The organism is Acinetobacter sp. GG23 (genome assembly GCF_057766365.1).
Genome location: NZ_JBYMDJ010000008.1, coordinates 115344 through 173014, shown reverse-complemented (window position 1 = coordinate 173014; position 57671 = coordinate 115344). Strand labels below are relative to the sequence as shown.

Below are 57671 nucleotides of genomic sequence, written 5' to 3'. Positions count from 1 at the left end.
GGACTCAAACCTATCGGGTTCATAGCCTGAGCCAGGTGTAGTGCCTGTGCATTCAACAATTCACAATGCGAGGGCACGCTTACATTTAATTTCTTGGCCATTGCTCCCTTAAGTTTGGCAATATCTACCACCTGCTGCATGGCCATTTCTGAACCAGAAATCACAATCTGGTTGGCGACATTAAAATTTGCGATATAGATATTGCCCATTTTTTGATAAACCTCTGCCACCCAATGGCTGACTTCTGATTTATCTGCATTGATGATAGCTGTCATGCCATAACCAGCAGGATAAGCCTCTTGCATGAGCCTGCCACGTAATGACACCAGCTTCAGACCGTCTTCAAAACTAAACACTCCGGCTACTGCTGCAGCTGTCCATGCGCCGATGGATAACCCAGCCACATACTCAGGTTGTACCTGTGCATCAAGCAAAATAGCTGAACTGATATAACCTGCCAGATACAAACACAGTTGCACGGCCTCAGTTGAACCGAGTGCCTCCGGCTGATCAAGTGTCAGTACATCACGCTGTAAAGCTACACAAGCACGCTCCAAATAGTGTTGAACTAAGTGATGCTCAGGCAGATCATGCAACATGTTGACTTTTTGAGCTCCCTGCCCGGGATACACCCATATCGTGCTCATATGACTTCCTTTTCTTGCCAGGGGTTTTCAACTAAAACTGCAGCATCATGACGTTTAAGTAAAACCTTTCCTGAACTGGTTGCCCATTCTTTTAAAGCCACCCCGCCCTGTGGGGTTTGTAACTGAACATCTAATTTGTCCGTTGTCTCTGCCAGCTGCTGCAACATATTCTGTGCAATCTGTTTACTCAAGTAATTCGGCATACGAACCAACAGATCAATATCACTTTGCTCATGCACAGCTTGAATACCGCTTGCGAGTTCAAAACCTACACTCCCTGTATATCCCCACTGCACTGCAAAGCTATTCATGATCTTGGCAATTCGCAGCAACCGCTCTTGCAAGTGAGGAAACTGCTGTAGATTTACATCCAGTAATTGCTCGGGACTGACACAACGGCGAATGGCAGCGCGTAACATCTGCGTTGCATAACGCTGATGACGAGCACGACCACGTATACCGACTGCAACCCTGGATGAATCTGTGATGGCTCGCCTGACCACAACCGGATGTCCAGCCTGCATAGCTTCTACAGCCCATGCAGGTGCTGACTTTTCCAGTTGTCGGGCAGTCATTCCCCATAACAAATCATGTGCTTGCAGGGATTTCATGGTTTTACCACTCAGCAGCCAAACGATCGCGCACCTGTTTAGATGCCTGCCGATTAACGCCCTGCAAACGATGTTCCAGTCCTACGGAATCGAGTGCCTGCACTTCTGCAATCGCCTGTTTAATGCGCTGTTGAATCTGTGCTATATCGGCATAACTGGGCTGTACGGGATTGGATACGGTTAAGATATCGGTTAACAAGCCTAAGGTGGAATAGCTTTCGATGTCATACGCCATTGGTGGAATACTGGCTGCCAATTTTTCCAGCTCATCGACAGAACGTAAAGTCACCCGTGCGGCTGATTCTTTACCCATGGCATGTACCATAACGCCTTCGTCTTTTAGTGCAAAGATACGATTCGCCTGATAGCCATGCGCCAGAAATGCACCTGACATCGATTTGCCTACTAGCAGACTGATCACTGGATGTTTGGCTAATCTTGCACGGGCATAACTATCTACTGCACCCGCTAAAGCCAAATAGATCCCCAGTAATTCTTCACGGCGACCATAGGCCTGACTCGGTACATCCACCACACAGATAATGGCACGCTTAGACTCAAGCTCGTGGTCTTGTTGAATCACCTCATCCACTGCTTTGGCCAAAGACCAGCCTTCCAATACACCCACTTCGCCATGACGCGCACGCGGATACAGATTTTGTGTGTCGGGTACTACCGCAATAACCCGTACATATTGCTGATTGAATTGACCATCTGCGACCAAAATAGAATCGCTATATCCGGTGAGTTGGGTAAAGTTGGCAGTCAATGCATTAAACCAATTCAAACCACGCACCGAAGTATTGTTATGAACATAACTACTCATGAGGACTCTCCCTGATAAAGTGCCTGCACTTGCTGTGGTGTCAATTGCTCAGCAGTATCTATATTTCGCAAACGCGGCAGATAGAACTTATAATTTGAACTGCGATGTACGTGCGGTACGCCATGAGTCATAAAGTCTTGAATGTTCTGTTTGATTTGTTCACGATCATCCTCTACAAAAGCATCGATCATGGCACTTGCAGCACGTTGCTGACCACCGGTCATGCTCCAGATAAAAGGCCGGTCTTTAGCGTCATATTCCTGAACGCCGGCTTCTTGCTCAATCACTTGAGGGCCATTTAAACCAAGGCGACCTTCCTGCGTCATGATTAAATAACTGCATAGGCCCGCAGCAATCGACATTCCACCAAAGCAACCTACGCTGCCTGCAATAACCCCAATAACAGGGCGATATTGACGCAAATCCACAATTGCAGCATGAATTTCGGCAATTGCTGCCAAGCCTAAATTGGCTTCTTGCAAACGTACCCCACCGGTTTCTAGCAATAAAATCGCTGTGGTGGGAATACCGTTACGGTTATCTTTAGCTGCCAGTTCCAATGCACCTGCGATTTTGGCACCTCCGACCTCACCCAGACTTCCTCCCTGAAAGATCCCTTCGATGGAAATCATCACCACAGGTTGTTGCTGGAGGGTGCCTTTTGCAACCACGACCCCATCATCTGCCTGTGGCACAATATTTTGTTTCATCAGCCAAGGTGACATCACACGGGCGAAAGGATCCAATAGTTCGCGAAAGCTATTTTCATCTAACAGTGCTTTCACACGTTCACGTGCATTCAGTTCAATAAAACTTTGTTTATTGAGTAACGTTTCTAAATCAGCCACGGTTCACCTCTTCTAATGCTTGTTCAAAACGTAAACGCACAACGCCCGGTGTCGCTCCAAAGTCATGAATGTCTGCATTGACAGCTGGAGGGGTCTGCGCACTAAACATGCGTTCAAATAAGTTTTTCCAGCGTTGTGAACTTCCATCTACAGAGGTGATCACCTGAATGGTTATTTTTTCTGTTTGACTCGGCTGCATTAATATTTCAAGGTCGCCTGAACCTACGCATCCCACCAAGGCTTGTCTGGTTGGAGTGCCACCTGCAGGAAACTCAAAATTAAGTATTTCCATTCCATTTCTTCCTATTTTTTTTGAATTAAAGTTGCTCAACACGATCAATAAATAAGGTCACTGCAAACAGATCAGCCACGCCACCCGGTGATGCATTCAAAAGCATTAAATCCATTTCTAAAATTTGTAAGGCGCGTTTCCCAGTAATCGTGGCATAGCCACCCAAGTCGAGTACACATTGCGCACCCATATGCATGCGTTTCAGCCCTACTTCTCCTGCCCGATACAATACACAGGTATCTCTGAGGGTGGTCATCATTGCCAGTAAACTGTCTACTTGTGCTGCGAGTTCATGATTATGTTGTATACGACTGGCACGTAACTGGGGTAAGCCATATTGCATCACCACCGGAAAACCGAGTTGTGCCTGAAGTTTTGCTCCACCTGCACCATATTTTTTATGCACATATTGCCCATGAGTTTCATTATGTTTTGGGATGAACCGGTCTTCTAAACAGGCGAGTTCAGCTGCACACTGGCAAATTTCGCCCGCTTTGATCGCTGTTGCTTTTAGGCTATTTAAGGCAGTAGCCGTTACCAGCAAACCTAAAGCCCAGATCGCCCCACGATGGGTATTGATTCCTTGGGTTTCCTGTAACATAGTGACTTCGCCATCACGCCCAATTTTTCCAATTTCCTCACGTAGACCTTGCGAAACAAATCCATGATCTAAAGCGGCTTGCGCCATGGCTTCGAACATCGGCTGTAAACTTCTGGCTGAACGTTCCATCAGTTGCAGCGTCAAATCCTGATGTGCACCACTGCCTCGTTGGTCGACCAACGCAGGTTTGGGGGTAAGATTGACTTCATCAATTAAGGCGTTAACAGCTAAGTCAGCTAAAAAACTGCAATATTGACGGGTTGTAGTCTGTACAAGGGCATTCATTACCAGCTCCTGAATTTTGCAGGTGGTTGATATAAACCATCAGACCACGCCACCAAGTCACTGATATTTTTAGCTGCCAGCAATTCACGTGTTGCATCTGTACGGCGGATACCCAAATCTTCAGGAAAGACCACCAAACCGTCTCGTCTTAAACGTTCTGTGGTTTTTGGATTATGGTTGAGTCCAATTTCAGTCACGCCGGCAACGGCAGCAATCATTTCTTCCCGTTCTTGTAAGCTGCTGGCTTTATACAAGTAAGCAATGCCCTCTTCGGTCAATAAATGGGTGACATCATCGCCATAAATCATGATCGGTGCCAAAGGCATATTGGCCTTTTTGGCAACATCTACGGCATCTAGGGTATTAACAAAAGTGGGCTTGCCACCTTCCTGAAAAGTCTCAACCATTTGCACCACGAGTTTTTTACCCCGTGCCAAATAAGTGTCAGTTTCGGTTGTGCCAAGTAAACGCATATCAAGCCAGGCCGGTGTGGCATGACGACGACCGCGTGGATCATGTCCCATATTGGGTGCGCCCCCGAAGCCTGCCAGACGACCTTTGGTTACCGTAGAGGAATGGCCTTGACCATCAACCTGTAAGGTTGCTCCAATAAACAAGTCAACAGCATACTGCCCGGCAAGCTGACACATCATACGATTGGAACGTAGGGAACCGTCACGACCCGTAAAAAACACATCTGGACGTGCGGCGACATATTTTTCCATGCCCAGTTCAGTCCCAAAACAATGCACACTTTCCACCCAGCCGGATTCAATCGCAGGGATTAGGGTTGGATGTGGATTTAACGTCCAGTTACGGCAAATTTTGCCTTTTAAACCTAAGGACTCACCATAAGTAGGTAAAATAAGTTCGATGGCCGCCGTATTGAAACCAATGCCATGATTCAATGACTGTACATTATGACGTTCGTAAATACCGCGTATCGCCATCATTGCCATCAGGATATGTACGGGTTTAATGTGTTTTGGGTCACGGGTAAATAGCGGTTCAATATAAAAGGGTTTATCAGCCACCACTACAAAGTCGACCCATGAGGCAGGAATATCGACTCGCGGTAAGTCAGTGACATCATCCACCAGTTCATTGACCTGTACAATCACGATGCCATCACTAAATGCAGCAGGTTCGATTAATGCCGGGGTATCTTCAGTACTGGGACCTGTATAAATATTGCCATGACGGTCTGCCTTAAACCCTGCCGATAAAACTACATTTGGAATCAGGTCAACCAATAAACGTGAATAAAGTTCGATATAGGTATGGATTGCACCAATTTCCAGTAGGCTATCTTCAAGTAATTGGCTTATACGTAAACTTTGAGTACCCGCAAAAGAGAAATCTAGTTTCTTGGCGATGCCTTTTTCAAATAAATCCAGATGTTCAGAACGCCCGACACTCGGCATAATCATATGCAGATTATTTAAAACTGAAGGATTGGTTTGCGCCAAAGAGCGTGAGAGAAAATCGGCCTGTTTTTGATTATTTCCTTCTAAAACCACTCGATCGCCTGGCGTGATTAGGGTTTCTAACACTTTAATAATATCTTGAGTGGGAATAACCACGCCATCCGTGTATTGACGTGCCATTTCAAGCTTTAACTGTTTTTTAAGACGACGCTGAGTCCATTTACTGTCATTTTGCTGAACAGAACTTTCCATGTTTTACCTATAGCTGATGAGTTTTGCTTTACCCCTATCAAAGCTTTTTATTTTTTTTTGATCAATCAACCAAATATCAAGTTAGTTAACTTGAAGTTAACTGTTTTAATTAAATTATTGTTTTTAATAAAAATAACCATTAAGAAACTTACGACTAAAATCTTAAAGCTGTTCTTTTATAATGATTATCAGTAGTTGAGAAATATTTTTTCTCAATTAGGATCTATATCAACCTAAAGAAGATTGAGAAGAAGAAATGTTGCACTATTCAGATACGAGCAAGCCAGAAAAATCGGACATCTATTGTTACAAAACCGGCTCCGACTATGCTGTGCATAACTTCGTGCGGCCGGCCAGATAGGCAGTGCGGCCAATTTCTGGCGTCGACAATAGATATAGGAGCACCCCCTCGTTGGCGACGACTATACGCTTAAACAGTTCATCCCAGGTCGTGGGGAGAGATGGAGAAGCGGCCCAAGTGCACCTGCATAAGTACACGTGTGCCCAGACCCTCGATCGCCTGTGCAGTATGCTCCGGGTTCATATGGACGTTCGCCCAGCCCCGCGAATCTGCCACACCTTGGTCGACAGGGCTAGGATGCGGATAGTCGAGATGATCGTATTGGTCGTGGATGATCAGCAATACATCGATCTTGGGCATGTCGTCCGCCCCCCATAATCGATCAGGAAGCAGTATCCGCCCAGTTGTACGAAAAACAAGGAGTGACCCAGCCAGACCACCAGATCCTACGCAGGATCGAGTGACTTAAGGTTGGTCTTGATACCGGGAATGACGCGGCGGCCGAGGCGGCCCTTATCCTTTTATTGAGGGTAAGCGGCGTACCTCTCGCCTGCTCATGACTTTAGAGTAAATGAAAGCGGGTTATCCAACTTTTGTAATTACTTTTGAGAACCCTCTTGTCTACTATAAAGCTTTAGATATATGGATGGATTTTGCAAAGGCTGCGACATGAAATCCATTGATTGCTGACGCTGTATTGGAGGGGTTTAAGCCTTATCAGCGTGTTTTAGGAATGCAGTCTTTAATTTTTAATTATATCAATAAAAATCAGATACTAACTTTCATATATCCATTCAGCCTTTGGCCATTTTTTCTGCTCAATAGATTGCTCAACACACCCCACAATTTCACGTGAAATGATCCGAATATGTTTGGGAATATTTCTTGTAGAATGCATGGCTAAAGTAATCACCCGAGAAAATGCGGGATCTACAATTGGAGTAACTTTAATTAATCCTGCTCTAAACTCATTTATTACAGAAACTAAGGGTAATATTGTATAACCAAAGCCCTGGATAACAAGCTGTTTTTGTATATTCAAATCATTAGTTTCAGCATAGATATTTAAGTGAGATCCATTTTGCTTATAAGCCTGCTCAATCAGGGAGCGTAAGCGGTGAGGATGAAAAGGTAAAATTAATGGAAATTTCTCTATTTTTTTAAGTTCAAGAACTTCATTTTGCTGAAGTGTGGATTGAGCTGACCCTATTAAAAATAGAGGCTCTTTTACCAGCGGAGTCAGATCAATTAACTTCGAAGGTGTAGCGTCGTACATCAAGGCTAGATCAATATCTCCCGTCTCTAACCACTCTTTTAAATGCCCAGAATATCCCACTGATATTTTCACTTGTACCTCAGGATACTTTTCCTTGATCAAATTCATAATCAAAGTAGAAAGTAATTCACTAATACTCGACAATACACCGATATGAACTTTCCCTCGAATTATCCCTTTGTTTGCAGTCAACTCCAATTTGGCAGTTTCAATGTCTTCCAAAATCCTTCTAGCATAAGGCTCAAGAACTTTACCCTCATCCGTCAGCGCCATACCATGACGAGAACGGTTAAATAGTTTTACCCCTAATTCGTCTTCAAGCATTTGAAGTTGCCGAGACACTGCAGGCTGCACAATGTTAAGCATAGCTGCAGCCTTGGTTAAATTTTCAACTTCTAAAATAGTAATAAAAGTACGTAATTGTTTAATGTCCATTTCGATAATTTTCTAGCATGTCTTCCATCAAAATATACTATTTTAATTTCCAATCCATAACAATATATGATCAAAAACAAGAAGAGATCAAAATAAGGATATTTAAGTGAAAAGTACTTTTAATAACTACCCAGAAATTCGTGAAGCTGTTCGTGCATTGTGCGCACAATTTCCAGATGAATATCATCGTAAAATTGACGAAAAAAAAGCTTATCCTGAAGAGTTCGTCAATGCGTTAACCAATGCTGGCTGGCTGGCAGCAATGATTCCTGAAGAATTTGGGGGATCAGGGTTAGGCTTAGCGGAAGCATCAGTTGTTATGGAGGAGATTAATCGTAGCGGGGGGAATTCAGGTGCTTGTCACGGTCAAATGTATAATATGAGCACATTGTTACGTAATGGTTCTCAAGCACAAAAAGAGTTTTATTTACCTAAAATTGCTTCTGGTGAATGGCGCTTACAATCTATGGCTGTCACTGAGCCAACAACTGGTACAGATACCACGAAAATTCGTACGACCGCAGTCAAAAAGGGTGATCGTTATGTGATTAATGGTCAGAAAGTTTGGATCTCACGTGTACAGCACAGTGATTGGATGATTCTTCTTGCACGTACAACGCCTTTAGCCGAAGTGAAAAAGAAATCTGAAGGGATGTCTATTTTCATGGTGGATATTAAAGAAGCGATGAAATCAGGTATGGTCGTACAGCCTATTCCTAATATGGTGAATCATGAAACCAACGAATTATTTTTTGAGAACCTGGAAATTCCTGAAGAAAACTTAATTGGTGAAGAAGGCAAAGGCTTTAAATACATTTTAGATGGTTTAAATGCAGAACGTACACTGATTGCAGCAGAATGTATTGGTGATGGTTATTGGTTTATGGATCGTGCGACAAAGTATGTCAAAGATCGTGTGGTCTTTGGTCGTCCAATTGGCCAAAATCAGGGAGTGCAGTTTCCTCTTGCTGAATCCTTCATTGAGATTGAAGCTGCCAATCTGATGCGTTTCCGTGCTTGTGAACTTTTTGACAAGGGTCAAGCCTGTGGTGCTGAAGCCAATATGGCAAAACTATTGGCTGCAAAAGCAAGCTGGGAGGCAGCGAACCATTGCTTACAATTCCATGGCGGTTTTGGTTTTGCCAATGAATATGACATCGAACGTAAATTCCGTGAAACACGCTTGTATCAAGTAGCACCAATTTCAACTAACTTAATTCTAAGTTACGTAGCTGAACATTTACTTGATTTACCACGTTCTTTCTAAGTTCTGAGGAAAAATAAAATGCAGACGCCCCGTTCATTTTTATTTGTTCCTGCTAACCGTCCTGAGCGCTATACCAAAGCGCTCAATAGCGGTAGTGACGCAGTGATTATTGACTTAGAAGATGCGATTCCAACTGAACATAAACTCGAATCACGCGCATTACTCAAGCAATGGTTATTGGACCACCCCACTGAAAAAGTCATGATTCGAGTTAATGCTTTTCAGACCGAATGGTTTGAGGACGATATTCAACTCGCTCAATTTTCAAATGTGATTGCGATTGTTTTACCCAAAGCTGAACAACGACAAGAGTTTGAAGCGATTCAGCACATTCGTACTATTGATATTTATCCTATTATTGAAACGCCTTATGGCATGGCGCATGTAGAGGAAATTGCCCAGTTCCCAGCTGTTCGTGCCTTGATGTTTGGCTCTATAGACTTTCAACTTGAAATGGATATGTCTGGTGACTTTTTAGAGTTGATGTACTTCCGTAATAAAATTACTTTGGCCTCTAAACTTGCGGGTATTGCCAATCCTATTGATGGCGTCACTGCTGATTTTGGCAATACTGAATTAGTCATGACTGAAACCCTACAAGCTAAAAAACTAGGTTTCCAAGGAAAGTTATGCATTCACCCCAGTCAGGTCAAAATCATCAATCAAACATTTAATTCTAGCCCTGAAGAAATTCAATGGGCACAACAGGTTCTTGATGCTGTAAAAGCAGCGGATGGGCAAACGATTAGCTTAAATGGAAAAATGATTGATAAACCCATTATTTCAAAAGCAGAAAAGATATTAAAACAAACGTATTAAGCAAAGATAAGGATAAGACAGTTATGCAAAACTTTGCAGAATGGATTGGAAATAAACAAATTTCACAAGATCGTTGTGAAGAACGCTCAATACACATGCTTCAAGCATTATTTAATAAAAAATATCAGCCAGTAAATGAAATGCCCCATCTGTTTCATTGGGCGAATTTTTTACATGTCGTCAATCAATCTGAAATTGCTGCAGACGGTCATCCTAAGAAGGGAGATTTTTTACCTCCTATTCCATTTCCTAGACGGATGTGGGCAGGCAGTCGTCTTGAATTTATTCAACCTATTTTGGTGGGTCAAGAATTACGTCGAGTTTCTGAAATATCCGATATCCAATTCAAACAAGGCAAAAATGGTGAGCTTTATTTTGTAACAGTGAATCATTTTATTTATGCTAATGATGAGTTAGTCATTAAAGAGCAACAGGATATTGTTTATAAACCAGAAACTATTATTACTAACAATGTTAGTGTGACAACAACTCCTGTTGAAAGCCCTTGCCGAAATTACAGTTTTAAACAGCAACATTCAGTGGATACAACTGCATTATTTCGCTATTCGGCTCTGACCTTTAATGGACATAAGATTCATTATGACCGTCCATATGCCATGCAGGTAGAAGGATATCCTGGTCTAGTGGTGCATGGCCCACTCCTAGCAACTCTATTAATGCAAACGCTACAAGATAAATATCCAGATAAAATCATTAAAAAATTTGAATTTCGTGCGGTAAAACCTGTGTTCGATTTTAATGAGTTTTATATCTGTGGCGATGTACAAGAGCAAACTGCAGAATTATGGATTGAACATAGTGATGGACACATTGCTATGAAAGCAAAATTAACATTTCAGGAATAATGAGATGAAACCACTAGAAGGTATTACTGTCGTTGCTTTGGAACATGCAATTTCGGCACCATTTTGTACACGTCAGTTAGCTGATCTAGGTGCGCGTGTCATCAAGATTGAACGGCCTGAAGGTGGTGATTTTGCACGTTATTATGATGAACGGGTCAAAGGAATGTCTTCTCATTTTGTTTGGACAAATCGCTCTAAAGAAAGTTTGGCACTGGATTTAAAATCTACCGAGGCCCAACCGGTATTAAAAAGCCTGTTAAGTAAAGCTGACATTCTTATTCAAAATTTAGCACCAGGCGCAGCATCTCGTTTAGGACTTTCTTTCGAGCAACTTCATTCATCTTTTCCACAACTCATTGTCTGTGATATTTCAGGCTATGGTGATGATCCACAACATCCGGGTCCATATCGTGATAAAAAAGCCTATGACTTACTCATTCAAAGTGAGTCTGGCTTTTTATCGATTACTGGCACAGAACAGGAAAATGTCAAAGCAGGATGTTCTATTGCCGATATCTCAGCAGGAATGTATGCCTATAGCAATATCTTGGCGGCTTTGCTGGAAAGACAAAAAACGGGATTGGGCAAACGTATTGATATCTCAATGCTTGAATGTATGACTGAGTGGATGGGCTTCCCTCTTTATTATGCTTCAGATGATCAACCTGAACCTCAAAAATCAGGTGCTGCGCATGCAACCATTTTTCCATACGGCCCCTTTTCTACAGGTGACAATAAACAAGTATTATTTGCCGTACAAAATGATCGTGAATGGACATCCTTTTGTGACTTAGTCTTAGAACGGCCCGAATTAGCTCAATCCGAATATTTTATCAATAATTCAAATCGAATTAAAAATCGTGAATTATTAACAGATATTATACTTCAGACCTTCTCACACTATAGCCAAAATGAAATCATTTTAAGGCTTGAACAGGCAAAAATTGCCAATGCGAATGTCAATACATTAGCCGATGTCTGGAATCATCCACAATTAAAAGCAAGGCAACGTTGGACTGAGGTTGACACGCCAGTGGGTAAAATTCCAACATTAAAACCTGTTGGATCAAGTCATTCTGACGATTTTCAGCTTACGAAAGTACCCGCACTGGGTGAACATACTGAAAGCATTCTCAAAGAGTTAGGTTTTTGAAGCTAAAAGTAAAAATTAATTACAATTCCAAAATCTTTCTTTCACATAACTATTGTCTAATAGTCTCTTCAGTTTAAAAAAATAGATGATGCCCAGTAAAGTTTAAATTATTTATACATTATCAAGATGTATAAATAATTTACCAAACTGGTGGTGGGTCCACCCATTAGAGCCAAAATAAATGACTATAATTTTTAAACTCAGACTATGTTTTTTAAATTTAATAGAGTAAGCCTGTGAACTTTGATCTAAATGACTTTCGGTTAATTTTAAATATAGCAGAGACCAAAAATTTGACACGGGCTGCAGAAAAATCTTTCTTATCTACTCCCGCTGCTAGTAATCGAATTAAAAACTTAGAACATGTCTTAGGCTTAAAAATTTTAGACCGCTCTTCTCAAGGTGTTGAACTGACTGAAATTGGGATGATCTATTTAAAATATGCTAAATCGATTTATCATGAAATTGAATGTCTGAAAGGTGAACTGGCTCAGTTTAATGATTTGATCCCAGGGAAATTATCTATTGCTGCCAACACAACGGCCATCACTGAATACATACCCACCGCCCTATCAGAGTATTTAATTACTCATCCTCATGTGGATGTAAACCTTAAAGAAATGCTGAGTGAAGATATCGTCAATCTTGTCGCAGATAAACGTGCCGATCTTGGAATTATTTCTGGAAATATTGATACGAAGAATTTACAGACTATACCTTTAATTTCTTCTCAACTTATTTTAATTGCACCCAAAACCCACCCCATTCTAGAACACACCAATGTGACATTATTAGATGCAATTCAATATTCAGTTGTAACTTTGCATGAAGGCAGCGCAATTCAAATTTTTTTACATAAGTTATCTCAACAATTAGATAAAAAAATCAATATTCGAGTGCAAGTTTCAAGCTATGACTCAATTTGTCAAATGGTTGCCGCAGGTGCAGGTATTGCCATTATTCCTTTGGCCGCTTTTAGACGTTTACAACATATTCACCCAAATATCGAGCATAGAGAAATTGATGAAAAATGGGCCCATCGCGGCTTTAAAATATGCGCTATAAACTTTAATGAAATCAGTCAATTCACTAAAGACTTTATTCAATGTTTAAAGTCTCATATTCATTAATAATCCAGTCACTCTGCCTTGCCATAGCGTTAGCCCCAAGTTAACGCCACTTTCAAATTTCAAAATTGTGCAAAACATCAAGCTATGTAACTTTACTACCAGAGAACATGAAAAGAACGAATGTTACAGGACAGTAAAATGATCAATAAAATTTTCAATTCGGCAAAGGATATTGTCAAAGACATTCAAGATGGCTCAACGATTGCAATTGGAGGTTTTGGTGGTTCAGGCATGCCTAATGAACTTATCGATGCACTCATTGACCAAGGTGCCAAAGATTTAACTATTGTGAGCAATAATGCTGGAAATGGTGATCAAGGTCTTGCAGCACTACTCAAAGCCAAACGTGTCAAAAAACTAATTTGCTCATTCCCTCGTCAAAAAGATGCCTATGTTTTTGAAGACTTGTATCGCAATAATGAAATTGAACTTGAAGTTGTGCCCCAAGGTACGCTTGCAGAACGTTTAAGAGCTGCTGGTTGTGGTATTGGTGGTTTTTATACACGTACAGCTTATGGCACCTTACTTTCAGAAAATAAAGAAACCAAACAAATAGATGGTCAAGGCTACGTCTTTGAGAAAGCTTTAGCCGTAGATTACAGCCTGATTTATGCCAAGACGGGTGATCGTTGGGGCAATCTCATTTACAACAAAACTGCACGTAATTTTGCGCCTGTTATGGCTATGGCTGCAAAAACCACTTTAGTCGCCGTAGATCAAATCTGTGAACTTGGTGATTTAGATCCGGAAATTATTATTACTCCTGGAATTTTTGTCGATCGTGTCACCCTAAAAAATGGGTATGGAGCGTAAGCATTATGGATATCCAACAAAAAAATAATCTTGCTCAACGTGTGGCTCACGATATTCCTGAAGGGTCATATGTCAATTTAGGCATCGGTTTACCGACCCTAGTTGCGGACTATTTCGCTGATAAAGAAGTAATTCTACAAAGTGAAAATGGTGTGTTGGGTCAATGGACTCAAGCAGAAGCCGGTGAAGAAAACTGGGATTTGATCAATGCAGGAAAAGAAGCCATTGATTTAAAAAAAGGAGGGGCCTTTTTTCATCATGCAGATTCTTTTGGAATGATGCGCGGTGGACATCTGGATTACTGCATTCTGGGTGCATTCCAAATTTCAGCTAATGGTGATCTAGCCAACTGGCATACAGGACATCCAGATGCCATTCCTGCAGTAGGAGGAGCAATGGATCTTGCTTCAGGTGCACAAAATGTTTACGTCATGATGGAACATTTAACCAAACAAGGTCATAGCAAAATTTTAGAGAATTGCAGTTATCCCTTAACGGGGCTGGCTTGTGTGAATCGTGTATATACAGAGATTGCTACCTTTGACTTTGACAATGGACAAGTGTTTGTAATTGATATTGTGACCCCTCATACCGCTGAGTATGTTCAAAGTATTACCGATATACCACTCGATTTTTCAAGAATGAAATAAATCATAAATCGATTTTACAAAGGAGATGTAAATGGGAATGTTGAATTGGTACAAGGAATCGGATTCTAACCAGAAAAAGACATTTTGGGCATGTTATGCAGGTTGGGCACTTGACTCTTATGACATGCAAATTTTTAGTTTTTTATTACCCGTCATTATGGCGACTTGGGCCCTTACTCAAACTCAGGTTGGCCTGATTGGTACAGTTGCCCTGATTGTTACCGCTATTGGCGGATGGATCGCAGGTATTTTGGCCGACCGCTATGGTCGTGTAAAAATCCTGATGTTTACCATTTTATGGTTTACATTTTTCGGCGTACTGGCAGGATTTGCACAAAATTATGAACAGCTTTTAGTCGCAAGAACGCTACAAGGCCTTGGTTTTGGTGGTGAATGGGCAGTGGGCGCGGCACTCATGGCCGAAGCTGTTTCTGCAAAACATAAAAATAAGGCTGTCGGCTTTGTCCAGTCAGGAATGGCTTTAGGTTGGGCAGGATCGGTGATTGTAGCCACCGTACTTATTACGATGCTGCCACCAGAATGGTCTTGGCGTGTGGTTTTTTGGACTGGTGTCATCCCCGCTTTAATTGTGATTTATATTCGCCGTAATGTGAAAGAATCGGTCGAATTCGTAAATGATGTGGCTAAAAATAAAGAAAATATTGAGAAAGCATCTTTTAGTTCTATTTTCAAAAAAGAATATTTACGTTCAACCATTTTTGCAAGTTTACTCGTTATAGGTTTACAAGCAGCATGCTATGCCATTCTTATTTGGATTCCGACCCTGATGAATGAGCGTGGACTGAGTCCAAGCTCTAAAATTGTTACGATTTTAATTATGGCTGCAGGAGCATTTGCAGGCTTTATGTTTACAGCTTATCTGGCTGATAAATGGGGTCGTAAACAAACTCTGATTGGTATGTCTATTTTGAGCTGGATTGTAACCGTGGTGTATATGTTGATTGCAATGAATCAATACATCACCTTAGCACTGGGCTTCTTTGTCGGTTTCTCTGCAATCGGTATGTTTGCAGCACTTGGCCCATTTTTGACAGACTTATTCCCGACCCATATTCGTACCACAGGTATGGGCTTTTCCTACAATGTCGGAAAATCATTTGGTGCTCTATCAGTCGTTGGTGTGGGTATTCTTGCTGAATCATTAGGTCTTGCTACCTCGATCGGTTTGTTTTGCTTAACCGCCTATGCCTTAGCCACCATTTCAATCTTGTTAATTAAAGTTAATAAAGAAGAGCTTACACCTACCCCTTCTCTCTATAAAAAACAGGAAGCTTGATGATGATTCGTATTCTTTACTTACTCAGCAAACCAGAACATATGAGCAAAGAACAGTTTGATGCCGAATGTTTACGCCACTTTGAAATGTCAGAAGGTATTCCCGGCTTACATAAATATGAAGTGCGTTTAATTGCTTCGGAACCGACAGATCTTCATGTTCCATTCTTTGATGTGCAGGGTGTCGATGCTATTGGAGAATGCTGGTTCGAAAATGAACAACAAATGCAAACTTATATGGATTCTGAAGTTCGTAAAAACTGGTTTGAACATGGCAAGACTTTCATTGGTAAGTTGAAGCCATTTATAACCAAAGACGTTATATAAAATTTTTAATTCAAATATTAAGGACAATCAAAATGCTTTTTTGCGTAGAAATGACTGTAAAGATTCCTCTAGATAGCGATCCTACAAAAATGGATGCAATTAAACGCGCTGAAAAAGAACGCGCTATTGAGTTACAGAAAGCAGGCAAATGGCCACATTTATGGCGTGTTACAGGTAAATATTCCAACATCAGTATTTTTGATGTGGAAAGCAATAATGAATTACATGACTTATTAATGAGTTTGCCTTTATTTCCCTATATGGAGATTAAAGTGACGGCATTATCTCAACACCCCTCTTCAATTCACTAACGCTGAATACCTTTTAAGATCAAGGATGGTCATCATGGAAAAGATATACGATATTTCTCAGCTTGATTTATCCAGCTATGTTCGACATGGTGATCGCGTGGTATGGGGCCAAGCTCAAGCTGAACCCATCACGCTTACTCAAAATTTAATTCAAAATCGTAAAAAAATTGGGAAATTTAAAGTTTTTTTAGGCATTAGCCAGTTTCCTACTTGCCTACCTGAATACTCCGAACATGTTGAATATCTGAGCTATTGTGGTGCAGGACATAATCGGACCCTTGCACAACATCAGGTTTTAGATATTGTGCCTGTGCATTATTCGCAACTTCCCCGTTTAATCGAAGATCAACAGCTTAAACTAGATGTTGTATTGATTCAGGTTTCAGCAGCAAATGCTCAAGGACAATATAGTTATAGCTTGGCACAAGATTATTTAAAATCTGCCCTTCGACATGCTCGAATTGTGATTGCGGAAGTCAATCGGCAAGCACCTTGGGTGTATTCGGATCAATATTTAACTGAGGCTGATTTTGATGTGATGGTGTATACCGACCGGAAAATCGAAGCACAACACAGTGCTGATTATTCAGCAACCACTCAAAAAATTGCTCAAAATGTTGCCTCTTGCATCCCCGATCATTCAACTTTACAACTTGGAATCGGCTCTATTCCCGAGGCTATTATGCAGGCTTTGGATCAACATCAGCATTTAGGTATTCATTCCGGCATTATTGGTGATGGTGTTGCCGAATTGATGCAAAAAGGGGTGATTACCAATCAGAAAAAAAGTATTGATCCTGGAAAAACCATCACAGGTTTAATTGTGGGTTCTTCTAAACTACATCAATTTGTTCATCAAAATTCAGGCATTGAACTGCGTTCAACCGAATATACCCATCATGCTGCGACTCTTGCTGCCATTCAACAGTTTATTGCGATCAACTCGGCAATTGAAGTTGATTTAACAGGTCAGGTAAATGCTGAGATTGCCAATAAAACCTATGTGGGCGCTGTAGGTGGAGCTTTGGACTTTATTCGTGCCGCCAATCAGTCTCATGGGGGCGTTTCAATTATTGCCCTGCCTGCTTCTGGAAAAAGTTTTAGTCGTATCGTAAGCAAGCTACAAGGCCCCGTGTCTACACCGCGCAGTGATGCCGGGCTGATTGTGACTGAATATGGCATTGCAGACTTACGTGGTTTAAGCCTGTCGCAGCGTGTTGAAAAAATGATATCCATTGCAGCCCCTGATTTTCAAGCAGAACTTGAGCAGCAAGCCATCGATCTAAAACTAGTTTAAAAGGAATTGAAATGAAAGACGCTTATATCGTCAGTCCGCTACGTACCCCGATTGGTAAATTTGGTGGCGCACTTGCCTCTTTAACTGCGGTCGACCTCGCTGTCAAAGTGATTCAATCCATCATAGAGAAAACCGGCTTAGATACCCACACCTTAGATGAAGTCATTATTGCCCAGTCTTATTCATCCAGTGAGGCGCCCTGTATTGGACGCTACGCGGCTTTGGCCGCAGGACTTCCAATTGAAGTACCCGGCTATACATTAGATCGTCGTTGTGGCTCAGGTTTGCAAGCACTTATTAATGCAGCCATGACCATTCAATCCGGAAATGCTGAAGCGATTATGGTGGTGGGTGTGGAAAGCATGAGTAATATTGAATATTACTCCACCAATATGCGCTGGGGAAGTCGTGCAGGGAACGTGACCATGTTTGACCGACTGGAACGTGGGCGTGAAAGATCTCAACCAGTTGAACGTTTTGGTGTAATTTCAGGTATGCCTGAAACTGCCGACAATCTGTCCCGAGACTATAATATTGGTCGTGAAGAATGTGATGCTTTTGCGCTACAAAGTCATCAAAAAGCACAGCAAGCCTGGGATGCAGGTAAATTTAAAGATGAAGTGATTCCGCTTGAAGTGAAATCTAAAAAAGAAATCAAAACCATCGCTTTTGATGAAGGTATTCGTGCAAATAGTACTCTTGAAAGTCTAGCCAAACTGAAAACCCTATTGCCAAATGGCGTCACCACAGCAGGCAATTCAAGCCAACAGAATGATGCTGCAGCAGGTTGCCTCATTGTCAGCCGTGAGTATTTAGAAAAGCATCATTTGCAACCGATTGCCAAAATTACAGGCTGGAGCGCAGCAGGTTGTGATCCAAGTCGAATGGGTATTGGTCCTGTGCCTGCGGTGAATAAACTACTTAAAAAACTAGATATGTCCCTTGAAGAAATTGATCTGATCGAAATTAATGAAGCCTTTGCAGCTCAAGCTTTAGCAGTGATTAAAGGTTTAAATATTAGCGATACTTCTAATATTAATGTGAACGGTTCAGGAATTTCTCTGGGTCATCCTATTGGCGCCACAGGACTTCGCATCATGACATCTTTAGTACATGAGATGAAACGCCGTAATGCACGTTATGGTTTAGAAACAATGTGTATTGGTGGTGGACAAGGCTTAGCTGCCCTGTTTGAACGTGTTTAAGTACTAAATTAAAGAATATTTGTTAAGGAGTGACTCATGATTGAATCAAGAATGATTGGTGAAGTAAAAGTAACCCGTATCCATGAATATGCTGGCCCGAGCCATGATCCAAAATTTTTATTTCCGACAGCAGATCAGAGTCTATTAGAAGATCATAAAGATATGCTGGCACCGCATCATTGGATTCCACAAATGAATCGCCTCATTGTCAGCATTCAATTTTGGGTGGTTCATGCGGGCAATAATATTATTGTGATTGATACCGGTGTTGGTAATTTCAAACAGCGCCCAGAAATTCCGCGTATGCATATGCTGAATAATTTGATTACTGAATGGATGACTGCTGCTGGCGCACCTCCTGAAAAAGTAACTCATGTGGTGATTACCCATTTACATTCTGATCATGTTGGCTGGAATACCATCTGGAAAGACAACCGCTGGACACCGACTTTCCCGAATGCCAAGTATTATTTACCTAAAGAGGACTTTGATTTCTGTCATCAGGGTAAAAATAAAGAACCCGGCGTGATTGATGTTTTTGGCGACTCTTTCTTTGATAGCGTGATGCCTGTCTATAACGAAGGCTTGGTTGAATTTATTCAGCCTCATACTGAAATTGCCGATTGTTTAGTGGTTGAACCTGCACCCGGTCACAGCCCCGGACAAGTCACTTTCCGTGTCAGCTCCCAAGGAGAAGAGGCGATTTTTTGTGGCGACGTATTCCATAGTCCGCTCCAAATTGTTCGCCCCGAAATCAATTCAGGCTATTGCATCTGGCCAGATATCGCGCGAAAAACTCGACTTGAATGTCTAGAGCGCGCCGTGAGCCGTGAAGCTTTACTCTTGCCTGTACATTTTGGTGATCCCTACTGTGGTTATATTCGTAAACAAGATAATGGATTTATCTTTGAACCTTCAGACACATGGGCTCGCGTTTAATTCACCGCTTCAGCTTTCTAGATAATAGTTTGTAATACCTAAAAGGATTTTTAAAAATGAAAAAACCAGTAAATAAAAATTTACTGGTTATGGGGACGCTTTGCCTATCCATAACCAGCATCAACACGGCCAATGCTGATTTTATTGATGACACAAAATTTAATGTGCTCGCAAAAAACTATTATTTCAATCGTGACTTTCGTAAAGGCGAATACAACTCTGCAGGTCAAAATGCTCAATTACCTGTATCTGAACGTAAAGGTTACCGCGAAGAATGGACCCAAGGTTTTATTGCCAATATGGAAACAGGCTGGACAGATACGTCCATCCAATTTGGCTTGAATGGCTATGCCCTGGTTGCTTTAAAACTCGATAGTGATGGATATCGAACCGGTACAAACAACTTAGAAGTGGACTCAAATGGCAAACCGAAATCAGCGACTGCTGAATTCGGTGGTGCCTTACGGGCAAAATATAATAAAACCGAAGCTTTGCTCGGTAATCAATTTCCGAATAATCCGATTGTTGGTACTAACTATTCTCGCCTGCTTCCCTCTATGTCGACGGGTTTATCGATAAAAGATAATAGCTTTGATCATCTCAATTTAGATTTTGGTTATTTCACTCAAATGAGTCCTGTTGATTCAACTGACCGTCTCAACTATTTCAATACGGATTATAACAATGGAATTCAGGCTGATTCTGTCAGCTATTTAGGTGGAACATATAAACTCAATAATATTGAAACATCGCTGTATGTGTCTGAATTAGAAAATGTCTGGATGCAATATTATGTAGGGGCAAAATATAAACATCAAATTGATGCCCAATCAGGTTTCAATCTACAAACCAATAACTACATTAACCGAGATACTGGTGATGCCACGGGCGGAAATATCAGTACCGGTCTGGTTTCCTTGACAGGCAGCTATAAACTATCCAACCATAATTTCAGTTTAGCGTACCAACAAGTTTTAGGTGATGAACCTTTTGACTGGATTGGATTTAGAAATAACGGCGGGATTGCCACTATTCCTAATAGTGTACAGTTTGCAACATTTACGGAAGCCAAAGAAAAATCAGCTCAAGTGAAATATGAAATTGACTTCTCACCTTATGGAATCGAAGGTCTTTCTTTTATGACGCGCTATCTATATGGCTGGGATATGGATAATACGGGTAGTGATAACAAACTGTATACCAAACGTCATATTTACGATCAAAATATTGAGAATAAACATTGGGAAAGAGATATCGAATTACGCTACAAAGTTAAGCAAGGCTTTGCAAAAGATCTTGATGTGCGTCTTCGTCAAGCCACTCATAGGTCAACTACAGGCTATAGATATGGGAATATTGATGAATTCCGTTTAATTCTTGAATATCCATTTTCATTCTAATAAAACTTTATCTGTGAGAAAATCAAAATGCCTTATGTTATAGAAACTTGGGACAAAATAGATCACCAGCCTCTTAGAAAAAAATTACGACAAGAGCATTTAAATTATTTAAATCAAAACCTTAAATTGCTTTTATCCTGTGGTGCAAAACTGGATGATCATGGTCAAGACTTAGGAGGTGGAGTCTATATCATTGATGTAGATACACGAGAAGCTGCTCAAAAATTTATTGAACAAGATCCTTTTTTCATTGGTGGCTTATTTCAAAAAATCAAAATAGACGGTTGGAGGAAAGCCTATTTTGATGGCAAATTTTGTCTGTGAATAGAGACAGATAATCAGGGCAGGCCCTAAGCCTGCCCCTCATTCGCTCTACCTTAATACTGACTTTTAAAATTATAATTACTGTATTTATATCATTAAATTTAAAAAAGTTGCCATAAAAACAACCGTACAAATAAATTTTTAAGTGGAATCTACTTAAGCAATATGGTCCTGTTTGAAATCATTGATAATTTAAAAATAAGTTAGAGCAGCATCGCCCGCCATCTCTTGCAATTGTAAAAGACTTACAAGAAGACCTTATTGTACGATGGCTTTTATTCAGTTGGTTTCCGACTCTGTACTAGAAGGGTTTAAACCCTATCAAGTTGTATTAGGTATTTTATTTAGATCAGCTTGAGTGATAGCTTGATCTCTAGTGCTAGATGTATGGGTATATAGCTGTACCAAATTCTCCTTTTAGATCCTATTATTTTTAGCGGGATTACCATTTAAGCTAAATATAATTACCCCGATAGGGATTCAATAAGATCTACAGTTAAAAGCCTACATTGAGCAGGCTATTCAATATCAAGAGAGAATTAGTTGATTTCAGATCAAACCTTTGAAAAGGAAAAAACACCCCACAATGACTAATAATACTGAGAAACATTTTTTCAGCATTTGCGGTGATAGCGCATGCGCTGCTTTTGCACCTAACTTTGCTGTAAAGAAACTCATGAGGCTGATGCCTAAGAATGCATAAGTATGTACATAGCCTATACTATTGGGAACAGCCGCATGTGCTTTCATCCCAAAAATCATAAAGCCCAAAGCACCTGCAATGGCAATCGGTAGACCACATGCAGCCGATGTTCCGACCGCCTTTTGCATCACCACACCATAACGGGTGAGATATGGCACAGTGACACTACCACCGCCAATCCCAAAAATGGCTGAAGCCACACCAATCACAGAACCTGCAGCAATTTGTTTACCTGTTGAAGGCAAAGATTTTGTTGAATCGACTGCCTTTTTAGCACCAGTAAACATGGTATATGCTACCCAAATCAAGAATAAACCAACAATGAGTTGAAGATGTATTCCTGAAAGCCATCCTGCAATGGCTGCTCCGGCAAAACAGCCGATCGCCATTGGTGGCGCCAGGTTTTTAAATACCGGCCACATCACCGCACCATTTTTATGGTGTGCCATCAATGAGCTAATCGATGTGACAATGATGGTCGCTAATGAGGTCCCTAATGCCAAATGCATGATGACATCAGAACTGTAATCCATTTGGGTAAAGACGATAAACAAGAGTGGGACGATAATGGTGCCACCCCCGACACCGAAGAGACCTGCTGCAAATCCAGCAAATGCCCCGATGATTAAAAAAATAATAAGTTCCACGATATACTGACTTTTAAAGAATGGAATATTGAAGCAATGAGTAATTAAGCGAGTTCGAGTTGACCGACTTGATGATAAGCACGGTTAAAATAAACTAGGCTTTCTTCTTGCTGACTTTGCTTAATTGCTACGACACGACATAAAAATATACTATGCGTGCCCACGTTTTGAATCTCTTCAATTTGGCAATCAAAACTAACAAGTGCATCTTCGAGAATCGGAGAACCTGTTTTTAGTGTTGTCCAAGCACCTAATTGAAAGCGCTGTTCCGAACTGAATTTGCTCGATGCAAATACATTTGAGATCTGTTCATGCTGTGTGCTGAGTACATTCACAGACAGAACTTTATTTTCAATAAAATGTGCATGTGAGCGAGATGATTGATTCATGCAAACCAGTAATGTCGGCGGTGTATCGGACACACTACATACAGCAGATGCCGTAAAACCATGCATTCCTGCTGTACCTTGTGTTGTAATTACATTCACAGCAGTCGTTAACAAGGACATTGCATTTCTAAAGTCGGTTGCTTCAATCATCTCTTCTATCTCACATGTGTATATGCTTTGTCTCTTACTCAAGTCAGGGAAATGGATGATTTGATATATCATCCACCCTGCCCTTATTGAGACAGCTTAGAATTAAGCGGTCAGTTCTTGACGAACAATCGCAGCACCTGCGCTCAGTGCTTCGAGTTTGCCGCGAGCGACTTGACGAGATAAAGGTGTCATACCACAGTTGGTTGATGGATAAAGCTTGTCCGCATCAACAAATTGCAACGCTTTGCGCAGTGTATTTGCGACTTCTTCAGGGGTTTCGATTTGGTTGGTCGCCACATCAATCGCCCCAACCATGACTTTTTTGCCACGAATCAGTTCAATCAAATCCATCGGTACACGTGAGTTTTGACACTCAAGCGAAATGATATCTAGCTTTGATTGCTGCAATTTCGGGAATGCTTGCTCGTATTGACGCCATTCATTACCTAAAGTCTTTTTCCAATCGGTATTGGCTTTAATGCCATAACCGTAGCAAATGTGTACCGCAGTTTCACATTTCAGCCCTTCAAGCGCACGTTCTAAAGTCGCCACGCCCCAATCATTCACTTCATCAAAGAACACGTTAAAGGCAGGTTCATCAAACTGAATGATATCCACTCCTGCCGCCTCTAACTCAAGCGCTTCTTGGTTCAAAATTTTGGCAAATTCCCACGCCAATTTTTCACGGCTCTTATAATGACCATCATAAAGCGTGTCAATCATAGTCATCGGACCAGGTAACGCCCATTTGATCGGTTGATTGGTTTGGCTACGCAAGAATTTCGCATCCTCTACGAACACAGATTGTTTACGCGAAACTTCACCCACCACTGATGGCACGCTGGCATCATAACGGTTACGGATACGCATGGTTTCACGCTTTTCAAAGTCCACACCTTCAAGATGCTCGATGAAGGTCGTCACGAAGTGCTGACGGGTTTGTTCACCATCACTTACGATATCGATCCCTGCTTGACGTTGCTCATGTAGAGACAACTTTAAGGCATCACGTTTCGCTTCAAGCAACTCTTCGCCTTCAAGTTTCCAAGCTGACCAAAGTTTTTCAGGTTCAGCGAGCCAAGAAGGTTTCGGTAAGCTGCCAGCAGTTGAGGTTGGGAGTAACATTTTTGGTTGTACAAGTGCCATGTTTAATCTTCTTTATAAAATTTCGTGAATCTATTTGGTGTATTAGGCAGCTTGATTTTGCTGAGCATTGGCTACAGTGAAGTTAGCAGCCCATTCATCAAGGATGTCTTTATATGGTTTGATGAAGTTTTCTTCTGTCCATTTACCTTGTTTCACAGCCAATTCACCACGTTCAACACGGTCATAGACAATACGAGTCAATGAATAATCCCCATAGCTCAAGCTTGGCTGATACACCACACCTGCAGGTGAATTGGTATTATAAATTTCAGGACGATAGATTCTTTGGAAGCTTTCCATGGTGCTGATCGCGCTGATCAATTCGAAATCAGTGTAATCACGTAATAAGTCACCTGCACAGTAGAATGCTAAAGGTGCATTGCCATTTTCAGGTTTGAAATAACGAACGCTTAAACCCATTTTTGCGAAGTATTCATCGGTACGTGAATAGTCTTCATTAGTATATTCCACACCTAAAATCGGGTGAACATTGGCAGTGCGGTAATAAGTTTTAGTCGTTGAAACACTTAAACAAATCACAGGCTGTTTGTTAAATTCAGCTTTAAAGGCTTCTGAATTTACAAGATGTTGATACAACTTGCCGTGTAGATCACCAAAGTCTTCAGGCTTTTCATTGAACTTGCAACCCAGTGATGGCAATACCACACTAAAGTCATAATCACGCACATAAGATGAAAAGCTGTTGCCAATCATGCCTTCAATACGTTCATTAGTATGATGATCGATAATGGTACTTTTTAAGGTTTCAATGAATGGGAAAGTTTGACCCTTGCCTTCGATATCAATTTCCGCAGAGATGATATCGATTTCAAGTGAATAACGATCACCTTTTGGATTGTCGACCGTTGCCAAGCTATTAAAACGGTTATTGATCATTGCTAAAGTGCGACGAAGATTTTCTTGGCGGCTTTCACCACGTGCCAAATTAGCAAAGTTAGTCGTCAAACGTGTATTGTTTGCTGGCTCGTAGTTCTCATCAAAACGAATGCGTTTAATTGAACATTGAAATGCTGTACTCATGGAGATGTACCCTAAATTTTTTTAAATAAAAGCTAAATTTCTGTATGAGGCAATTAAAGCCTGAATTTAAACATGAGTAAAACGATATAAATTCAATAAAAGATGAGTAAAATTCACTTTAAAGCTGGTTTTTATAAATAAGTCTCTTCGTATTGACTACAAAAGGATCTCACCAATAATAAAATTATCTCTTAAAAAACAAGGTTTAAAGTTAATTAAATAAACTGTATTTTCAATCAACCAGATGCTCGAGGACAATTGATTGGTTATACAGTGATCCAAAATGTGAAAGTGTGGTGACTCACCCAAATGAGTATTTTCATACGCATTATATTAATGATCAGGCCAATATTTCTGGCCATGTAGAAGCTTATTCAGTTGCAAAAGGTACTACTCTCAAGTTACCTGTTGAATAACTGAGGTTGTAGTCCCGAATATTACGAATCACTTGACGATGCCATTCACGAGTATAAAATAGCGCGCATATAAGGAGATGGTATTCCTCCTTCTACAAACCGCCATTCTGGCTGATGATGCCTACGTAACTCTCTTTCCAGGTAGAGTGCGTAGGTTTGCGCTCTATTTTTTATTTGGAGCGCTTTTACCATGTATTTATCTCTTCTCTCAATTGCTCTTGGCTCTGTACTCGGTGCCTGGTTACGTTGGGGAATCAGTTTAAAATTTAACAGTGTGTTTGAACATATTCCCTTTGGTACTTTCATTGTCAACTTGGTCGGTGCTTTTATTATCGGACTTGCAGTTTCATTTTTCTCTAACAGTTCAATCACTCCAAACTATAAGCTGTTTTTAGTGACTGGATTTTGTGGTGCATTGACCACATTCTCTACCTTTTCTGTAGAAGTGGTTGAGTTATTACAAGCATTAAAATTTGAATATGCCATTTCCAGCATTGCGATTCATGTTGTGGGTTCGTTGATCTTTACGGTTTTGGGAATGCTGACTTATCAATTCGCGACGAATCACTAAAAGCAAAAGACTAATTGAATTTTTCTCATCTTGGTATTAGAAAATATCAGCATATCGAAGCTTCATGACGTGCTTAAATCACTAAAATATAGGGTTTAGATTTAAACCCTATAATTATGTCGAATAAACTTGAACGTCAAAAACTGACTCTCTCAGAAGGTCATGAAAAACTTTTGCTTCACTCCTGCTGTGCCCCATGCTCAGGTGAAGTGATGGAAACCCTGATCGAATCAGGTATCGACTTTTCGATCTTTTTCTATAATCCGAATATTCACCCTGTCAAAGAATATGAAATTCGTAAGGAAGAAAATATTCGCTTTGCAGAGAAGCACAATATTCCGTTTATTGACTGCGACTATGACAAAGATAATTGGTTTGAACGGGCCAAAGGCATGGAAAATGAACCTGAAAAAGGCATTCGCTGCACTATGTGTTTCGATATGCGCTTTGAACGAACAGCTCTTTACGTTGCAGAACATGGCTTTAACCTGATGAGTAGTTCACTGAATATTTCCCGTTGGAAAAACATGCAGCAGCTTAATGACTGTGGCAATCGCTCTGCATCGCATTATGAAGGTATTACTTATTGGGATTACAACTGGCGTAAAAATGGTAGCGCTGTTCGTATGCTCGAGATTAGTAAGCAATAAGAGTTTTACCAACAGGAATATTGTAGCTGTGTTTATTCACTACGCGATACCAACCGTTGGCGTATGAGTAATGGCCGTGATCGAATTAAACACGGCGTGAAGTTCTATTGCAATGCGATGAAAGATGAGACTTAAGCTTCTGTCGCTGCATACCAATTTTTCCAAGAACTGGTTCCGCGTACCTCAATCGGCACCGTTGGAATCAGTTTTTCTTTTAAGACTTCGGTTTGTTCAACCGCTTTGGCGAGTCTGGCTTTAACTGAGTGAATGCATTCCCGATCACCAAATTCACAGCGATCCAAAGTCGTTCCGCCACATGGTCCATTGGCTAAACCCTTCGGACAGGTTTCCGGGCAGATATATAAGGTATCACCCAAACGGCATTGCCCACAACTTTCACAGCCCACTACCCCGTGCTTACTGATATATTCAGTCTTCAGTAATGCTTTTGCTGCAGGTGTATTTTCCCACCATGCGGCTCTAAAAATAAAACGTCCAACACCCTTAGCAATTTTGGATTCAAATAATGCCTCATGCATGAAATGCAGTTGCTGATATTTAATGATCTGGCTGGATGTCGGTTGACGGGAATAATAAGGCAATTCCGGTACAAACTCTTTGCCAGTCTTTACTTGCCAGAGGGAATTCCAGAGTGATTCAAGTTCATCTAAAGTTAGATGCCGATATTGCTCGATATAGCTTTCGAGTAGCATCTGCTCTTCAGGCTTGTGACAGGCAGATAGATGAATGCCAGCAAAACCAAGATGCTTGCACATCAGCATCTGTAAAGCACAGCGCAAATACACCCGCTCGTTCAGTCCTGTCTGTTTTTCATCTGTTAGCACCTGCAGCATATGCGGTGTGATGACGATGCCAGCGACCTGATGTTTCACCATAAAATTGGCACGCGCCAAACTGAGGGGCATGACACAGGCGAGTATTTTCTGCGTGTACTGATGATGATTTAAAAATATCTTGGCTTGTTTTAAAGCATTCATGTCGTAACCCAATTGCGTGATAATAAAATCCGCACCTGCCTTAAGCTTCTTGTGCAGTTTTAAATATTGTGCGTCACGCTCAGCTTCGGCATATTTAAACGGATTAAAGGTTACCCCCAGATAAAATCCGCCATGACGCTTGGCTGCCATCACCGCATTGACCGACTCCAGGTATCGGGTGCGTAGTGATCCATCTTCTCCATGACAATGTTCTTTCAGCTTGTCGCCTGTCAGCAATAAAAGATTGTTGATCTTCGCTGCTTTGGCTTGCTGTAAGAATAACTCAAAATCCTGAATATCCTGCCCTTTTCCGGCAAAATGTAAAACCTTGTCGACTGAATCGGGGTACTGTTGGCTCGCTGCAAGCGGTGTCACATCATGATCTGAATGGACACGGTCTGCCAATGTCATCACTGCAGGATATCTGGCAAATTCAGTTTTCACAGGGAAAATCTCATTCAGTGAAGTAAGGTATTCCACCAGGATACAAAACTGGTTGTTCTGAAAACAGGAAGATAATTGAGACATAGACAAAGGAGATCTAAAGGATTAAAAAGAAATCAAGCTGAATTATAGGCCAGAAAGATTGAAATACTACCTGTCACTACCCGTAAATAGTGGTGACAGAAGTGATGCCTCCTAAGTGGTAATTATCCCCACACCTCTTTCGCGACTTCATTCATCAGTTTGATTTTCTTCCACTGGGTATCGTAGGACACCTTGTTGCCTTCTTCCATCGAAGCAAAACCACTCTGAAGACACAGGCCTAACCGCTCTAATGGCAGGAAGTTAGAAGCAGTTTGAATACGAGTTATGATCTCGGATCTGGTTTCCACCCTTTCAGTTTTGGTTGAGATCAAACCTAAGAACACTTCTGCTTGCGCGCTCTGCAGTTTGGCTAGAGGTTCAAAACCACCCGCTCGCTCAGTATCAAATTCCAGGAAATAGCGATCGATATTTTGAAGTTCGTTTAAAACATGATCTGCAATAAAGTCATAGTCACCCTGATACAGCCAGCTCGAACTAAAGTTTCCACGTTCGATATGCAAGGCAACAAACAGATCAGCAGGCTTATTGTCTAAGGCCATATTTAATGCTTTGACACAGCAGCCAGCCAGTTCTACCGGATTCATCCCCTGCTCAAGCTCCTGCGTACGATAGCGTTCATCACACAGATATGCCAAAAACTGGTCATTGATCTGGATATAGCGGCAGCCCTGATCATAAAGTGCAGTTATTGCTTCTCGAAAACATAGACCCAAATCTTGGATATAGGCATCTAAGTCACCCGCATAATAACGGTTATTACGCAGATACGGATACAGCATCATATTCGGACTAGGCAGACAATATTTGGCTGTGGCAAAACCTTCAATCGCTTGGTGCAAATAGCGATAGTGCGCTAAACAGTTGTGATCTGCATTAAAGAAAATCTTGTCAGTAACCCGAACATCATAGGGTTTACTGATGACATCTTTATATTTTAAGCCATCCCGTATTTTATGGCCTTCAATTCCATCGAGCTGTTCCAGGAAATCAAAATGCCACCAGGCACGGCGAAAATCACCATCTGTCATCACTGAACAATCGAGATCGAGCTGGATATCGACCAGATTATCAATTTCTGCATTTTCAACCTGTCGCAAAGTTTCTTCATAAATGACACGATCCGCAAAATCATAACGTGCCTTCTTTAATTTTAGCGCTCTTAAGAAGCTGCCGATATGTTCTGCTTTATTACCTGCATACTGAGTTTTAGCAGCTTGAGTGGTATTGCTTGTGGTCATTGTTTTAATTCATTGTCGTATAAATGCCATGAATGGATCAGCATTTATTTAAATAGAGGGAGGCAGAACATCACTTGGTCAACCGAGGACGTTGAGTCAATAAAATATTTCTGTCAGGAATTAGATTTCAACAGCTCAATCAGCTGAAGGAGATAGGCAAAAAAAAGGAATAAAAATAAAATAGTTTAAAAATAAGCATAATTTACCTGAACACACGCCCCGTGCGATATCGAAATGGATGATGCTAGAGTGATATAGGCGCGCAAAAGTAAATTGAAAAAGATCAAATCAAATTAAGACATCCCCTATTAACGCCCACCGCATTATTTTGGTCTGCTTTAGGCCGGTCTCCGGACTTAAGGATATTGAGTTAATACCCTATTCACCGTTGCGGGGGCAGTGTTAGCTTGCACAAATGTGCACTAACTTCCCAGTTTCACTTCTCTAAGGAAGCACCTGAAGCGATGCAAAGCCTAAGGTTAAGTTTTTGCTAAGTCAAACAGTTTATGATGATTTCTCCTCCCCTCTCAGATACTCCAAAACAACTCCACTCATCCTGAGATGATTCACTTATTCGGCATTCTTTGCTTAGACAGACACAAGATAATCCTTTTCAAGATCATCCTGTGTCTATTTACTTCATTTTGTGAGCATTATTTTGTTTCTGATTTGGAGTATTTTTGATGACTGTTCATCCAGCGATACAGTACTGGTAAAAGCACTAAAGTCAGCAAGGTAGATGAAAGAATCCCGCCAATCACTACGGTTGCCAGTGGCCGTTGAACCTCAGCGCCTGTTCCGGTTGCCAGCGCCATCGGTACAAAGCCCAGTGAAGCCACGCAAGCTGTCATCAACACTGGTCTTAAGCGCAAAATAGCCCCCTGCCACACGGCTTCATGCACTGGATATTTATCCCTTAATTCTTTAATGAAGGTCAACATCACCAGTCCATTGAGGACTGCAACACCAGATAAGGCAATAAAACCAATCCCAGCTGACATCGATAATGGTATATCCCTTAGCCAAAGAAATACCACACCACCGGTCAAGGCAAAGGGTACCCCGGTAAAGACCAATAGACTTTCTTTAACATTGTGAAAGACCGCCATCAGTAAAATAAAGATGGTAATTAAAGCCAGTGGAATCACGATTTGCATCCGTGCTTTAGCTGAAGCCAAATTTTCAAACTGACCGCCATATTCAATCCAATAGCCACTTGGCAAATTGTATGCTTTGAGCTGTGTCTGCACCTCAGATACAAAAGAGCCTAAATCACGCCCTTCAACATTCGTTGTGACCACAACTCGGCGCTTACCATTTTCTCGGCTGACTTGATTAATGCCTTCAATGGTAGAAACTTGTGCGATATCAGACAATAAAATACTGCCGCCATTTGGAAGCTGGATCGGTAACTGGGAAACAGATGCAACACTTCGATTTTGCTCACTCAAACGAATAATAAAATCAAAACGACGATCGCCTTCTAGAATCTCTCCTACGCTTTGTCCACCAATACTTGCAGCCACCACATCCTGAATAGATTTCACGCTCAAGCCATATTGGGCAGCTAAAGCTTTATCAATCTCTACATTGAGTAAAGGCAGACCCGAAGTTTGTTCAACTTTTACCACACTGCTACCTGCGACTTGCTGAATGATTTTCGCGATTTTTGCAGCCTCAGTATTCAAAACCTGCATGTCATCACCAAAAACCTTCACCCCCACATCACTACGTACCCCTGAAATCAGTTCATTAAAACGTAGCTCAATAGGCTGAGAAAACTCACTATTATTGCCGGGAATTGTCGCAAGATAAGCTTCCATTCGGGTTCGAAGTGCATCCAGGCTTTCTTTTGAATCTGGCCATTCCTCACCTGGTTTCAGCATGATATAACCATCGGAAATATTCGGTGGCATCACATCTGTCGCCACTTCAGCAGTCCCGGTACGGGCAAATACAGCTTTAATTTCGGGAAAGTTTTTCAGTAAAAGCTTTTCGGTATTTTCCTGCATACGTAATGATTCTTCTAGTCCTGTACTTGGCGAGCGTAATTGCTGTACCGCAAAATCACCCTCACTCAGCTGGGGTGCAAACTCACTACCAATTTTCGTGCTGAGCAGACCGGTGATGACCAGGAGACAAGCGGCAAAAGTTAAAACCACCGCCTTGTATTGATAAGCCATATCCAGTATCTGCTGATATCGGGTTTTGAGCCAGATCATCCAGCGACTTTCTGTTTCTTTGATCTCCCCTTTAACCCATAAAGCAACCGCAGCAGGCACAAAGGTGACCGATAAAATAATAGCTGCCACCAGTGCGAGAACAACGGTTAAAGCCATCGGATGAAATAGTTTTGCTTCTACGCCACTTAAAGCAAAAATTGGTAAATACACCACCAAAATAATAAGCTGACCAAAAATAAGAGGACGACGTGCTTGCCGGGCAGCCAGAAAAACTTCCTTAAAGCGCTCATTTTGTGTGAGAGGTCGTTTTAACAGTTGCTGTGCATGGGCTAAACGCCGGATACAGTTTTCGACAATCACCACAGCACCATCGACAATGATGCCGAAATCGAGTGCACCTAAACTCATCAGATTGGCACTGATATTTTTCTGTGCCATCCCGGTTAAGGTAAACAGCATAGAGAGTGGAATGACACAGGCAGTAATCAAGGCAGCACGGATATTCCCTAAAAACAGGAACAGAATGATGATGACCAGGATTGCTCCCTCTACCAAGTTTTTCTGAACGGTTTTAATCGCCTTCTCAACCAAGGTGGTACGGTCGTACACCGTTTCAATCACCACCCCTTTAGGCAAACTATTCTGAATATCTTGAAGCTTGGCATCCACAGCTTTAGAAACAGTCCGGCTATTTCCACCCATCGCCATCATGGCAATCCCTAAAACGGTTTCTTTACCATTATAGGTTGCGCCACCGGTTCTTAAATCATGCCCAATAGAGACTTGCGCAATATCACCAACCCGAATTGGGCTGCCATTTGGGCTACCCAGCATGGTGTTCTCAATATCAGAAAGACCATTGAATTTACCCGGTATACGTACCGTCAGTTGCTGACCATTGGCTTCAATATAACCTGCACCTCGGTTCTCATTATTTTGTGCTAAAGCCTGTTGCAGTTGTTCTAATGAGATATTCAGTTGCTGCATCCGGTTTAAATCAGGAGAGACCACATAGGTTTTTTCAAAACCACCAATACTGTTGACCTCTGCGACCCCCTCAACACGTTGCAGTTGAGGACGCACAATCCAGTCCTGAATCTCACGCAAATCCATCGCCGTGTATGCAGTTTCATCCGGCTTTTTCGCATTCGGATCTGCCTTCAGTACCCATTGATAAATCTCACCCAGACCAGTTGAAACGGGTGACATCGTCGGTGCGATTTGAGCAGGCAACTCAGATTGCACCTCCTGTACCCGTTGGTTAATCTGCTGACGGGCCCAATAAATATCAGTGCCATCTTTAAAGACGATGGTGACTTGAGAGAGTCCGTAACGGGATATGGAACGGGTAAGCTCCAGATTCGGAATGCCTGCCATGGCATTTTCAATAGGATAGGTAATCCGCTGTTCGACCTCAAGCGCAGTGAAACCATTGGCTTGAGTATTAATCTGGACTTGAGTATTGGTAATGTCGGGTACAGCATCAATTGGAAGTTTCTGATAGCTATACACCCCGACCGCAATCCAGGTACAGACAAAGAGCATCACCCAAATCGCATTTTGTATGGAAAAATGAATGATTCTTTCGAATAAACCTTCTGGTTTCGGCAGATCAGAATTAATGCTCATGGCCTGCCTCGTCTTTTTCTAATTCAGATTTGAGCAAGAAACTGCCTTGAGCGATATACTTCTGCCCTTCGGTCAGCCCAGAAATCACTTCAAGCCATTGTCCATCACTTGAAGCCTGCCCCAGTTGCACTTTCTGTGCTTTCAAACGGACTTGGCCTTTTTGTTCTGAATCTATGATGAAAATACTGTCTTCACCTTCAATACTTTGCAGCGCAGACTTTTGAATCCGTAGGGCTGATTTTGTAGGAGCTTCCGAAATCAATACCCTCACCAACACATTAGGACGCAACTCAGCCGCTTGCGCATCGAGTTTTGCACGCACCACCAGACGCCCTGTTTGTACATCTGCCTGAGAGGTTAAGCTTTGTACAATAGCCCTATAGGTTTGTTGTGAATCATTCACTTTAAAGTCAATTTTTTGTCCGGCTTGCAGTTGACCTGAGAATTGATTCGGCAAATTAAACTCAAGCCATAAATCTTTCAGCTGCTCAATAACAAAGAGTTGATCAGCCAGTTGCACATTTTCACCAACCACAATATCTTTTTGACTGATCACCCCGGAGATCGGTGCTCGAATCAAAAAGCGTCCATTGTTATTGCCGCTCGCCCCTAATGCATTTAAACGTGCTTGTGAGGACTGGACAGTAATCTGTGCTTGACGGTAGGCACTTTCTGCACGCTGGTAATCCTGTTTGGCAGAAATCCCCTGTGACCAGAGTTGCTGTTCGCGCTGGTAATCTTGACGGGCCAAATCCAGATTCGCCTGTGCCATACGCAAGGTTGCCTGTTGGTCGATCAGTTCAGGAACGATCAGTACAGCCAGCGTTTGCCCTTTTTGCACGCTCTGTCCTAAAGCCACATTGACCTGCTCAACATGACCACTAAAGTTAGGGGAGATATGCGCTTGTTGATCGGTATTCACCACCAATTTACCTGGCAGGGTCGTGAGCTTTTCAACCAATCCTGTGGATGCAACAGCAACTTTTAAACCTTGTTCAACCATTTGTTGGCTGGTCAGTTGTATTTCGCCTTCTTCAGCATGTCCTTCTTCAGAACTTTCTTCATCAGAATGTTCAGCATTTCCCTCATCATGGCCATGTCCCTCAGATTCATTTGTTTTGGAACTTAACCAAATAGTGACACTGACCAAGATCGTGATAATAATCAAAATCGTGATCATGAGAGACTGAGATAATTTTCCGTTTTGCTTGGCTTTCATTTTATCGTGCTCCCCCATTGATTAAGTTTTGTGATGCTTCGACTACCTTTTTATTCAGTTGTATATAGGCATCCGAACGGCTAATTTCTTCATAACTTGTGCCAATACTGAGTGCTTCAGCTGTGAGGGTCGTTTGCCAAGCCTGACGTAGAATTTGTAATTGACCCAATCGAAGATTCTGCAGTTGAGTGGTTGCTTGCTGAACGTCGGTAATTGACAGTTTTCCTGCCTGAAAACCTTGTAAAGTACGGCTCTGAACTTTGGTCGCCAATGTAAGTTGTGCTGTGGTGGCATCGAACTGGCTACGTAAACCTTTGAGCTGATGCATGCTGTTGGCAATATCGAGTATTTGTTGCTTCAGCTCACGCTGCTGCTGTTGGTTCAGCAGTATTTGCTGTTGCTGGACCATCGGGATCGCATATTGCTGGCGGTTAAAAATATTCAGGGGAATATCCACGCCCATTGCCAAAGTCGTATCGTTACTTTCATTGGGAGTTTTGCTACGTTTCATGCCTACATTTAAATTGGGATTGGGACGTGCCTGTATTCTTAGATTTTCAATTTGATGATCCGATTGCTGAATATTCAAGGCATACAGTTTTTCTAGCCACCCTTCAGCGATATAACGTTGTACAGTTTGATGACTTTGCTCTGGCCAAGGAATAGCGGTTTTATTCAATTGAAGGTGTGAAGACGTTTCTCCCCACAAATGAGACAGCTGACGACCAGCGGATTGTTGATTCAGCATCGCTTGCTGATAAAGTCGTTGGAATTCTAGCGCTTCAATTTGAGCGCGCTCAAAATCAACCAGTGCAATACTGCCGGCCTGATAGCGTTTCTGCGCACTGTCCAGATTGGCTTTACTTGTTTTTAACTGTACTGAATAAGCAGACTGTTCAACCTCAGCAAGTGCAAATTGCGACCATGCAAATCTAACAATCAGTTGGCTTTGCGCCTTCCATAATTGCTGTTGCAATTGGATTTGTTGATCCGAGGTATTGGCAATCACCTGATTCAGCTTACGCTGACCAAATAGATCTAGTGGTTGACGAATACCGACATTGAATTCCTGTTCTTGATCCGAGCCAAAGCCAGATTGCTCTATGCTTATACTTGGATTCTGCCATAACCGGCTTTGCTGGATATTCAATTCAGAAATCTGCTGGCCTTGTTGCCACAGCTGATCTTGAGTCTGGTAACTTTGTACTTTTGCTAAAGCGGATTCAAAGCTGGTAACGTTTTCAGCATGGCTGTATTGCATAGCTGCTGTACACACACAGGCAAGCAAACTATGACAGAAGAATGCCATTGATTGTAAAGACATGATTTTTCCCACTTATTTAAATAATAAAAGTGGTGGGAATGTTTTAGGCTACCCCACCATGAGCGGGGAAAATTCGGGAGGTGGGCTTTGTTGAAACAGATCAGGTGGCTGATAACTGTTATTCCAATAGAAATGTGGAATAGTTTTATCATCTGAAGGTAGAGTTAACAGGCTGATTTTTTCATTTTGCACAATCAAGTGCGTCATCGACGGTAGATGATCTTGATGATCTTCACCGATTTCTAAATCGCTACTGACTGTTTTTATGTTTTCTGACTGTCCATTATGATCGTGTTGACGACTATCGCTGGCACATAAGGTATTTTGGTGATGACCAAAATGATAAGTTTGCAACACCTGCGCCTGCTCTTCATGGACACAAAAGGCTGCCGCCACGTTCCACAGGCTTTGGAACATGAACAGGGTCACCAATACTGTAATCCATTTTACTGAACGCATAATTGCATCAAAATTAATATTTGAATTGATTATAAGGCTTGGAGTAAGACTAAGGTCAATAGTTTGCTAATAAAAAATAGTAAGCTTAAGGGGATTTTTAGAGTTTTTTAAATTCTTCTAGTTAGTCATTTTATTTAAATAAAAGGCGTCTACATACTCGGTGGCTATTCAGTTTTGCTATTGGTCTTACCCTAGACAAACATTATTTACTAATGTAGAGGTAAGAAAAATTTTAAGAAAGTTCGATAGTGATATGTTATCTCATAGTCTATGGATACTTTCAGATATAGTTAATAAAGAAAATTCCTGGTTAAGTTTTGGCAGATTTTTCTTTAAAAATATCTGGCCTAAAGAAAATTTTTGTCAAACGTCAAAAACATCTGAAAGGTTATTAGATTTGGCTATAGAAACATCCGAGTATTTCACAGATATCGTTAAAAATATTGAACCATATTTAAGAAACATTGAACCAACTTCAATTTTCCTATACCAGTTAACTAACAATGAAGATAAATATTTACTGACTGAGAAGTACCCTCAAGAGGTCCTTCTTTTGTTAGACAGAGTGATTGGCCAAAGAATTGAGTCTTATGATAATTCGTTAGCTAAAATACTAGAAAAAATAGTCAAGGAAAAACCTGTACTTAAGAATTCTATAGCTTGGCAGCGTCTTCATAAATTATCAATTAGTGTTTTTTAATTTTGACTCGGCTATTTAAATTTATATTTATCTATAGAAGCCCTGCGATTCTGCGATTTCACCTTGTATCCTGTATGTTGTAGGGCTTTCAGTATCGAGACTCTATAGTTTTCGGTTTTGCGATTCCTCGTATCAATTGCAAAGGAATCGCAGCATATCGCCGTGCTGTATCATCGCCAACTTAGTATAAGAGGCTATCTAACTCTATGTTTATGAATTATTTGATAGAATCACTTCGCATTCATACATAGAGAAAATAAATGTTTAAGAATACGAAGTTTATTAAATTTTTATTGGGGTTCACTGCACTTACGGCGTCTACTATTGGCTTTGCTCAAAATAGCTCAGAAAAAGAATGGCAGCATGTCTATGATGCCCGAGAGGCTTTCTACGAGAAAAATATAGGGAAGCTACCTAATGACATTATGAAAGCCCCTAACTTATTTGGTGTTTGGCCGGGTGGTGGCTTTTACGTAATACCTGCCGACAAAATCAAAAAAGGGCTATGGGTATATTCTACTTTTGGCCTTACCAATACCGACATGCCTGCAAGCTTAACAGCTACAGATATTGAGGTTAAATATAATGACCAAGGTAGGGTTGTTTCCAGCTCATCAAAATTAGAGAAAAAGAGTAAAGCTATATCTGCATCTGGAAAAGCTGGTTATGGATATGAAGTGCTCATGATTGCAAAAGAAAATGCTGAATGGCCACTTTGGTTTATGCAATGGACAGGAAATATAATTCTACTGAACGATGTAGATCTATTGGCCAGAATAGAAAAGAATAATGGCTTAACAGTTGAAGCGATACCTGTAGGTAATAGTGAGAATGACACCATTAATGTGCTTATAGCTAAAGCACAAAAGCCTTTAGCTACAGATATCAAATTGCCTAATGGAAATATGCAGCTTTTAATCGCCACTGTTATTACGGATGATGAAATGCAATGGTCAATAGAAAATGGTCGTGATGCTCTATTAAAGAAACTAATGGATGCAAATATAGGACAGATCAGTGACCGAAATAGATCTTCAGTACTAAAACAGTAGATTCGTAAAATAGATACTACTTAGGAGTTTGTGCGAATTTGCGAATTATAGCTGTATGCCTTGTATAGCTTACTATTCCGTTTCGCGTTCATTATAAATTTAAGTTTGCTAATTGCGAATCATACGATGATTTTCTGTTACTTCGCATTCAATTCGCAGAAGGTTGCACGCCATTTGCACAATAATTGCGAACCCTAAAAGCCTACGACTAAAGGAGTTTAGGGGATAATTCGCAAATTAGCAGCTATTTAAACAATAAAGGGTTTAATTCAATGTGTGTGGACTTGTTGATAGTAATGAGTCGTACATAATTGAATTCGATTAACTCATTAAGGCAATTATCAAATGCTTTCGCCTTTCTTAGATGTGATGGAGCTCCTCTCAGCGCTATTGCTTTAGGGATACAATTGTTTTTTTGCTCCATGCACTTTCGAATAAGCCACTTAATCAACCGTTCAGCATCACTTTCCGTTTTGACTTCAATATCTGCATACATAGCCCATTCATTGAGTGAGTGCTTAACGACCTCACAAGCCCCTGTTAAGGTCTTGGCATCAATCCATTGTAATCCCTCAAAATAAGCGAATACGGTAGCTAAGCGCCGTGCTAATTGACTGGCACGACTGGCAAATGCTTGTAGGTATTCGTAGCGCTTACCTTTGCCCTGTAGTTCCTCAAACATGTTGTAGAACGATGCATCTATATCCCTTGCTTCATCATTCATAGGAATGACATAACGCCCATTGTAAAGTTCTTGCCCCCCTTGTAGTCTAGGGCAGTCATCAAGCAAGTATTCACACCGTGTCCAGTAAGCTATTAACCGATGGTCATGATTGGCATTCTTAGATCGGTAAATAGCATCTTGCAAACGTGTCCCTGCCAAGTTCTCAGGGATGGTTAAAATGAATCTAGGCAAGAAACCTTGGCCACGTAGCACTTGATCTCTCAATGCATCAGATAAAACCTCATGCTGTCCCTGTAAATTAAAGGTCAATCGAACATCATAAGCACGACCACTACCATTTAAATTGGATTTAGACCGGGTGCGCTCCACAAAACCATCATCAAATAATTTGGCATATCCTCCAATCGCTTGGGTGCGGGTATCTCCTTTCATGGTATAACCACCAAAGAACTGACCAGCTTCATCACTAGCAATAGATGCATTATTTAATATGCCATCCACGTAAAGCCCTGCAATAGATTCCAAGGTAATGTCACTGTATAAGGTGCTAGGGTCATTCGGAGGTGGGTTCTCTGCACCGTATGCCTCTTTGTCCTTTTTGTTTAATCCAGCTTGTCCGCTTTGCCATTGTTTAAGGTCACGGCTATATTGTTCATATTGTTTACGTTCATGCTGAATAATGGCCTTGTCTGCCATATTACGACTGGTGCTTTTACGGCTTCCACTTTGTCCTTCAGTGAGTAGATATAAACTGCATGGCTCACCTTGAAGGTTAAATGGATGAGGTGCATTTACGTGGGCTTGAGCAATATGTGACATGGCACCTATGACACATTGAGCTGTCATACCAATTGGCGCTTGTACATACTCAGCAATAGCAATAACGGCATCCCTTGCAAGTGGTGGTAATGCATGGATTGGATAAGTGCTATTTAAGGAAGTTTCAGCCTGCGCCAATGGTAATAGTTCACCCCACTGATTTAAAGCTGGTAATTGCTCAATGGCATAATCAAGAAACGCTTTTACTTCCTCTGCATCGTCATCCTGTGACAGCTCAGTTAAAAACTCACTTTCACCAGCTTTCTGAAATTGATTGAGCAATCGAATGGGGCTATTTTTCTCGAGGTTTTGGAATGCTTCAAGCTGTATATGCTCAGGGCGTACAGGCATATACAACCTGTCAAAACCTGACTTTAAAAGCTGATTAATCACGAACTGCATTTGCTCAAAATCAAATGGCTTGAACTCGATTTGATGAGCATCACATAGGCTTGGTAATACTACCAATGCCACGGCGTAGCCTGTTTGAGAAATCTTAAAGAATGCCTCAAGGTTATAGGTGATGATGACAGGTTTATCCTGGTGCAACTCACCCAACATAGCAAAGCCTTTGGCCACTCCATCGGGGATGACTCGTAAGGGTTGTTTATCTTGTAATATGGCACATTGAACAAGCTCTAATTGAGCGTTATAGATCGGCAGAATTAAAGGATTATCATAGCTCACGCCGTTGATATCTACATGGCACTGGTCCACATAGATCGGCTGTAAAGGACTGCCAAAACGCTGAATGACTGGATGATTGATATAGGTATCATCCAGTGGATTAAGTAATGTGCAATTTGCTAAGATGGTGTCGGGTTTGATGGAGGTGGTGTTATTCATTTGGCACCACCTTTATTGCTTTCTTGCCATTCAAAAGCCAAAGGCAATATTTTCTCAATCATTTCTAATTTGGTTTGGATTTCAAAAATCAGGTTCGCAACAATTTCACCGTTAATGATTAATTCCTTACCATTTTAAAAACAGTTGAAAGTAACGGTTGAAATGTCTTTAGCACTTCCAACAAGGCAATGAATAACATCTTGAGCATTGAGATGGTTTGCATCTTTATGTGGTGTAAAAAATGCGCTGGTACAGCTTAGAGATGGGAAATAATCGTTATTAATTGGTTTCGATTTTTGATTTGAGTTAGGCATGATTAATGCGCTCCTTCATTTGTAGGAGTCTTGCCATTCACGACCAAATGAGGGTGGCAGGACCAGAAAGGGTTGGTCGACTGGTAACGAAGGAAACCAGCACACCCGAAGGTGTCCCTCTCCAGCCCCGCCATAACATGCAGATGCATAGAGATATTACGCACAAAAAAAGTCCTATAAGCGGACTGTACGCCTTCATTGTTATAGCCGACCAAAGCTAATTCATCTGCTTTTTGATGAACGGAACTAGCATAAGCGGAACGTCCACAGCTTGCAACAAGAAAAACAGCAATGGTCCAGATGAAGAGAAGCTTTAGAAGGTTGATAGAGAGCTCTTTCATGCTTTACCCCCTTATTCCGAAATGTTTAGCTAAAACTTCCATTCCTTTAGGCAGAATAAAAAATTCAATTTGGCTATAGCTTCCTAGCTCACCATTGGCTTTGATTCTTGTACACTCTTCATACTTAGTCTCACAGTACCCACGTTCTTGGCTATAGTGGGTAGATGCGCGTGCATTGTTAAGTCGTCTATCCCCACCATGTTTACTGAGCCAATCAGCTAACACAGAACGCTTAATATTGAGAAGCTTGCAAGCCTGTTGGAATTTAACGCCGTGATTGGTTTGAGTTATTACCTTTATGGATTTTTCCAAGCCAGTATTTTTATGCTCTAACTCGATAACCTGTTCTGTGTATTCAAGTAATGCCTTGCGTAGTGCGTGAGGATTGTTAATGTCTACATTGTGCTGTTTGGATTGGCATTCCAGTTCTTGCCAACGATCTACGATATGCGCTGTAAATTCAGGCGAAAGAAGTGCAACAAGGATAAGGCTGTCACGCTTTTTTAGTTCGTAGTAATCAAACCACTGGCCACGGTATTCAAATTTTAGTGGCTCAATTTGAGCGTCTAAAATTTCCGCTGCTAATAAATCCTTAATAGTTCTAATAACATTTTTATGCTCTTTGCCAGTCAATTCTGCTATTTCACGACTAGACATAGTTAGAGTAGGTGAAATGATTTGATTCATGAATTAAGCCTCCATTACAGCAAGGCTTTGCATTTGCTTGTTATGCCATTCAACAAGCTGGGCGTAGTCGAAATAGACCGAGGCTTGCTTAGTATCGCCTGTCTTAATTGGTCGAGGAAATGAGGCGTCAGTACGCACAATATGACGTAAGGATTCACGACTAATGTCCAATAATTCACAAGCTGTTTTGAATTGGACACGTATAGGATTAATGGTCATCTATGCACCTACATGCAAAAATAAGGAGTAGGTGCATAAAAGCAAATTTCATAAGGTGTCATACAAGTGACATGTGCATAAAAAAAGGTGACACCTTTAGGTGACACCTAGAATAAATAATTGAAATATATTATTTTTTTGGATTAGTTATTGCGCAAATTCTTTTAACCAGATTGGTCTGGGTCACTGCTAGATTTTTTAAAATATTAGTAATAGCTGGTGTGTGCTCTTGATGCGGATACTCGTTATTTAGATATTTTGCTTCCCATGCTTGGATGGCTAATAGTAATTCAGGTGCATGCTTTGGATGTTTTTGATCAATTGCAGGATGTATAGATTGTTGAGGTGTATCTTCTCTTTCAGTCTCCCAATGAGATGAATCATTTAGATCAAATGTAGCTAACATATGATCAAAAATTCTTTTAGACTCTTGCTGGTGATAATCTAAAGCAATGTCTAACTTTCTTTTACTAATATTTCCATATCTAACATTTTCATGAATCGTATTACCAATTCGTATATTAACATTCATGTCTTGCAGAGGTTCAAAATAATATAAATCATCACAATCTATTAGAATATGACTCAATTGATAGCTATCAACATGTAGTGAAGATTCAGTAGTATTAAATTTTTCATCATCCAAATAATTTAATACATATGATATAGCCTTTTCAGAATTGACCTTATTTAACTTAAGAAACTCATCCTCTCCTAAGCGTACAAAAACATCAATATGCTTATTAAATTTTGAGTTTTTGAGGAACTTTGAAATAAGTTTTATCGGTCTATTAAATCTTTCCCCAAAATCTTGAATCAAATAAACCAACTCTTCATATTTAATATTATTTCCATCTACTGCCTTAGCAATACTGGTTATTTTTTTACTGTCCTGTAGTGGCTTTTTGAATTCTAATAGCTCAATTAAATTTAGTGCATTAAATTCAGCTAATCTTTGAATTTCAGTTTTTAACCAAGCATATTGTTTAAATTTTTGAGTTAGTTCATGTTCTGCAATTATCTTATTTTCTAAATCATTACCATCAAGCGATTCATGATTATTAAATATGAATGCAAGCAATGCATCCTTTAACTGACCCAAACTCAACTTATCCTCATATACACTCTCAATCATAACTTGGTTATGGATGGTAACTTCTGGAACAATATCACCAGTAATAGAATAAGTAGTTAATGACTCAATAGAGCTTTTTTTTAAAAAATGACCTACTTCATACCACCCAGAATCTGATTTTGCATATAGTTTTTCCAATACGTCTAAAACGGATACATAATTCTTTGCTATAGCTTCATGTTGCTTTGCAAATAAGCTCATTTATGCCTCCCACAGCATCTCCCAAAGAAATAGCTAAGCCAATCGAATTGGGCATTGGACTTTCGGGGATCAACCTAGACTTAGCAAACTGAATATAAATGATATTTAATTATAATTGTGTATGTTTGGGTAAGTAGTGTGACAAGATATGTCGCAATAGAAATATACGAATCGCAAACTATCGCAAGTGAATCGCAAGCCATTTGCGAAGTTCAATGTTATATGTAGCAAGGCATACAAAGCCAATTCGCAAAATCGCAAGGTTTCTAGGGAAATATAAAATATATCCACTAAGCCACTATGCCAGTGCTTAAAATACGGCAGTGCTTAATGAAATCCCTGTGATACAAAGGCTTACAAGGTGATTAAGCCATTAAGCCGCGCTTCTGTAGGAAATATATAAAATACAGAATGAATGGCGAGTAATGTCACTTAGTCTTTTTAAATTGGATAATGCTCTGGTCCGCAATTTCTTCTAAATAATTGGCATACCACTGCATCATATTTGCCCTGTCATCTAAATATTGGGCTTTGTTATATACCCCTGCTACGCCGTCCTTAACATGGGCCAAAGCAGATTCAATATGACGCTCATCAAAGCCACGGTTATTTAGTAGTGTACTGGCTATATGCCTAAATCCATGTGGTGTCTGTCTGCCCTCAAATCCCATACGGCGCAAAGCCATGATAAAAACTGTATCTGACTTAGGCTTACTCTTATCGGATCTACTTGGGAATAAATACTCAGAATTGGTTTCATAGGTTTTTAATTCATTGAGTATGGCAATGGCTTGCTTAGGCAAAGGCACAACATGCTCACGGCGTTTCTTCATGCGTTCCTCAGGGATATTCCACAAACCTTGTTCTAGATCGAACTCAGTCCATTTAGCGCCCCTTAGCTCAGTAGGACGGCAAAACAGCATAGCTAAAAGCTGTAAGCCCATACGGACATCCATAGTCGGGTAATTATTAATAGCTCGGATTAAGGTGGGCAACTCCGCCTCACTCACATGGGCCATATTCTCTTTTTTGCCCTGCTGTAGATACTTCTGAATGCCCTCTAATGGGTTGTAATCAATTCGCCCTGTGACCTTTGCATAATCATAAATATCACGGCACATGGCTCGAACTCGGCTTACCTGTTCATAGATACCCTGCTTCTGCTGAATACCTTTTAAATGATTCATCCACTCAATAGGTTTTATGCTGGTGTACAAGCGTTTACCAAAAACAGGGAATACATGCTTTTCTAATGCTCCCTTATTTCGGGTCATGGTGTCAGGAACCCATGTATTTACTTTGGTTTCTAACCACTCACGTGCCAGTACTTCAAAGGTAGCATTATTGTGGTCCAGCTCTTGGCGTTTGCGTTCCTGCTTGGTAATGATTGGATTATCGCCGTGGGATATATCTAAAATAATCTCGGATGCTTTCTTTCTGGCGCCTTTACCCGACAATTCAGGGTAAGTACCGATACCAAGCCATGACCACTTGCCATCAGCTTTTTTATACCTGAATAGCCACGCTTTTTTACCATCAGGCTTTACACGGAAATACAGGCCATCGCCGTCTAACTCCCGATATTCTTTTAATTCAGGTTCAAGGTTAGCAAGTACGGTATCTGACAAAGGGCGACGTTTGATATCTGTTCTTTTCATGCATCCTCCAAAAGAAAGCTGTGGCAATAAGCCATAACTTCACCTGAAAAACTTACAGGAATAGATTCGGGATTATTTGTTAATTGATATTCAGCATTTTCTAAAAGTTGATAAATATCCTCTTTAGTCAATTCGCCTTTGGTATGTTGCAAATCCTCAATATCAACAAACAAGTCTTCAATTTTTAAGCTATATATAAATTGGGAGTCATTAGGAAATGAAATTCTTTTTACAATGCAACTATTGTATTGGGCATATTTATTCACACTTTCTCGTGTAATACCTATAAATATAGTGCTTGATCGAGCTTTAATACCAAATTTATGTTCAAACCAATCATCAATAATAATATGTTCTCGGACTGGCATATTTGTAGGTCGACGAGTTCCCTCTAAATATATGTTTTTATGCTTACCATTTGAAATAGGACTTCCAAAAGCTCTATAAAATTTAAATTCTGAAAAATTATCCCTCATTTTCTAGCATATCCTCTAAACGTGTCATACCTTTTCTATCCAAATAAAAATAACCATCCCGAATAAAAGAAAGATACTCCGTTGCATCTAGATCTTGACGTAGTTCATACCCCTTAAAATTTATTAAAGATAAAATTAGGCCAACATCACCATCACCAGTACGTTGAGTCGGATTAACTCTCAATAAGTAATGAAAAATATGTTCTAATACTTTGGATTGCCTATGTTGTAAATCATAAAATTTACTTGCAATTTTATGGCCAATATCCATTTGAAAATGATTTCTATGCACTTCATGTACATAATCCTTAATATCTTCAAATTCAAATACATTTTCATTAAAAAAAATTTTAAATCCTATTAAACCTAAGGCCCATGAATCATAATTCCATGATTTATCAAATATATGATTTTGATTTTCCCTATAGCGTCTAAGATATTCTGGCGGGGTAGCATAAAGTGAAGTAGTTAATCTTCTCATATTACTTGTTTGTAATTTTATTAAGTCTTCTATTTCTAGATCACTGACTGTTGTAACGTATGATGAGTAACTTTCGCCAAAATCAACAACCTTAATTCCTGTATTGAATGGTTTAGTAGATAAATCTTTATATTCAAAAGAGTTATCTAACACCATAATATTTGATGGATGTAAATCTCTGTGAACTAGCCAGTTACTTAATGGTATTAGTGCATTCGTCACCCTATGAAACAGTTGAACTTTTTCCTCAATAGTTTTATTAGCATAAGTTTCAATTACCTCTTCCAGTGACTGTCCCTCTAGCCATTCCAGAACTAGATAACCGCCCAAATGATTTTTAAATAACTTAGCATCATAAAGTTCAATAACAGCATTTTCATCATATACAAACCCTTGACGTGCAATAAGTCTATGAATTGCTATTTCATTTCTAAATTTTAAAATTTCGATTTCATGTCTAGGTAATAAAAGAAATTTAATGAAAACTTCTTTTTTTAAAGTATAGCTATAAGCTTTATAGGAATGAGAATTCCCACCATGGTTGAGGGCTTTAATTAGTTTATATTTCCTACTAAAACCATTTTCCCCTAACCCCTTTAATAACTTTTTTAAAATTTTAATTTTCACATGTACACCAGCGAGTTCAATAAATATTGCAATGTACATGACAGTGTACACGGCGTATGTACACTATAGCTAGTTATGTTTGGGTATGTTCAGGCAAGAAAAAAGGCTTGATCCCTTTAGAATCAAGCCTTTCATCTACTATTTAAAACATATTTGGGTATGTTTTGTTAGGAATTTGGTGGAGGTGGCGGGAGTTGAACCCGCGTCCGCCAGCATTACGCTCGAGAATACTACATGCTTAGATATCGTCTATTGTTTTAACTCTTTGTGACCCGACGAACAGGATACAAATCGCGATCCTCTTAATTTAGTATAAAGCCCCGAGGCTTGACTTTATACGGCCTTGTGTGCGTGCGCTTCAGTCGGTCTCTCTAACCACAAGTATTCGGAGAGGCGGACAAGCTGCCCTTAGGCAGCTAGAGCGTATGATTCGTCGTTTGCGACTAAAAAATGCAAATTTGATTTACGAGAGAAAATGCGCTCTCGGCATGCATCTATGAGTTTCATCACCAGCGTCGAAGCCAGAAACACCCCCAAAGTACAAAGCAATCATAGCATAAATGTCAAAAATTACGACCTCTTTTCTAAACATTTACACAACTAGATGCGCTTAATGACATTATTGCGCTAATATTTTACTTTTCAAGCCTAATAACAGAAAAAATTATGAGCTATTTACTTGCACTCGATCAGGGGACGACCTCAAGTCGTGCGATTATTTTCAACGAACTTGGACAAGTTCAGGCAACCGCTCAACGTGAAACCCATATCAAAACACCACATTCAGGTTGGGTTGAGCAAGATGCCCAAGAAATCTGGACTACACAGATCGCAGTCGTACAACAAGCACTTGCCTCTGCTCACATTCTTGCTAAAGACATTAAAGCCATTGGGCTGACCAACCAACGCGAAACAACCATAGTATGGGACAAGCGTAATAGTCAGCCACTCGCTCCTGCCATTATTTGGCAAGACCGTCGCGCAACCGAATGGTGCAACCAACTCACCCAACAAAATTTACTCGATACAATTCAGCATAAAACCGGTTTACGCATAGACCCCTATTTCAGTGCCGGCAAACTGGTATGGTTATTGGAAAATGTAAATGGCTTACGCGAACTTGCCGAACAAGGGCATGTCGCGTTTGGCACGGTCGATAGCTGGCTGATGTGGAACTTAACCCAAGGTAGTAAACACATTATTGAAGCCAGTAATGCTTCACGTACCATGTTGATGAATCTGCAAACTCAAGCGTGGGATGAGGAACTGCTTGAGCTGTTTAATATTCCTCACTCAGTTTTACCCAAAATTATTTCATCCGATAGCTATATTGCTGATACTGCCACCGGTTTACTGGGTGCCAACATCCCAATTACCGGTATTTTGGGCGATCAGCAATCTGCGCTTTTTGGTCAATCCTGTTTTGATGTAGGTACGGCGAAAAATACCTACGGTACCGGTTGCTTCATGCTATTTAATACCGGTCATCAAGTTCAATTTAGCCAAAATAAATTACTCAGTACACTTGCATGGCAATGCCAAAATCAAACCTGCTATGCACTGGAAGGCAGCGTGTTTATGGCAGGCGCCATTGTGCAATGGCTACGTGATGGTTTAGGGATTATTCAAAACAGCAGCGAGGTTGAAAAACTGGCTTGCCAAGTGGGTGATACTGACGGCGTAGTTCTGGTACCTGCTTTTACCGGACTCGGCGCGCCACATTGGGACAGTGAGGCTCGTGCCCTGCTTTGCGGGATGTCTCGCGGAACCAATAAAGGTCATATCGCGCGTGCAGCCTTGGAGTCGATTGCTTTTCAGGTGTCCGATGTGCTGATGGCCATGCAGGCAGACATTAGCCATCCTTTAAAAGAATTACGCGTAGATGGGGGTGCCAGTCGCAATGATATGCTGATGCAATTCCAGGCAGATATTCTTAATGTTCCGGTACTGCGTCCTAAAATGCTGGAATCAACTGCATGGGGTGCGGCAGCAATGGCGGGTTTAAAGGCAGGCGTATTTTCTAATTTGTCAGAGATTTCCGAATCTTGGCAGCTAGATCGGGCATTTGAGCCAAATATGAATACGGATCAGCGTCAAAGTCGTTTAACTCAGTGGCAAACGGCTTTAAAGCGGTCACGATCGGATATATAAGGTTAATGGCAATATTCTTTATCTTAAAAGCCGCTGAATTCAGCGGCTTTTTTTATGTCATGAATGCTGAGCATTAATGCACGTGACTACCGCCCCCCGTACCCAATTTGGGTCGTGGTGCGAGCCAGACGATTAAAGCCGCAAAAACAAAAACCATCGCTAAAATCAAAAATACATGGTTGGCTGATAAAGTTAGAGCTTCCTTATCGACCAGACTTGATATATAGCCCAATGCCCCTTGTGAACTCACCCCAGCTTGTGTCAGGGTATTTTGTACTTCATCCACATGTAAGTTGGAAACCATTTCACTACGTGCAACTTTGGCATGGTCATCCCAAAGCGTTACGGCAATGGAAGCACCGATTGCCCCGGCCATGGTACGTAAGAAATTCATTAAGCCGGCAGCAGATGCCATTTCATGTGGCTGTACCGAAGCCAGCGCCATATTGGATAAAGGAATAAAGAAAAATGGCACAGCAAAGCCTTGTAGAATTTGTGGCCATGCCAATGCCATAAAATCAGCATCAGTCGTCCAGAAAGCACGCATCAAGGTCACTACCGCCAGAAGACTTAAACCAAAACTGGCTAAAATCCTTTGGTCGTACTTGGTCGCCATTTTTGCCACAATCGGGGACATGAGCAAACTACCAAAGCCCATGGTCGCAGTGAGATAACCTGCCCATGTTGCGGTATAGCCCAAGTTAATCTGTACCCATTGTGGAATCAATACAATACTGGAGAAGAATGCCCCAAAGGCAAAGGCTAAAGACAAGACCGAGAAAGTAAAACCGCGATATCTAAAAATCTGGATATTGACGACAGGATGCTGTTCAGTCATTTCCCAGATAATAAACAGAACTAATCCGACTACGGTTATCACAGCCAAGACACAAATGAAGGTACTGTTAAACCAGTCATTTTCATGTCCAAGATCGAGCATCAACTGTAATGCACCAATCCACAAAATCAGTAAAAACAGTCCAATGGTATCAATTCTGATTTTTGAAATTAACGTTTCCGCAGGTTTTAACAAGCGCAATGCGGCAATCGCACAGAAAATTCCGACTGGAATATTAATAAAGAAAATCCAGTGCCAAGACAGATTATCACTAATCGCACCACCCAAAATTGGACCCAAAATCGGTCCAACCACAGTGGTCATCGCCCACATGCCCATGGCTTGTGATTGCTTTTCCGGAGGGAAAATGCGCATTAACAAGGTCTGACTGAGCGGCATGATCGGCCCACCAAACAGGCCTTGTCCAATTCGGCAAAAGACCAGCATTTCCAAACTGGTAGATAATCCACACAGAATAGAAAAAACTGTAAAGCCAATCAGACTGATCACAAACAGTCGCACCGCACCAAAACGCCCGGCCAGCCATCCGGTCAGCGGGACACAAATCGCTTCCGCAACCGCATAGGAGGTAATCACCCAAGTCCCCTGGGAACTGGAAACCGCCAGACTGCCGGTAATATGCGGCACGGAGACATTGGCAATGGTCATGTCCAGAACCACCATAAAATTGGCCAGAGCCAATACAAAGGCAGCAAGGATCAGGCGCCCCCCTTTCAGGTCGCCAAATGGCACATAGTTACTATTATTCATAAGCGACTACTTCGAAGCGAGGTTAATTTTCACTTCCATCGACAAGCCTACACGTAATGGATGTCCAGCCAGTTCTTTAGGATCAAGGGCAATACGCACCGGTAAACGCTGAACCACTTTAATCCAGTTACCCGTCGCATTTTGCGCAGGAATTAAGGCAAATGCTGACCCTGTACCACCTGAAAAGCCAACCACTGTGCCATGAAACTCAACATCATCACCATATAAATCAGAAGTTAAAGTAGCTTTCTGCCCGGGTTGCACTTTTGTCAGCTGACTTTCTTTAAAGTTGGCATCGACATACAGTTTATGAATCGGTACCAGCATCATTAACACGGTACCTGCGGCAACACGCTGTCCCACCTGAATATTACGGCGGGTGATTACGCCGTCAAACGGTGCTTTAATTTCAGTACGTTCCAAATCAAGCAAAGCCTGTTTCAGTTTTGCCTGAGCAATTAGCACATCCGGAGTTGAAGTTTCATTACTGCCGCGAATCAGCGCTTCATTTGCAGCTAAAGTACTTTGTGCCGCTTTTTGACTGGATTGTGCCTGAGCCAAGCCGGCTTTAGCCAAATCCAGACCGGCTTGAGCATTATTCACGGCACTTTGTGCAGTGCTGAGTTCTTCTTTCGAAATCGCACCTGATGCACTTAATTTACTACGACGCGCCAAATCATCCTGCGCCTTATTAAATTCAGCTTGTGCTTTAGCCACCTGCGCCTCTGCACTATGAATACCGTCATCACTGACAAACACTTGTGAATTTAATGCACTGCTATTGGCTTGCGTCTGCTTGTATTGACGTTTTGCTTTCATCAATTCTGCTTGCGCCTGTGCAACCGCAATTTCTGCATCACGATTGTCGACCCGGACCAAGACATCGCCCTGTTTGACCTGTTGCGTGTCACTGACCAGAACTTGCCCAACCTGACCATTCACCATTGAGGTGATCGAAGCGGTTTCTGCACCGACATAGGCATTATCGGTAGTGACTGAATGATTTAAAAATAATGCCCAGATTGCATATAAGATCACTGCAATAATAAAGATCATCGCGACAATACTTAAGGCTTTCTTGCGTTTTGCTTTTGCAACAGTGTCCGAAATTTCTTTGTCTGGCTGTGTTTCTGGCAGGGTATTTTGAGCATCTGTCATCGATTATTCCTAAATCCAGCAGACTTGGTCATTACCCATCATATATGTCGTTCTGATTGATCTGAAACGAACAGCTATGCAAGACAAATGAATGTCATGAGATGGTGTCGATGAGAAAGTCATTTCTTGTTTAATATTGACGACACATTTTAATGACAAAAAATCATGATGTGATAATAAAAATGTAACTCACCAGTTTTTAAAAATAATTTCGGCACTGAATTTTCATTCAATGCCGAATATTTAATTCACTTCTTTTGAGTTTAAATGACCAAGCTTAAACTGAACTTAATAAGCATAAGAAGCAATCGCAGTGGCAATCGGCTTGTCTTCATCATTGATCAAAGTCATGCGCATAGTGCAGCCCTTACGTCCTAAACGTAAGGTTTCAGCACGGGCAATAAAATATTTTCCACGACCTGGAGCTAAATAATCGACCCGCATATCAACAGTTGCCAAACGAGTCACTTTTTTAATGGTATCCGGCAGGTCATTCGCTTCTGCTTTTTTATATAACTCGCCCATCGCAACAATGCCGCCAATACTATCCAGAATAGTTGCAGCCACACCGCCGTGTAAAATTTGAAAGGCAACATTGCCAATCATAAAAGGCTGCATTTCAATATAGGCTTCAATTTGTCCATCCACAACACGCATGACCATCTCGTTATGTTTGAAGTAAGGAGAACTATTGAATGCATGACACAACTGTTTCAGGACCACATCAATATCCACTTTCGTGCCTAAATGTATGTTACCGGTCCAATTTTTCTCTACTTGTGTCATAGTCTGCCCGAATACCTTAATTTGAGAAATAGCTATTAACTTTTGCCCCAAAATTTGATTCTAGGGCTACAATAGCCATAGTTTAATACTGATCATTGAGATTGTTATGACTTATACGTTCAATCGCCCTGCATTTCCTGCCACCCGTATGCGCCGAATTCGAAAAAATGACAAATTACGGTCTATGGTAAGTGAAACCCAGTTGACGACCGATCATCTCATTTACCCAGTATTCGTACTTCCGGGCCAAAACCAGACCCAAGATATTCCAAGTATGCCGAAGGTTCAGCGACTTTCTGCTGACCTGCTGTTAAAAAAATCAGAACGCCTGCTGGAATTGGGAGTTTCTAAACTCGCTTTATTCCCGGTAACGCCGCAGGAAGATAAAAGCCTCACTGCTGAAGCTGCCTGGCATGAAGATGGCTTGGTTCAAAACACCATTCGCCTGCTGAAAAAAGAATTGCCTGAAATGGTGCTGATCACTGACGGCGCACTCGACCCTTATACCACGCACGGTCAAGACGGCATTATTGATGACACGGGTTATGTTTTAAATGAAGAAACGGTTGATTGTCTGATTAAACAGGCTTTAAGTCATGCTGAAGCTGGTGCAGATGTGGTTGCACCCAGTGATATGATGGATGGCCGTATTGGTTCGATTCGTAATGCGCTTGAAGCGCATGGTCATATCTACACCAGTATCATGGCGTACTCGGCTAAATATGCGTCTAGCTTCTATGGGCCTTTCCGTGATGCGGTGGGTTCATCCAGCAACCTGAAAGGTGGCAACAAATACAATTACCAGATGGATATCGGCAACCGCGCTGAAGCCTTGCATGAAATTGCATTGGATATTCAGGAAGGTGCAGACATGGTGATTGTGAAACCGGGTATGCCTTATCTCGATATCGTGCGTGAAGCAAAAGATACTTTTGGTATACCCACTTTCGTTTATCAAGTCAGCGGTGAATACGCGATGCTGGTCGGTGCCATTCAAAATGGCTGGTTATCAGAAGATGTGATTATTGAATCGCTGATGAGTTGCCGCCGTGCCGGTGCCGATGGCATCTGGACTTACTTCGCTGAAGAAGCTGCGCTTAAACTGAAAAACATGAAATAAGGAATAGTGGTTTAAGCGATGAAAGTTGCCATTATTGGAGCAGGTATTAGCGGTCTATTGTCTGCTTTAGAGCTTGTGGAACAGGGATGCTCCGTGATTATTTTCGATCAGCAACAAGCGGGAAAAGCAGCCTCCTGGGCCGGTGGCGGTATTCTCTCGCCTATGTATCCTTGGCGCTATCCACGTGCGGTAAATCAATTGGCGCAACACGGTAAATCGCTATATTTAGAATGGAATAAGAAATTAGCACCGATCACGGGCATTGATTTTGAAATTCATAATACCGGTATGCTGATTCTAGATGAAAGCGATTTTGATATCGGACAGCGTTATGCCGAGCAGTTTGATGAACCGATGCAGCAATGCCAACTTTTACAACAGCCGCAACTTCAGCAGATCAATCCGCATCTTTCAGGGCAATTTAGCCAAGCGCTGTATTTTTCGCAGCTATCTAATGTCCGTAATCCACGTCTGCTCAAATCCATTATCCGTTATTTAAAACAGCACCCGCAGGTACAATTCTATGAAAATACCTGGGTGGATCATTTTCATATTCAACAGCAGCGCGTGACTTCCATTCAGACCCAATCTGGCCAACAGATTCAGGCCGACCAGATCGTCATTGCCACAGGTGCATGGTCCGCGCACTGGTCGCAGCAATTGAATATGAGCATTCCGGTCAACCCCGTTCAGGGACAAATGCTGCTGTTTAAAACACCTGAACAGTGGTTGCCAACCATTTGCATGAATAAGGTGATGTACTTGATTCCACGTCAGGACGGGCATGTAGTCTGTGGCTCCAGTATGGATGAACTGGGTTTTGAACATCGACCGAATATTCATACCCAACAGACTATTTACAAAGCCTGTCTGGAAATGGTGCCGGAACTTGAGCGTTTTCCAATTGCGAAACAATGGGCAGGACTCAGACCAAGTTCACCTACTGGTGTGCCCTATATTGGGAAAATGCCAGAGTTTGATAATCTATGGGCCAACTTCGGACATTTCCGTAATGGTCTGTGTATGGGGCCTGCCTCGGCACGTTTATTACGACAGCTGATACTTGAGCAGCCCACCTTTGTAGATCCTGCCGCTTTTGGTACGCAGAGACTAAGACCTGAAGCTTTAGCTGCTCGCTAGAATATCGGCCAGAGCCAGTTTTAACGTAGGATATTTAAACTCGAATCCTAGCTCCTGCAGTGCTTTCGGTTGTACATATTGACCGTTTAAAACCAGTTGTGATTGTTCGCCCAGCATCCCCTTCAAAACAAAAGCCGGTAAACAGCATAAAGGTTTACGATGCAGCTGCTGTGCAGCGGTTTGAGCAAATTGTGCTTGGGTCATTTTTTCTGGGCAGACCACATTAAAAATTTGTGAGCTGGTTTCTTTTGTCAGGAGGAACTCAATCACGCGCAATACATCTTGAACATGCACCCATACCACCGGTTGCCGACCATGTCCGATACGCCCCACCATATTCAGTTTAATCGGCAACAGCATACGTGGAAGAATGCCCCCCTTCTTTGCAAACACAATTCCGAAGCGCACAATTTTGGTATTTTGTTGCTGAAAACTTAATGCCGCCTGTTCCCATAACTGACACAGTTCCGACATAAAAATAGATTGTGGGGCAGACTGTTCGGTACACATGGTTGACCATTGTTCACTCGGGTCAATACCGTAATAGCCCACTGCAGAACCGGAGATAATACGTTTCGGAAAAATCTGTCTTTTTTCTAAGTATCTGTAAAGCTGGTGGGTAACTTCAACCCGACTCTGAATGAGTTGCTGCTTTCTTTTTGCGGTCCAGCGTGACTGGCCAATATTTTCACCCGCTAGGTTAATCACATAATCAATCCGGTCCGTTTTAAGTTCCTCCAGACTTTGAACCCAGCTCAGATCAGGATGATTGGAAATCTTGTTTTTCTGACGTGTCAGACCAATCACTGCGTAATCACGCGACAATAAATAAGGCAATAGATGCGAACCAATAAAACCACTTGCACCCGTTACCAGTACGTTTTCTTTTAGCATTCGACTACCTCACTGTATTCCTATCTATAAAATAGGCTTATTTTTAGTTCAAACGTATCTCAATTTATCTTAGCCAAGCATTTTTTTTGCCATACGTTGGGCTTGTTTACCGTAAAACCAAAAGCTGATCAGATAAAATGGAATCATAAAAATGAGTAAGCGCGAGATAAGCAGCAATTGAAACTCACTTTGTGAGACAAAATCCCACCATAATTTAAAAATATTGGGCTGGTTAAAATTGAAGATCAGCTGACCAAAAATTGCAAAAACATAGTTATATAAAAAGAAAATCAAAACAAAAATTAAACTGAATCTGTTACGTTCGATTTTGGTCGGTGCATGCTGTTCGTCACGAATAAATTTAAACAATACCAAAATCATCGCAATTAAATAAGGAAATGCGGTTAATACTTGACCCACTACATTTGGTAAAAAACCGGCAATAATCCCTGCAAGCAGAGTAAATAAAATTAAATATATAAAAAACCTTAAGAAATATTTACTCATTAGATTAATTTGACGACCAAATTTACGATAAGGACGCCTATTATAAAAAAAAATGAATTTTTTTTCATTTTATTGTCAACCAATCTGTAATCCCCTGCGTTATATAGGGTAAGAAGTTCATAAACCCGTTAATTTGTACCGGCATCCACAATATTTTCGGTGAACTTTTACTAAAGCAATAAACTTAGTTTCAAATTTTAGTACGGAACAGCAGCCCAAGCTAAAACTTGCAACAAATTTTTTGACCGACGATTTCACCATCACTCGAATCGTCGGTCTTTTATTTTCTAGAGTCTATTTTTTCTTAGATTTCAATTTTAAAATTACATTATCTTTATCTAATAAAAAAATTCATTTTTAAATTATTATTTATTTGCTATCTATCAATTTTTTATAAAATTATTCTTGTTAGATCAGCTCACTAATCGGTACTTAGATTCTTTTATCGAGTAAGAAAATTTCGATGAGGTGAAAATCATAAGAATAGTAAAACTATTATTCTGGATCTAATGTTTAAACTAACTGAGAACTTATTTATCCATAAAAATAAATTTATTATTTTGATATTATTGAAAAAATTACTAGCAGTTGCTTTAGCAACTACAGCAGTTACCTTCGCTGGCTGTTCAATCCGTATGGCAGATATGACAGTAGCTTCTACTAAAAACTACAATATCAATTCACATCAATTTGTAAAAGATGAACGTGTTCGAGCTGAGGACAAAGCACCTGTAGTGCTCTTTCCACTTGGTATTCCTAACTTTAAAACAGCAGTAGACAGAGCTATCGAGAAAAATCCTTGTTCAGTTGCATTATCGGATGTAGTTATTACTCAGCTGAATCAGGCATTTATTTTCGGTCAAATTGGCTATCGTGTTGAAGGAACTCAAATTCTTGATATGTCACAACCAAATTGCAAAAAATAAAAATATATATGTCTTTATAAAAAACCCTCATTAATCGAGTGTTTTTTATAATTTAAATAAAATTATTTCATTCCAAAGATTAATTTCAAACCCAGCAATGTCATCACCCCACCGGCAATACGGTCGAAAATAGCTTTAAATTTTAAATATACACGGCGTGGTTTCTCTGCTGACAAGGCAACCGCGACCAATGAACACCAACCGGCATCAATAAAGAAACATAGAATTG

56 protein-coding genes, 1 other RNA gene, 3 pseudogenes and 2 riboswitches (2 of these 62 cut by a window edge) are annotated in these 57671 nt (G+C 41.0%); of the genes and pseudogenes, 25 read left to right on the top strand and 35 right to left on the bottom strand.

Features of this window, described 5'->3' with window-relative positions:
* From mdcH to AC3CAU_RS13605, 8 genes are all read right to left on the bottom strand, one after another.
* On the bottom strand, positions 1-647 hold the 5' portion of the coding sequence (mdcH, locus tag AC3CAU_RS13640; protein ID WP_447053494.1) for a malonate decarboxylase subunit epsilon. Its footprint begins 289 nt before the window's first position; only the first 647 of its 936 coding nucleotides appear in the window; the start codon lies at positions 645-647; the stop codon falls past the left edge of the window.
* On the bottom strand, positions 644-1258 hold the full coding sequence (locus AC3CAU_RS13635) for a malonate decarboxylase holo-ACP synthase (protein ID WP_447053495.1): 615 nt from the start codon (positions 1256-1258) through the stop codon (positions 644-646). Before AC3CAU_RS13635 ends, mdcH begins: the two co-directional genes overlap by 4 nt.
* 4 nt (positions 1259-1262) lie before the next feature.
* Entirely contained in the window at positions 1263-2084 is an 822-nt protein-coding gene (mdcE, locus tag AC3CAU_RS13630; RefSeq protein WP_447053496.1) for a biotin-independent malonate decarboxylase subunit gamma, read from the bottom strand.
* Positions 2081-2932, bottom strand: a complete 852-nt coding sequence (locus AC3CAU_RS13625; RefSeq protein WP_447053497.1) for a biotin-independent malonate decarboxylase subunit beta — start codon at positions 2930-2932, stop codon at positions 2081-2083. The genes mdcE and AC3CAU_RS13625 overlap by 4 nt, the downstream gene beginning before the upstream one ends.
* Entirely contained in the window at positions 2925-3224 is a 300-nt protein-coding gene (locus AC3CAU_RS13620) for a malonate decarboxylase subunit delta (RefSeq protein WP_447053498.1), read from the bottom strand. The genes AC3CAU_RS13625 and AC3CAU_RS13620 overlap by 8 nt, the downstream gene beginning before the upstream one ends.
* A gap of 25 nt (positions 3225-3249) precedes the next feature.
* Complete coding sequence (locus AC3CAU_RS13615; RefSeq protein ID WP_447053499.1) at positions 3250-4110, bottom strand: triphosphoribosyl-dephospho-CoA synthase; 861 nt, start codon at positions 4108-4110, stop codon at positions 3250-3252.
* Positions 4110-5789 (bottom strand): malonate decarboxylase subunit alpha, encoded by a 1680-nt coding sequence (gene mdcA / locus AC3CAU_RS13610; protein WP_447053500.1) that lies wholly within the window; start codon positions 5787-5789, stop codon positions 4110-4112. Before mdcA ends, AC3CAU_RS13615 begins: the two co-directional genes overlap by 1 nt.
* 439 nt (positions 5790-6228) lie before the next feature.
* The gene (locus tag AC3CAU_RS13605; protein ID WP_447053501.1) at positions 6229-6450 is read right to left on the bottom strand and encodes a hypothetical protein; all 222 of its coding nucleotides are present in this window, start codon (positions 6448-6450) and stop codon (positions 6229-6231) included.
* A 148-nt stretch (positions 6451-6598) separates the two neighbouring features.
* Here AC3CAU_RS13605 and AC3CAU_RS13600 point away from each other — a divergent pair.
* Positions 6599-6826, top strand: a pseudogene (locus AC3CAU_RS13600) (hypothetical protein); the annotation flags it as partial.
* Between the two features lie 39 nt (positions 6827-6865).
* Here the strand turns inward: AC3CAU_RS13600 and AC3CAU_RS13595 are convergent.
* On the bottom strand, positions 6866-7801 hold the full coding sequence (locus AC3CAU_RS13595; protein WP_447053502.1) for a LysR family transcriptional regulator: 936 nt from the start codon (positions 7799-7801) through the stop codon (positions 6866-6868).
* A gap of 106 nt (positions 7802-7907) precedes the next feature.
* On the opposite strand from AC3CAU_RS13595, the gene AC3CAU_RS13590 reads away from it, so the two are divergent.
* The 16 genes and pseudogenes from AC3CAU_RS13590 to AC3CAU_RS13515 all read left to right on the top strand — a co-directional run.
* The gene (locus tag AC3CAU_RS13590) at positions 7908-9068 is read left to right on the top strand and encodes an acyl-CoA dehydrogenase family protein (RefSeq protein WP_131214048.1); all 1161 of its coding nucleotides are present in this window, start codon (positions 7908-7910) and stop codon (positions 9066-9068) included.
* 18 nt (positions 9069-9086) lie between these two features.
* A complete protein-coding gene (locus tag AC3CAU_RS13585) occupies positions 9087-9887 on the top strand; it encodes an HpcH/HpaI aldolase/citrate lyase family protein (protein ID WP_447053503.1) in 801 nt (266 codons plus the stop codon).
* A 23-nt stretch (positions 9888-9910) separates the two neighbouring features.
* Positions 9911-10753: an HTD2 family dehydratase gene (locus tag AC3CAU_RS13580; RefSeq protein ID WP_447053504.1), complete on the top strand. Its 843-nt coding sequence runs from the start codon at positions 9911-9913 to the stop codon at positions 10751-10753.
* Positions 10754-10757: 4 nt separating this feature from the next.
* Positions 10758-11906, top strand: a complete 1149-nt coding sequence (locus AC3CAU_RS13575; protein WP_447053505.1) for a CaiB/BaiF CoA transferase family protein — start codon at positions 10758-10760, stop codon at positions 11904-11906.
* 236 nt (positions 11907-12142) lie between these two features.
* Positions 12143-13036, top strand: coding sequence for a LysR family transcriptional regulator (locus AC3CAU_RS13570; protein WP_447053506.1), 894 nt, complete (start codon positions 12143-12145; stop codon positions 13034-13036).
* A 138-nt stretch (positions 13037-13174) separates the two neighbouring features.
* Positions 13175-13849, top strand: coding sequence for a 3-oxoacid CoA-transferase subunit A (locus tag AC3CAU_RS13565; RefSeq protein ID WP_447053507.1), 675 nt, complete (start codon positions 13175-13177; stop codon positions 13847-13849).
* 5 nt (positions 13850-13854) lie between these two features.
* A complete protein-coding gene (locus tag AC3CAU_RS13560; protein WP_447053508.1) occupies positions 13855-14499 on the top strand; it encodes a 3-oxoacid CoA-transferase subunit B in 645 nt (214 codons plus the stop codon).
* A 31-nt stretch (positions 14500-14530) separates the two neighbouring features.
* A complete protein-coding gene (locus AC3CAU_RS13555; RefSeq protein ID WP_447053509.1) occupies positions 14531-15796 on the top strand; it encodes an MFS transporter in 1266 nt (421 codons plus the stop codon).
* Entirely contained in the window at positions 15796-16122 is a 327-nt protein-coding gene (mmlI, locus tag AC3CAU_RS13550; protein WP_447053510.1) for a 4-carboxymethyl-4-methylbutenolide mutase MmlI, read from the top strand. Before AC3CAU_RS13555 ends, mmlI begins: the two co-directional genes overlap by 1 nt.
* Before the next feature lie 32 nt (positions 16123-16154).
* Positions 16155-16433 (top strand): muconolactone Delta-isomerase, encoded by a 279-nt coding sequence (catC, locus tag AC3CAU_RS13545; protein ID WP_131214065.1) that lies wholly within the window; start codon positions 16155-16157, stop codon positions 16431-16433.
* 34 nt (positions 16434-16467) lie between these two features.
* Entirely contained in the window at positions 16468-17730 is a 1263-nt protein-coding gene (locus AC3CAU_RS13540) for an acetyl-CoA hydrolase/transferase family protein (RefSeq protein WP_447053511.1), read from the top strand.
* Between the two features lie 11 nt (positions 17731-17741).
* On the top strand, positions 17742-18935 hold the full coding sequence (locus AC3CAU_RS13535; RefSeq protein WP_447053512.1) for an acetyl-CoA C-acetyltransferase: 1194 nt from the start codon (positions 17742-17744) through the stop codon (positions 18933-18935).
* Positions 18936-18971: 36 nt separating this feature from the next.
* Complete coding sequence (locus AC3CAU_RS13530) at positions 18972-19874, top strand: MBL fold metallo-hydrolase (RefSeq protein WP_447053513.1); 903 nt, start codon at positions 18972-18974, stop codon at positions 19872-19874.
* Between the two features lie 56 nt (positions 19875-19930).
* Positions 19931-21274 carry an OprD family outer membrane porin gene (locus tag AC3CAU_RS13525; protein WP_447053514.1) on the top strand — a complete coding sequence of 448 codons (1344 nt, stop codon included), beginning with the start codon at positions 19931-19933 and terminating at the stop codon, positions 21272-21274.
* 27 nt (positions 21275-21301) lie between these two features.
* A complete protein-coding gene (locus tag AC3CAU_RS13520) occupies positions 21302-21598 on the top strand; it encodes a YciI family protein (protein WP_447053515.1) in 297 nt (98 codons plus the stop codon).
* Positions 21599-21769: 171 nt separating this feature from the next.
* Positions 21770-21882, top strand: a pseudogene (locus AC3CAU_RS13515) (Fic family protein); the annotation flags it as partial.
* Positions 21883-22147: 265 nt separating this feature from the next.
* Here AC3CAU_RS13515 and AC3CAU_RS13510 read toward each other — a convergent pair.
* The 4 genes from AC3CAU_RS13510 to AC3CAU_RS13495 all read right to left on the bottom strand — a co-directional run bounded on the left by AC3CAU_RS13510 (position 22148) and on the right by AC3CAU_RS13495 (position 25674).
* On the bottom strand, positions 22148-22948 hold the full coding sequence (locus AC3CAU_RS13510) for a sulfite exporter TauE/SafE family protein (RefSeq protein WP_447053516.1): 801 nt from the start codon (positions 22946-22948) through the stop codon (positions 22148-22150).
* A gap of 44 nt (positions 22949-22992) precedes the next feature.
* The gene (locus AC3CAU_RS13505) at positions 22993-23487 is read right to left on the bottom strand and encodes a flavin reductase (protein ID WP_447053517.1); all 495 of its coding nucleotides are present in this window, start codon (positions 23485-23487) and stop codon (positions 22993-22995) included.
* A 102-nt stretch (positions 23488-23589) separates the two neighbouring features.
* Complete coding sequence (locus AC3CAU_RS13500) at positions 23590-24633, bottom strand: methionine synthase (RefSeq protein ID WP_131214077.1); 1044 nt, start codon at positions 24631-24633, stop codon at positions 23590-23592.
* Between the two features lie 42 nt (positions 24634-24675).
* A complete protein-coding gene (locus AC3CAU_RS13495; protein ID WP_424620306.1) occupies positions 24676-25674 on the bottom strand; it encodes a putative oxygenase MesX in 999 nt (332 codons plus the stop codon).
* Between the two features lie 480 nt (positions 25675-26154).
* Positions 26155-26221, top strand: a riboswitch (Fluoride riboswitch).
* A 59-nt stretch (positions 26222-26280) separates the two neighbouring features.
* On the opposite strand from AC3CAU_RS13495, the gene crcB reads away from it, so the two are divergent.
* Both crcB and AC3CAU_RS13485 read left to right on the top strand, forming a co-directional pair.
* Positions 26281-26661, top strand: coding sequence for a fluoride efflux transporter CrcB (crcB, locus tag AC3CAU_RS13490; protein WP_424620304.1), 381 nt, complete (start codon positions 26281-26283; stop codon positions 26659-26661).
* 116 nt (positions 26662-26777) lie between these two features.
* Positions 26778-27446, top strand: a pseudogene (locus AC3CAU_RS13485) (epoxyqueuosine reductase QueH).
* Here AC3CAU_RS13485 and AC3CAU_RS13480 read toward each other — a convergent pair.
* From AC3CAU_RS13480 to AC3CAU_RS13455, 6 genes are all read right to left on the bottom strand, one after another.
* The gene (locus AC3CAU_RS13480) at positions 27443-28837 is read right to left on the bottom strand and encodes a methylenetetrahydrofolate reductase C-terminal domain-containing protein (protein WP_447053519.1); all 1395 of its coding nucleotides are present in this window, start codon (positions 28835-28837) and stop codon (positions 27443-27445) included. The pseudogene AC3CAU_RS13485 and the gene AC3CAU_RS13480 sit on opposite strands and share 4 nt — an antisense overlap.
* A 122-nt stretch (positions 28838-28959) precedes the next feature.
* Positions 28960-30096: a 5-methyltetrahydropteroyltriglutamate--homocysteine S-methyltransferase gene (locus tag AC3CAU_RS13475; RefSeq protein ID WP_131214083.1), complete on the bottom strand. Its 1137-nt coding sequence runs from the start codon at positions 30094-30096 to the stop codon at positions 28960-28962.
* A 324-nt stretch (positions 30097-30420) separates the two neighbouring features.
* Positions 30421-30571, bottom strand: a riboswitch (cobalamin riboswitch).
* A gap of 178 nt (positions 30572-30749) precedes the next feature.
* Positions 30750-33908: an efflux RND transporter permease subunit gene (locus AC3CAU_RS13470; RefSeq protein ID WP_447053520.1), complete on the bottom strand. Its 3159-nt coding sequence runs from the start codon at positions 33906-33908 to the stop codon at positions 30750-30752.
* A complete protein-coding gene (locus AC3CAU_RS13465) occupies positions 33898-35127 on the bottom strand; it encodes an efflux RND transporter periplasmic adaptor subunit (RefSeq protein WP_447053521.1) in 1230 nt (409 codons plus the stop codon). The genes AC3CAU_RS13470 and AC3CAU_RS13465 overlap by 11 nt, the downstream gene beginning before the upstream one ends.
* A 1-nt stretch (position 35128) precedes the next feature.
* Positions 35129-36451, bottom strand: coding sequence for a TolC family protein (locus AC3CAU_RS13460; protein WP_447053522.1), 1323 nt, complete (start codon positions 36449-36451; stop codon positions 35129-35131).
* Between the two features lie 48 nt (positions 36452-36499).
* Positions 36500-36910: a cation efflux protein, CzcI-like gene (locus tag AC3CAU_RS13455; protein WP_447053523.1), complete on the bottom strand. Its 411-nt coding sequence runs from the start codon at positions 36908-36910 to the stop codon at positions 36500-36502.
* A gap of 160 nt (positions 36911-37070) precedes the next feature.
* Between AC3CAU_RS13455 and AC3CAU_RS13450 the strand changes: the two genes are divergently transcribed.
* Positions 37071-37610: a hypothetical protein gene (locus tag AC3CAU_RS13450; RefSeq protein WP_447053524.1), complete on the top strand. Its 540-nt coding sequence runs from the start codon at positions 37071-37073 to the stop codon at positions 37608-37610.
* 260 nt (positions 37611-37870) lie between these two features.
* Positions 37871-38662, top strand: coding sequence for a suppressor of fused domain protein (locus tag AC3CAU_RS13445; protein WP_447053525.1), 792 nt, complete (start codon positions 37871-37873; stop codon positions 38660-38662).
* A gap of 244 nt (positions 38663-38906) precedes the next feature.
* Here the strand turns inward: AC3CAU_RS13445 and AC3CAU_RS13440 are convergent, their stop codons facing one another.
* The 10 genes from AC3CAU_RS13440 to ssrA all read right to left on the bottom strand — a co-directional run bounded on the left by AC3CAU_RS13440 (position 38907) and on the right by ssrA (position 47686).
* Positions 38907-41012 (bottom strand): DUF3987 domain-containing protein, encoded by a 2106-nt coding sequence (locus AC3CAU_RS13440; protein WP_447053526.1) that lies wholly within the window; start codon positions 41010-41012, stop codon positions 38907-38909.
* A 134-nt stretch (positions 41013-41146) separates the two neighbouring features.
* On the bottom strand, positions 41147-41326 hold the full coding sequence (locus AC3CAU_RS13435) for a hypothetical protein (protein ID WP_447053527.1): 180 nt from the start codon (positions 41324-41326) through the stop codon (positions 41147-41149).
* A gap of 2 nt (positions 41327-41328) precedes the next feature.
* A complete protein-coding gene (locus AC3CAU_RS13430; protein WP_447053528.1) occupies positions 41329-41667 on the bottom strand; it encodes a hypothetical protein in 339 nt (112 codons plus the stop codon).
* Positions 41668-41670: 3 nt separating this feature from the next.
* Complete coding sequence (locus tag AC3CAU_RS13425) at positions 41671-42354, bottom strand: Rha family transcriptional regulator (protein ID WP_447053529.1); 684 nt, start codon at positions 42352-42354, stop codon at positions 41671-41673.
* A gap of 3 nt (positions 42355-42357) precedes the next feature.
* The gene (locus AC3CAU_RS13420; protein ID WP_447053530.1) at positions 42358-42573 is read right to left on the bottom strand and encodes a transcriptional regulator; all 216 of its coding nucleotides are present in this window, start codon (positions 42571-42573) and stop codon (positions 42358-42360) included.
* Positions 42574-42703: 130 nt separating this feature from the next.
* Positions 42704-43909, bottom strand: coding sequence for a hypothetical protein (locus AC3CAU_RS13415; RefSeq protein WP_447053531.1), 1206 nt, complete (start codon positions 43907-43909; stop codon positions 42704-42706).
* Positions 43910-44337: 428 nt separating this feature from the next.
* Complete coding sequence (locus AC3CAU_RS13410) at positions 44338-45567, bottom strand: tyrosine-type recombinase/integrase (protein ID WP_287166222.1); 1230 nt, start codon at positions 45565-45567, stop codon at positions 44338-44340.
* Positions 45564-46043: a hypothetical protein gene (locus AC3CAU_RS13405; RefSeq protein WP_287166220.1), complete on the bottom strand. Its 480-nt coding sequence runs from the start codon at positions 46041-46043 to the stop codon at positions 45564-45566. The genes AC3CAU_RS13410 and AC3CAU_RS13405 overlap by 4 nt, the downstream gene beginning before the upstream one ends.
* Entirely contained in the window at positions 46033-47151 is a 1119-nt protein-coding gene (locus AC3CAU_RS13400; RefSeq protein ID WP_447053532.1) for a protein kinase domain-containing protein, read from the bottom strand. Before AC3CAU_RS13400 ends, AC3CAU_RS13405 begins: the two co-directional genes overlap by 11 nt.
* 176 nt (positions 47152-47327) lie before the next feature.
* Positions 47328-47686, bottom strand: a transfer-messenger RNA (tmRNA) gene (gene ssrA, locus AC3CAU_RS13395).
* 131 nt (positions 47687-47817) lie between these two features.
* On the opposite strand from ssrA, the gene glpK reads away from it, so the two are divergent.
* Positions 47818-49302 (top strand): glycerol kinase GlpK, encoded by a 1485-nt coding sequence (gene glpK / locus AC3CAU_RS13390; RefSeq protein WP_447053533.1) that lies wholly within the window; start codon positions 47818-47820, stop codon positions 49300-49302.
* 73 nt (positions 49303-49375) lie between these two features.
* Here glpK and AC3CAU_RS13385 read toward each other — a convergent pair whose 3' ends face one another.
* The 3 genes from AC3CAU_RS13385 to AC3CAU_RS13375 all read right to left on the bottom strand — a co-directional run bounded on the left by AC3CAU_RS13385 (position 49376) and on the right by AC3CAU_RS13375 (position 52855).
* Positions 49376-50911: a DHA2 family efflux MFS transporter permease subunit gene (locus AC3CAU_RS13385; protein WP_447053534.1), complete on the bottom strand. Its 1536-nt coding sequence runs from the start codon at positions 50909-50911 to the stop codon at positions 49376-49378.
* Between the two features lie 6 nt (positions 50912-50917).
* Positions 50918-52069, bottom strand: a complete 1152-nt coding sequence (locus tag AC3CAU_RS13380; RefSeq protein WP_447053535.1) for an HlyD family secretion protein — start codon at positions 52067-52069, stop codon at positions 50918-50920.
* A 288-nt stretch (positions 52070-52357) separates the two neighbouring features.
* Positions 52358-52855 (bottom strand): thioesterase family protein, encoded by a 498-nt coding sequence (locus AC3CAU_RS13375; protein ID WP_131214184.1) that lies wholly within the window; start codon positions 52853-52855, stop codon positions 52358-52360.
* 106 nt (positions 52856-52961) lie between these two features.
* Between AC3CAU_RS13375 and hemB the strand changes: the two genes are divergently transcribed.
* Both hemB and thiO read left to right on the top strand, forming a co-directional pair.
* Positions 52962-53975 carry a porphobilinogen synthase gene (hemB, locus tag AC3CAU_RS13370; RefSeq protein ID WP_447053536.1) on the top strand — a complete coding sequence of 338 codons (1014 nt, stop codon included), beginning with the start codon at positions 52962-52964 and terminating at the stop codon, positions 53973-53975.
* Between the two features lie 18 nt (positions 53976-53993).
* Positions 53994-55115 (top strand): glycine oxidase ThiO, encoded by a 1122-nt coding sequence (gene thiO / locus AC3CAU_RS13365; protein WP_447053537.1) that lies wholly within the window; start codon positions 53994-53996, stop codon positions 55113-55115.
* Here the strand turns inward: thiO and AC3CAU_RS13360 are convergent.
* Together AC3CAU_RS13360 and AC3CAU_RS13355 are read right to left on the bottom strand one after the other, a co-directional pair.
* Positions 55101-56009: a TIGR01777 family oxidoreductase gene (locus AC3CAU_RS13360; RefSeq protein WP_447053538.1), complete on the bottom strand. Its 909-nt coding sequence runs from the start codon at positions 56007-56009 to the stop codon at positions 55101-55103. The genes thiO and AC3CAU_RS13360 overlap by 15 nt on opposite strands.
* Before the next feature lie 69 nt (positions 56010-56078).
* Positions 56079-56516, bottom strand: coding sequence for an ABZJ_00895 family protein (locus tag AC3CAU_RS13355; RefSeq protein WP_205755848.1), 438 nt, complete (start codon positions 56514-56516; stop codon positions 56079-56081).
* A gap of 569 nt (positions 56517-57085) precedes the next feature.
* On the opposite strand from AC3CAU_RS13355, the gene AC3CAU_RS13350 reads away from it, so the two are divergent.
* On the top strand, positions 57086-57442 hold the full coding sequence (locus AC3CAU_RS13350; protein ID WP_447054335.1) for a hypothetical protein: 357 nt from the start codon (positions 57086-57088) through the stop codon (positions 57440-57442).
* Between the two features lie 62 nt (positions 57443-57504).
* On the opposite strand, the gene AC3CAU_RS13345 is transcribed toward AC3CAU_RS13350, so the two are convergent.
* Positions 57505-57671 carry the final stretch of a LysE family translocator gene (locus tag AC3CAU_RS13345; RefSeq protein ID WP_447053539.1) on the bottom strand. Its footprint extends 457 nt past the window's final position, so only the last 167 of its 624 coding nucleotides appear in the window; its start codon lies off the right edge, out of view; the stop codon is at positions 57505-57507.

Coding starts and splice junctions, on each gene's coding strand:
- AC3CAU_RS13635 (WP_447053495.1), bottom strand. CDS start 1,258: ATGAAATCCCTGCAAGCACATGATTTGTTATGGGGAATGACTGCCCGA.
- mdcE (WP_447053496.1), bottom strand. CDS start 2,084: ATGAGTAGTTATGTTCATAACAATACTTCGGTGCGTGGTTTGAATTGG.
- AC3CAU_RS13620 (WP_447053498.1), bottom strand. CDS start 3,224: ATGGAAATACTTAATTTTGAGTTTCCTGCAGGTGGCACTCCAACCAGA.
- AC3CAU_RS13615 (WP_447053499.1), bottom strand. CDS start 4,110: ATGAATGCCCTTGTACAGACTACAACCCGTCAATATTGCAGTTTTTTA.
- mdcA (WP_447053500.1), bottom strand. CDS start 5,789: ATGGAAAGTTCTGTTCAGCAAAATGACAGTAAATGGACTCAGCGTCGT.
- AC3CAU_RS13605 (WP_447053501.1), bottom strand. CDS start 6,450: ATGCCCAAGATCGATGTATTGCTGATCATCCACGACCAATACGATCAT.
- AC3CAU_RS13595 (WP_447053502.1), bottom strand. CDS start 7,801: ATGGACATTAAACAATTACGTACTTTTATTACTATTTTAGAAGTTGAA.
- AC3CAU_RS13585 (WP_447053503.1), top strand. CDS start 9,087: ATGCAGACGCCCCGTTCATTTTTATTTGTTCCTGCTAACCGTCCTGAG.
- AC3CAU_RS13580 (WP_447053504.1), top strand. CDS start 9,911: ATGCAAAACTTTGCAGAATGGATTGGAAATAAACAAATTTCACAAGAT.
- AC3CAU_RS13575 (WP_447053505.1), top strand. CDS start 10,758: ATGAAACCACTAGAAGGTATTACTGTCGTTGCTTTGGAACATGCAATT.
- AC3CAU_RS13565 (WP_447053507.1), top strand. CDS start 13,175: ATGATCAATAAAATTTTCAATTCGGCAAAGGATATTGTCAAAGACATT.
- AC3CAU_RS13560 (WP_447053508.1), top strand. CDS start 13,855: ATGGATATCCAACAAAAAAATAATCTTGCTCAACGTGTGGCTCACGAT.
- AC3CAU_RS13555 (WP_447053509.1), top strand. CDS start 14,531: ATGGGAATGTTGAATTGGTACAAGGAATCGGATTCTAACCAGAAAAAG.
- mmlI (WP_447053510.1), top strand. CDS start 15,796: ATGATGATTCGTATTCTTTACTTACTCAGCAAACCAGAACATATGAGC.
- catC (WP_131214065.1), top strand. CDS start 16,155: ATGCTTTTTTGCGTAGAAATGACTGTAAAGATTCCTCTAGATAGCGAT.
- AC3CAU_RS13540 (WP_447053511.1), top strand. CDS start 16,468: ATGGAAAAGATATACGATATTTCTCAGCTTGATTTATCCAGCTATGTT.
- AC3CAU_RS13535 (WP_447053512.1), top strand. CDS start 17,742: ATGAAAGACGCTTATATCGTCAGTCCGCTACGTACCCCGATTGGTAAA.
- AC3CAU_RS13530 (WP_447053513.1), top strand. CDS start 18,972: ATGATTGAATCAAGAATGATTGGTGAAGTAAAAGTAACCCGTATCCAT.
- AC3CAU_RS13525 (WP_447053514.1), top strand. CDS start 19,931: ATGAAAAAACCAGTAAATAAAAATTTACTGGTTATGGGGACGCTTTGC.
- AC3CAU_RS13520 (WP_447053515.1), top strand. CDS start 21,302: ATGCCTTATGTTATAGAAACTTGGGACAAAATAGATCACCAGCCTCTT.
- AC3CAU_RS13505 (WP_447053517.1), bottom strand. CDS start 23,487: ATGATTGAAGCAACCGACTTTAGAAATGCAATGTCCTTGTTAACGACT.
- AC3CAU_RS13500 (WP_131214077.1), bottom strand. CDS start 24,633: ATGGCACTTGTACAACCAAAAATGTTACTCCCAACCTCAACTGCTGGC.
- AC3CAU_RS13495 (WP_424620306.1), bottom strand. CDS start 25,674: ATGAGTACAGCATTTCAATGTTCAATTAAACGCATTCGTTTTGATGAG.
- crcB (WP_424620304.1), top strand. CDS start 26,281: ATGTATTTATCTCTTCTCTCAATTGCTCTTGGCTCTGTACTCGGTGCC.
- AC3CAU_RS13480 (WP_447053519.1), bottom strand. CDS start 28,837: ATGTCTCAATTATCTTCCTGTTTTCAGAACAACCAGTTTTGTATCCTG.
- AC3CAU_RS13475 (WP_131214083.1), bottom strand. CDS start 30,096: ATGACCACAAGCAATACCACTCAAGCTGCTAAAACTCAGTATGCAGGT.
- AC3CAU_RS13470 (WP_447053520.1), bottom strand. CDS start 33,908: ATGAGCATTAATTCTGATCTGCCGAAACCAGAAGGTTTATTCGAAAGA.
- AC3CAU_RS13465 (WP_447053521.1), bottom strand. CDS start 35,127: ATGAAAGCCAAGCAAAACGGAAAATTATCTCAGTCTCTCATGATCACG.
- AC3CAU_RS13460 (WP_447053522.1), bottom strand. CDS start 36,451: ATGTCTTTACAATCAATGGCATTCTTCTGTCATAGTTTGCTTGCCTGT.
- AC3CAU_RS13455 (WP_447053523.1), bottom strand. CDS start 36,910: ATGCGTTCAGTAAAATGGATTACAGTATTGGTGACCCTGTTCATGTTC.
- AC3CAU_RS13445 (WP_447053525.1), top strand. CDS start 37,871: ATGTTTAAGAATACGAAGTTTATTAAATTTTTATTGGGGTTCACTGCA.
- AC3CAU_RS13440 (WP_447053526.1), bottom strand. CDS start 41,012: ATGAATAACACCACCTCCATCAAACCCGACACCATCTTAGCAAATTGC.
- AC3CAU_RS13435 (WP_447053527.1), bottom strand. CDS start 41,326: ATGCCTAACTCAAATCAAAAATCGAAACCAATTAATAACGATTATTTC.
- AC3CAU_RS13430 (WP_447053528.1), bottom strand. CDS start 41,667: ATGAAAGAGCTCTCTATCAACCTTCTAAAGCTTCTCTTCATCTGGACC.
- AC3CAU_RS13425 (WP_447053529.1), bottom strand. CDS start 42,354: ATGAATCAAATCATTTCACCTACTCTAACTATGTCTAGTCGTGAAATA.
- AC3CAU_RS13420 (WP_447053530.1), bottom strand. CDS start 42,573: ATGACCATTAATCCTATACGTGTCCAATTCAAAACAGCTTGTGAATTA.
- AC3CAU_RS13415 (WP_447053531.1), bottom strand. CDS start 43,909: ATGAGCTTATTTGCAAAGCAACATGAAGCTATAGCAAAGAATTATGTA.
- AC3CAU_RS13410 (WP_287166222.1), bottom strand. CDS start 45,567: ATGAAAAGAACAGATATCAAACGTCGCCCTTTGTCAGATACCGTACTT.
- AC3CAU_RS13405 (WP_287166220.1), bottom strand. CDS start 46,043: ATGAGGGATAATTTTTCAGAATTTAAATTTTATAGAGCTTTTGGAAGT.
- glpK (WP_447053533.1), top strand. CDS start 47,818: ATGAGCTATTTACTTGCACTCGATCAGGGGACGACCTCAAGTCGTGCG.
- AC3CAU_RS13385 (WP_447053534.1), bottom strand. CDS start 50,911: ATGAATAATAGTAACTATGTGCCATTTGGCGACCTGAAAGGGGGGCGC.
- AC3CAU_RS13380 (WP_447053535.1), bottom strand. CDS start 52,069: ATGACAGATGCTCAAAATACCCTGCCAGAAACACAGCCAGACAAAGAA.
- AC3CAU_RS13375 (WP_131214184.1), bottom strand. CDS start 52,855: ATGACACAAGTAGAGAAAAATTGGACCGGTAACATACATTTAGGCACG.
- hemB (WP_447053536.1), top strand. CDS start 52,962: ATGACTTATACGTTCAATCGCCCTGCATTTCCTGCCACCCGTATGCGC.
- thiO (WP_447053537.1), top strand. CDS start 53,994: ATGAAAGTTGCCATTATTGGAGCAGGTATTAGCGGTCTATTGTCTGCT.
- AC3CAU_RS13360 (WP_447053538.1), bottom strand. CDS start 56,009: ATGCTAAAAGAAAACGTACTGGTAACGGGTGCAAGTGGTTTTATTGGT.
- AC3CAU_RS13355 (WP_205755848.1), bottom strand. CDS start 56,516: ATGAGTAAATATTTCTTAAGGTTTTTTATATATTTAATTTTATTTACT.